Origin of the sequence: Corynebacterium sp. ACRPQ, assembly GCF_022347225.1 — a bacterium.
In the GTDB taxonomy this organism is placed as follows: Bacteria; Actinomycetota; Actinomycetes; order Mycobacteriales; family Mycobacteriaceae; genus Corynebacterium; species Corynebacterium tuberculostearicum_D.
The window spans coordinates 55,850-105,982 of sequence record NZ_JAKRNF010000008.1 but is presented as its reverse complement, the minus strand read 5'-3'; the positions used below and the strand labels follow the sequence as shown (position 1 = coordinate 105,982).

Here is a 50,133-nt window from a genome sequence, read left to right as displayed (position 1 = left end):
AGACGTTCAGCCCGTCACAGCAGACGATAAAGACGTCTTTGACACCACGGTTAGAAAGATTGGCGCATACCTGCGCCCAAAATGAAGCGCCTTCTTCTTTGGCAATCCACAATCCTAAAATGTGTTTGATGCCGTCAAGGTCCACACCGATTGCCATGTACGCACTCTTGTTGACTACCCGGCCGCCATCGCGGACTTTAATGCGCAGCGCGTCCAGGAAAATGACCGGGTAGAACTCATCTAGCTGGCGGTTTTGCCAGACCATAACCTCATCCAAGACGGCGTCAGTAACCGCTGAAATCGTCTCATGGGAGATATCAACCCGCATCGCCGTTGCCATGTGGTGCTGGATATCCCTGATTGTCATCCCACCGGCGTACAAGCTGACAATCATGTCATCGACATCAGTTAAACGTCTCGAGCCTTTAGGGACCATAGTTGGGATAAACGTCCCAGTCCTGTCTCTGGGGATATCCACGGTGACCGGCCCGTAGTTAGAATCCACGGTCTTTGTGTACGACCCGTTGCGGTGATTGTCTGTCCCAGCTGCAGCTTTGCCGCTCCTATCACCAGACTCGTAGCCGAGGTGGGCATCCATCTCGGCATTCAAACCCCTAGTAATCGAGGCTTGCAGCATGCCGCGAACCAGGTCATTGGCATCCGTTGTGGACGTGCCTAGGTCGTCAATCAGTTTCGCGATTTCAGGGTTAGCAAGAAGCTTCTTTTCAATCGCATCAATCTTGGCCTTATCGGCCGGATCTCGTCTCGCCACAGTAGTCATTCTGGCTTATCTCCTTATGCGGGATCGGTTCCCACACACAAACCATCAGACACTCTCACATGTAGCGCTTTTGTTGGATCCAATCATCATGTTGCTCGGCTAGTACAGAGCCGACCAGGCGGATCACAGACCTGCGGTTAGGAAAGATCCCTACAACGTCGGTACGCCGCCGGATCTCCCGATTCAGCCGTTCTGTCGGATTGTTCGACCACACCTTCGTCCACACAGGCTTAGGCGTTAGTGTGAATGCAAAGATTTCAACTAATGACTCCTCTAGGTAGTCGGCGACATCAGGGAAACGCTCATGGCAAAACTCAACAACCTCACGTGCTTGGTCCCACGTGGCTTGAGCGTCGGCTTGCTGGAAGATGGAATGAAACATTCCAGATAGTGTGGTCCACTGGCGTTTGGACACCTTGGATGAGAGGTTCTTAGCAAAATGCGTGCGGCAGCGCTGCCAGCTGGCTGTCGGCAGTACTTGGCCAACAGCGGCCTGGATTCCCAAGTGAGCATCACTGGTAACTAGATAGACTTGCCCAAGTCCGCGGGCTTTAAGGTCTTGGAAGAACCCAGTCCATGATTCCACGGATTCCGATGTGGCGATCTGCATGCCCAACAGTTCTCGGTACCCGTCGTTGTTGACACCGGTAGCGATAAGCACACTGGTTTTGACGACTCTTCCGCCTTCGCGAACTTTCATCGTCAGCGCGTCACACGACAGATAGAAATAAGGGCCGCTATCTAAAGGGCGGGTACGAAAGTCAACGACCATGTCGTCGAGTTCTTTGGCCATATCAGATACCTGTGATTTCGACAGATTGTCAATGCCCAAAGAAGCTACTAGATCATTCATACGCCTAGTGGAGACCCCTTTGAGATAACACGTCGCTATCACGGTAGTTAGAGCTCTTTCGGTGCGGGTACGCCGTTGTAGGAGCCATTCAGGGAAGAATGCCCCGCTACGCAGCTTCGGGATAGCAATATCAAGCGAGCCAACGCGGGTATCGAGCCTGCGGTGGCGGTAGCCGTTGCGGGAATTAGTCCGCTGAGGAGAACTGTGGCGTAATCGGCGCCGCAAACACTATCTGCTTGAGCCGAGAGGATCTGATTGATGAAGTCTGTAAGCATCTGGCGCATCAAGTCAGGGGAAGCCTGAGTGAGCAATTCTTCCAGATACGCAGTCGGATCGATATGATGAGGGTCAGTGGCCATCGCGGGTTACTTCCTTTCGAGGATAGGTAAGAGTTGATTCGAAAGGTACCCGCGGTGGTCGCCTTTATGCGTACCGAAACGAGGCTTCACCCGGGTAACAGATACACCACGCTAGTGGACGCAACCAGAGGCAGTGACGGTTCTGTTCCGTTAGTCATGGAGCCAACCCTAGCCAACAGGAAATCTTGTCATTCACAAAGTGTTCGCTTGGGGTACACCTCAAAAGAACAGTTTTAGAATTACTGTCAGAGTCAGAAGGCGTTGGCACAGATGGCCCCGGTGACCAGGGTTGTGACGACGGCTTCGGAACACCATCCGGTCACTACTCGTGCCTAAGGGTGTGGATCCACAGCTGTTGTGCGAGGTTGACCGCGTGATCATCCTGGAAGGTGATGCCCAGCTGGAGCTTCCCGACGACGCCCACGGAACGTGCGAACGGTGGGTAACCGACGAGCCGTCTAGGAGGGGGATAGAGGGGATCGAGCGCATGCGTCTGGTCCGTGACGACATCGACACGCGTGTACGCCGGCTCGTTGCCGAGCTGCTCGAGAACTGACCACCCCACCTCACACCATCAACGACCCCGCGCGAACTCGCGCGGGGTCGTTGATGCCTGAACTGATCATCAGCGTCGTCGGCCTGAAACCGGACATGCTGGTAGATACCAGGAGCGTGGCAGCTTAGGACTGAGCCTGCGGATGCTCCTCCTCCTGGTCACTGGTGGTGTCGGTGTCGTCGTCGGCGACGATCTCGACACTGCAGCAATCGGAGTTCGTATTCTTCTTGTGAAACAGGTCTTTGAAGCCCATGAGGGTCTCCTTTCGTTAGAGGTACGTGGTTTAGAGGATGATCGTCATCGCGTAGCCGGCCAGCATGGCCGCCAGCAGAATGGTGATCACGAAGGTGGCCAACAGTTTCGGCTTGAACACTGCCGCCAACATCGAGATTTCCGGTGGCGAGGCCCCGGACCCGCCGATCATCATCGCGAAGATCGGGCCGATGGCCACCCCGGCACCCGATAAAGCCAGGGCGACCGGCAGCATCGTCTCCAGTCGGACATACAGCGGGATACCGATCGCCGCAGCCAGTGGAATCAGCCACCAGACGTTTCCACCGGCCATAAATCCCAGGCCGTCTTCGGGCACGACCCCGTAGATGAATGCACCGATGGCCACGCCGATGATCATCGGAAGGAGCATGGGGCGAAGATCGTCCCACGCCTGACGGATCGCTGCCGGGGTTTCTTGTTTGATTCCACGCCACGGGGTCCCGTCCAGCTGGCGCCCGCCCTTGACCTTGACCTTGCGCAGCTGGTTTTCCATACCCAGCGCGGTCCAGACCCAGGGTGCTCCCAGCGACAGCAGCACCATGATCACCGCGTAGCTGATCGCGACCTGCCAGGTAAGAGTCAGCCAGATCCCGCCGACGATAACCGGGTTGAGCAGCGGCGAAGCGATCAGGTAGGTCACGGTGGTACGAAAGGCCACCCCAGCTTTGAGCATGCTGACAAACATCGGGATCGTCGAACAGGAACAAAACGGAGTGATCGCCCCCAACGCCAGTCCCTTGACCTGACCGGGAACCGCTCCACCAGCCATCCAGCTCTGCAACCGCTCCGGGCCGAAGCGCCGGTTGATCAACGCGACCGCATAGGAGATCACCAGAAACAGCAGGAGCAGTTCGACCAGGAGGGTAGCGAACGTGCCGAGCGCGCTAATCAGCATCAACGACCTCGTTTCTCAGGGAGGTGTCCGTGCAGCAGGCGCGTTGTCCCTCCGGCGTCAACGTCGCCAGGTGCGCCAGCCAGCGCACCGGATCAGCCAGCTGAGCACAACACACCGAATTCAGCGTGGCACGACCCGTCGGCTCCGAGTCCACCAGTCCGGCCTTGCGCAGGGCAGCCAGATGATGGCTAACCAACGCCTGACTCATCCCGGTGACCTCATGGAGCTGGCGGTTGGTCATCGACTTCTCCGCCAAGGTGAGCAGAATCGTCAACCGGTTTTCATCCGACAGCGCGGACAAGGTGGGCACGAGTAACTGGGCCCGCTCGGCGGGACTGAGATCCGACGCGGGGATGGATAAGGAAATCTCTGTAAGCACACCCCGACATTAACAAGCGACTACTTGTATTTCAAGCGATGGTTTAAACGTCGGAAAAGGGGACCCTTCTCGCCTTCCCGAGTGTCTCACTTCTAAGGAAGTGAGACACCATTAACAACAATAGATTGAAAATACATAGCTCCAGGAGGAGCATGTCTCACAAGTCACACCTCAAGTGAACAGAACCGTTACTGACTCTAGAAATTTCTGAACAGCTCGAAGCAATCTCCGGGCAAAAATCGGATACGGGCGCGTTAGCTCAAAAGACCAAAATCTTGCACGCCAAGCAGCAACGCTTAAGAAAGAGAAAGTCTTTAGGCTTTTCACAGACGAAGCTAGGGATCGTCTATTCATCAGCCCAACCGGAACCAGCCTTAAGATTCAGCGAGGAAAGTGCGGCTCCTCCCCCGCCCCCATAGAAAAGCGGTATATGTCACGACAACCGTAGACATCAAAACATGCAATGGGACAGCCCACTCTGGAACCCCCAAATAAACTTGCAGAACCCCGATCCCCCACTGAATTATGATGAACAAAATAAGAAGTTTAGCGATTCGTTGAATGCCCTTTGGAGTTCCAGACTTATGTAAAAATATTGCTACCACCACTGTAATCAAGAGGTAGACATACATAGCTCCAGCATGGACGTAAGTCAACATCAATGTGTCAAAAGCTAAGCGTCCTTCCGCTCCAACCTCAGCATCTCCAGCATGTGGCCCAGACCCAGTCACAAGCGTTCCAGTGACGACGACGATAGCAAGTGCGATTGCTGCGATTAATGCCCCCGCACGCAATGCTGGGGTAATAACAAGAGAAGGTTCGTCCCAGTCTGACTCTTGCACTCTCAAATAGAGCAATGCGGAAATCCATACAAGAATGATGGACACCAAAAAATGCAAAGCGACAGCCGACCACTGTAACTGCAGGAGAACGGTAATGCCACCAATTATGGCCTGAGCTACAATCCCTAAACCAACAAAGACAGTAAGGAGGATAATCTCCTTACGACGTTTCGCACGTAGCACAACAATGAATAAGGAAAAGCTAAGAACCACTAGGACAAAAGTCAATAGCCTGTTGCCAAACTCAATTGCTTGATGGATTGCCGGCGCAGCGCCTTCAACGGGGACAAGGGAGCCCGCATGACAATTCGGCCAAGTGTTGCAGCCAAGACCGGATCCAGTAACGCGGACTATTGACCCCGTGACGCTAATTCCAATATTGGCTATCAGTGTGATTAAGGCTAAAATTTTTTGCGCTCTGAAGTGCAGATTTAAATCTGTTTCTTCAATAGCTCGTTGGGACATTCCTCTCATAAGGATACTTTAACTGACAATAGGTATGACTCACAGGTCTCATTCATCATTCGGATCACGGTTCACAGTATGTCAGCGTGGTCTACAACGAGCGTCTTGCCCAGCACGGGATTGCCGCTTCCACCGGAACTGTCGGGGATTCTTATGACAATGCTCTGGCAGAAAACGTTAACGGTTCCTACAAGAACGAGCTGCTCCATACTCGCAGGTGGGATGATGTTGTCGAGGTAGAATTCGCGGGGCTCAAATGGGTGTCATGGTGGAACGAGACTAGGCTCCACCAAAGCTTGGGATACCGAACCCCGGTCGAGGTCGAAACCGAATTTTGGAAGCAGAACCCGCCATAGGAAATAATAGAAATCAAGGCACATGCCTAGGAACAAAACTCGGGGCACTTCACTGCTGTATTTCGGCAGGGCATGTCGGTGTCAACGTCTAGGGGTATTGAACAGAGTGATATTTAGCCCGCTGCGTTCGGCTTGGTCGATGTGGATTTGGTCAGGAAACCAGAATGAGGCCGCCGATCCAGCTAAGGAAACGGACGGGGCCTATCGGTGCCAAATGGTGCCAAATGGTGCCAAATGGTGCTACCCTAGTGTTATTGCCACCTGTTACGACAGGATCGGAAGAAGACCCTGGGACCCCAGCCGGACGACTGGACCCAGGGTCTTCGTCTGCCTCTAGAGGGAATCCGGGGTGGGACGGTTGAGAATCACTTTCTCGTGCAGCTTCTCCCAGTACTGCTCTTCCCCTAGATGGACGGAGTTCAGTGCTCCCAGAACGGCATCTGGAATCCAGAGCAGGGGATCATCGCCACCGCGTACGTGTCGCAGTCGGATGCCAGCACTTTGTCCCTGGCCCTGCAGGGCAACTATATGGGCGACGTCTCGCCTGTTTTGTGCTTCTTGCCGGCTTTCCAAAGTGACGTTGTGGACGTGCATCTCGGAGAGCTCGAAGTACATCTGCTCCAAGCATTTCCTGCGGTGCCTCTCCGTCTTCTTGCTCACTTCACTCCGGTGGGTGATGATCGCTTGCATGGAGTCGATCTCAGAAAGGGTGTCCACGATTTTTCGGCGTCGGCTATTACGTTCGTCGGTCCAGTGAAGTTTGATCTGGCCAGGAAGTCGTAGTGGACGCAGCTCCTCGCGTATTTTTTCCAAGTCTTGAGTGTCGATGATGGCTGCACACACCATGTACTCCTGCCGGTCTGGGGGTCTAAGCGCGGAGGACTCATCGATGTAGGCGACTAGCTGTGATTCCACCCTGAAATTGTAGCCTAGTCTTCAAAGACAACTTCCATATGGCGGGATGCAAGCCACGATCGCTGTGGTCAGAAAACAGCCACCAGGGAACTAGACAGCCGTTGTCTGTGTATAAGGAGAAGAAGGTGCTTTTACCACCAAGACGCTATCCGCTTTTCGGCTGTAGCAGTTCCGTGACGAGATAATACTCAACGAAACAGCCTTGTTGTTTTCGAAGCGAGGACGGGCGGGGGACGATCGGTGAATAATGATTCTATGGGAAAGAATCCAAGTCGGCCCTCGCGCCACACTCGCCGGAAACAGCAGCGGTTAGACCGCGGTTTTACACTCACGGTGGGAGCCGCTCCCACCAGTAGACGTACTAGTGGTGCGGTTGCCTTGCACAATGAACTCCGCCTTGTTCGGAGCTCATTGTTATATGCCGATCAGGTTGATCTGATCGCACCTGCTGCTCTGGCGTACACCCTATTAATAAAAATGTACTGCGAAATGAAGTTGGGCAAGGGAACGGTACATCTTGGGTCTACGAAGAAGTGCTATCAGTTCGAGATGCTATAACTCGCGAAGAAGTAGATCAGATTAATATCAACTTGAGAGTAGATCTCTTTCTTCAAGAAGATGCTATTTTCTCGGGAGTTATTGAATCTGCCTCAAATACTCCGATGGATTTAGATCTCAACTGTGAGCTTAGGCAAGATCGCGAATGGCAACGGGATGTCAAGGTCGGAAATTTCGATTGCAGCACCCTCGCAATGCAACAGGCGCATCACTTCTATGAAAGCAACCTGCCCGCAGCAAAGTTTGGTGATGGAAAATATTTCACAGAGTTTACATACAACGTAACGACCCTTGGACAGACGCCTTCAGGTGAGTGGAGTTTCCAAAGCAATCGTTACACTTGTAATTATGGAGTTTGCCTCTATTAAGGTGTGGTGCGTTGGAAGCTGATGTGTGGGCTCGGGGGTTAACCGAGGCCGAGACGGTCGATGACGTCCGCTTGAATCTTGCGAGAATTGGTGTTTTTTCAAAAACAGAACTCGTCAACATACCATTACTCAGTTTGACTACGCTCACTGAGCGCTATATTTCTGTTTCAGCTAAAGAGCAAGAGCAGACTGATGATATTTATCAGAATTTGCTCGTGAAGCAGACCGACGAGTTTGGCGAAGCGATAAAAAGATTGAGCGCGGATCCTTATTCTTTCGCGTTTTCAGTGCTCAACCAGCCCGACAGAGTTACGGGTGAGTTTGCGGCGGCGCTGCAGTTGAGGTCAACGAAACGTATTGGAAAGATGACTGCGCAGATTTGGGCCGGTATGTTTTGCCAAGCCGGGATAGAACACCTTCTCCATACTGGGGAAAACTGGAAAGCGCATCCTCTCGCCGCAGTCTTTGGGAGTTCCCCTAGGACTACTTACTTGCCTGTCCATAAGCACCGATGACCGTCTGGCTGTTCATCAACTACGTAGGTTGATTCTGAAATCTGAAGTGTCCCGGGTTTTGTTCTGTTTGAGTACACCCTATTGTTACGCCGGTATGTGGCAGAATGTTTCCTGTAAATAGGGCCGTTCCTAGCATTGTTTTACACGCGTCTAGTGGGGTCTAGGCCTTATGTTTACAGAAAGTGGTGAGTGTGGTGTTATCGTCTGACGGTTTCCATAGGTTGCATCCCTCAGTGTGGTGTGACGCTTGCTGATGGTCACTGACATCTTGCGCCACTTGAAGAGTGTGAGACGGCAAAAACTAATCCAACAGGTTCACAGTGAGGCTCCAATACCCGCTGGGTAATTTGCTGCTAAAAGGCAGCGGAACTTAGAACCCCAACCCCGCACCTTACGTGACGGCGGTAACTATAGTTCGTAGACATGACCGCACCACAAAATAAGACGCAGCACGAGTTGCTCCAAGAACGCGCAGCGACGGTGGACCTGCGCGCTTATCACCTCCACCTTGACCTCTCGGAGGTACTCGATAGCCCCACCTACCGCGTGACTACCCGCCTCGAACTCAGCAGCAGTGAGCCCGAGCTTTTCCTGGATTACCTGGGCGAATCCGTCGCGGAGGTCAAGGTCAATAGCACTCCGCAGGAGGTGGACTTTGATGGCAGCATCATCCGGCTGCACGGCCTGCCGGTAGGGGAGGAGCTCGCCATCGAAGTCACCGGCCACTCGCGCTATTCGCGCACCGGCCAGGGTCTGCATCGGATGCACGATCAGGCCGATGACGCGACCTACCTGTATTCACACCTCGAGCCTTCTGATGCCCGCCGCATCTTCCCCTGCCTAGAGCAGCCGGATCTCAAGGCCGTCTTCCACGTGCGCATGACCGCACCGAAAAAGTGGCAGATCCTTTCCAACCAACCGGAAGTCGAACGTCACGAGGAGGGGGAGCTCGCCACCGTTACCTTCGCGCCGACCCCGCCGCTGTCGACGTACCTGACTTCTTTTGCGGCAGGCCCTTACCAGTACCAAGAGCGCACCTGGACCGCCCCGGATGGCAGCCACTCGGCACAGCTGCGCGCCTTTGCGCGCGCGTCCATGTTTGAGCACCTGGACGAGGAAATCCTAGAACTTACCGCCCAAGGCATGGACTTTTTCCATCAGAACTTTGGCTATCCCTATCCGTGGGGCAAGTACGATTCCATCTTTGTACCCGAATACAACCTCGGCGCGATGGAAAATCCCGGCCTGGTGACGTTTACGGAGAACTACATCTTCCGCTCCCGCGCTACCCGCGCGCAGCACGCCGGCCGTGCAAACACCATCCTGCACGAGATGTCCCATATGTGGTTCGGTGATCTGGTCACTCCGCAGTGGTGGGATGACCTGTGGCTCAAAGAGTCCTTCGCGGAATTTATGGGCGCGGATTCTTCCGTCCACGGCACCGACTACACCGAGGCCTGGGCAAACTTTGCCGGCGCCCGCAAGAACTGGGCCTACCTGCAGGATCAGCTGCCCACCACGCACCCCATCAAGGCGGAGATCCCGGACGTGGATGCCGCGCGCCAAAACTTCGATGGCATCACCTATGCCAAGGGAGCGGCGGTGCTCAAACAGCTGGTGCACTACGTCGACCACGATAATTTCTACGCCGGTGCGCGCGACTACTTCCAGGAGCACGCCTTTGCCGCCGCCACCTTTGATGACCTCCTGCAGGCGCTAAAAAAGCACACGGACCGCGATCTTGATGCCTGGTCCCAAGCCTGGCTGCGCACCTCGGGCCCGGATACCCTCACCCCGGAGTTGCACACCGAAGGCGAGAAAATTGCGGAGCTGGCCATCAGTGCAGACGCCGAGGACGTCACCCGACCGCACCGCCTGACCGCTTCGCTCTTTGATGCATCCCTGCACAAGTACCGCGAGATCGACATCGATCTCCCCGCCGGCGATGGCACCACCCGCACCATCATCGATGAAGCGGCCGGTCTTCCGGCCCCTGCATTGCTGTTGCTTAACGACGCCGACCATACCTACGCCAAGATCCGCTTCGACGAGGCCTCCCTAGACACAGCGAGTGAGCGCCTGACCGACATCGAGGATGAATTGACCCGTGCGGTAATCTGGACCGCGCTGTGGAACCTCACTCGCGATGGGGAAATGTCGGCGATTGACTATGTGGGGGTCGTCGTCAAGCACGAAGCCTATGAGACCAACACGACGCTGCTGGCTACTGCCTGCGCCAATGCCAACTTTGCCAGTGCGCATTATGTTGCAGACACCGCCCGCGAGCAGGTCCGCACCGACTATGCCGAGGCGATCTGGGGCCACCTGGCCGAGTCCGAACCAGCCTCGGATGCCCAGCTTGTGCTCGCTCGCGCCGCCATCCGCGCACTCGCCGCAACGCCGGAGGAATCAGGCACCGCGCGCCTTAAGGCCCTGCTCTCCGGTGACATTGCCGGCCTTCGCTTGGACCCCGAAATCCGCTGGTCGATCTTACGCGCCCTCGCCGCCCGCAATGCCGTAACCCCGGCCGAGCTCGAAGAGGAAAAGCAGCGCGATAATACGCTGACCGGCGCTACCGAATTCCTCGGCGCCAGCCACGCCTTCCCCACGCCGGAGACCAAGCGCTCCGCGTTCGATAAGGCACTCACGCCCGGCGCATATTCCAATGCCGAAGTCGACGCACTGGTCACCGGTTTCAATGCCCCGCGCTCAGCTAGCCTGCAGGAGGCCTTCGCGGAGGAGTTCTTCTCCCGCGTGGAAGACATCTGGGCCGCGCACCCGATTGAGATTGCTAACCGCCTCATCCGCGGCTTCTACCCAGAGCTGCCGATGGCCGATGCCGCCACCACGCGCCTGCTGCACCGGGAGCTGCCAGGAGCGCTGCGCCGCATCCTGCTGGAATGCCGCGATAACCTGCGGCGCACCCTCCGCGTGCGGGCTGGTCAATAAACTGTACAGCCTAGCGCTCGCGCCCTAATTCCCCTCGGGTCACACTGTGTATAACAGTTGTTGATCCGGGGGGGAATCTACATATGACGCTCAGTCATGACCGCAGTGACGAAGAACTAGTTGATGCTTTTATTGAGGGGGACAATAAGGCCTTTTCCACCATCGTGGAACGCCACCGCACGCGGCTGACGACGGTAGCGCGGCGCTACACCAGAAACGATCATGATGCCCAAGATGTGGTCCAGGAAGCCTTCCTGCGCGCCAGCTGCAACCTGCACTCCTATCGCCGCGAGTCTGCGCTATCGACCTGGCTGCACCGGCTGGTGAAAAACTCTGGCTATGACTACTTGAACCACCGTTCTAACAGGGAAAATGCTTCATTAGATGCGGAGGACTTTGACTACGATCGCAACCCGCTGCTCGCGCATAACCCTTCCGAAAACCTAGCGGAGCAGCTAGTGGTGCGCGAAGCCATGCAGCTGCTGCGGGAGGATCAGCGCGAAGCGCTGGTGCTTACCGACGTCGCCGGGTTCCGCGTCGGCGAAGTTGCCACCGCCCAAGGGGTAAAGCCCGGCACCATCAAATCCCGCCGCGCCCGAGCGAGGGAAGTCCTACGCGCCGCCATGGGGTGAGTTTGCTAATACCGACGTTTGTCAGCGTGGCGGGTAGACTCAGGGCGTTACGCGAAACCACACTCTGATTTAAGGGAGTTAGCAATGACCGTCCACGATGTTGCCATCGTAGGTTCCGGCCCTGCCGGTTACACCGCCGCGCTGTACGCGGCACGCGCCGAGCTCAACCCGATTGTATTCGAGGGCTTCGAGTACGGCGGCGAGCTTATGAATACCACCGAGGTAGAAAACTACCCCGGCTTCCAAAAGGGCATCATGGGCCCAGAGCTCATGGAAGAAATGCGCGCCCAGGCCATCCGCTTCGGTGCGGATCTCCGCATGGAGGTCGTTGACTCCGTTGAGCTGGAAGGCGATATTAAAAAGCTGCACGTGGGTGACGAGCTCTTTGAGGCCCGCGCCGTCATCCTCGCCACCGGTGCCGCCCCGCGCCACCTCGGCGTACCAGGTGAGGAAGAACTTACCGGCCGCGGCGTTTCTACCTGCGCTACGTGCGATGGCTTCTTCTTCAAGGACCACAATATTGCCGTTATCGGCGGCGGCGACTCTGCCATGGAGGAGGCTACCTTCCTCACCAAGTTCGCGGACTCTGTCACCATTGTGAACCGCTCCGAGAACTTCCGCGCCTCCAAGATCATGCTGGAGCGCGCCCAGGCCAACGAAAAGATCAAGTGGGAGACCAATAAGGTCGTCGAAGAAGTTATTGAAGCCGATGGCAAGGTCGGCGGACTCAAACTCAAGGACGTCACCAACGGCGAGACTTCCACCTTGGACGTCACTGCCATGTTCGTAGCAATTGGCCATGATCCGCGCTCTTCCTTCCTCAATGATCAGGTCAAACTCAATGACAACGGCTATGTTGTAGTTGAACAACCCACCACCAAGACCTCCCTGCCAGGCGTTTTCGCCTGCGGTGACTTGGTGGATGACCACTACCAGCAGGCAATTACCGCGGCCGGCTCCGGTTGCCGTGCGGCAATTGATGCGGAACATTTCCTCGCAGAAAACCGTTAATTCAGTATGAGCAATGTCAAGAAAGTAACCACCGATACGTTCCGTAAGGACGTCATCGAGTCCGATAAGCCCGTCGTCGTCGACTTCTGGGCCGAATGGTGCGGCCCGTGCAAGAAGCTTTCCCCCATCCTGGAAGAGGTAGCGGAGGAGTTGGACGGCCAAGTCACCGTCGCCAAGGTTAACGTCGATGAAGAGCGCAATCTGGGCGCCATGTTCCAGATCATGTCCATCCCAAATGTGCTGATTTTCAACCACGGCGAGAAGGTAGATGAATTTATTGGTCTGCGTTCTAAAGATGACATCGTGGCGCAAGTGAAAAAGCAGCTTTAACTGTTAATCTAATTTCTATTAGATTAAGCGTGTAGAAATTCTGGAATGCGGCCCAAACTAAAGCGGGCTGCGAAAGGGGTAAAAGGCGTGAATCGCGTTCTTCGAGTCGGCGATACAAGCGTGCGTGTAGCTGAGGCTCGCGCCACCTTGGCCCGTCTCGGCCTCTTGTCAGATTTCAAGGGGGAGCTTTCTGCATGGAAGAAGCAGAAGTACTCCGAGAGCGACAAGAGCTTTGATGCCAATTTGTCTGAGGTCCTCAAGGCCTTTCAGCAATCGCGCGGCATCGTGCCCACGGGTGAGATCGATGACCTCACCCTGCGCGAACTGCGCCAAGCCTCGTACACGCTCGGCAGCCGCGTGCTCAGCTACGAGCCCGCAAATACACTGGTGGGTGACGATATCTCCCAGCTGCAGCAGCAACTGCAGGAACTTGGTTTCTACCAGCAGCGTGTAGATGGCCACTTCGGCCCTAAAACCCACGCCGCGCTGAAAGAATACCAACACAACTGCGGCCTGCAAGAAGACGGTGTGTGCGGCCCCGCCACCATCCGCGCCCTTGGACTGCTCGGCCGTCGTATTACCGGTGGTTCCGCGCACAATATCCAAGAGCGTGAGCGCGTTCGCAACGCCGGCCCAAAGCTCGCGGGCAAGCGCGTCGTCATCGATCCCGCCCTAAGCGGCGGCGAAGCTGGACAGCTGGTCAAGGGTCGCTTCGGCGATATTTCAGAGCAAGAAATCCTGTGGGATCTTACCCAGCGAATCGAAGGGCGCATGATTGCAGCGGGAATGGAGACCATCATCTCCCGGCCTCGGACCTCCGATGCGGACGTCAAGTCCCGCGCCGAACTGGCTAACGCTTTCGATGCGGACATGGTCATTTCCCTAGCCTGCGATTCCTACCCCAATGAGAAGGCAAATGGTGTTGCCACCTTCTACTTTGGTTCTGAGTTGGGCAATTCCTCGCTCATTGGTGAGACCCTCTCCGGGTTCATCCAGCGCGAAATCGTCGCCCGCACCGAGCTGCTAGACTGCGGCAACCACGGCCGCACCTGGGATCTGCTGCGCCTGACCCAGATGCCGGTCATCCAGATCGTGCTAGGATATCTGACCAACCCAGAAGACGTAAAGATTCTCACCAATCCGTCCCGCCGCGATGACATTGCCGAAGCCATCGTCATTGCAGTAAAGCGCATGTACCTCATGGAGCAGGACACCGCCGTGACAGGCGCATATAAGTTCTCCGAGCTTCTGCAAGCCGAGCAGGCCTAGACCTGGTCACCTAAGCCAAAGCGCGAGCAAGCAAATCTTCAACAGCCGCCGCACTGAGCACATCGTGCTCCGGTGGAAGCTCCAAGCGCAGGCGGGGGAGTACTGGGTGATCGGCGGCCACCTCGAAGCCCGCTGAGCGCAGGGTGTCATAAGCCATTAGCCCGATATAGGCTGGCTTATGGCCCAAAAATTCTGCCGCAGTGACGGGGTCACCGTAATAGCCAAAAGCCTCTACTGCGCAGCTGCCGCGGTTAGTTAGGTGCATAATGGCGGCGTCGACAAGCACTGCCTCAATGCCACGCCCCGCTAGATGCGCCTTGACGAAGAGCGAGGTAATAACCTCCGCATCCTCAGAAATGGGTGCTGTGGGAAGTTTGGCGGTGCCGGCGGCATCCTCGCGGGAGCAAAACAAAATGGTGGCGTCCTCGCCCACGGTAAAGCCGCACTGCCCAAAAGACAGCAGGGTGGTAGCCAGCCATGCTTCCTTTTCAAAAACGGGATCGCTGACCGCAGCCTCAAGCTCCCAAAAGGTACTACGCGCAGCCTGGCGGTGGATGCGCGTGCCTTCGATCACCGGCTCGAGGATCATCGCCTCGGACTACTGCTGGCCCTCAATAAGCGACATGATGCGCTCGAAATCTTCTTGGTCACCAAATTCCACGACCATCTTGCCCTTGCGCTTGCCCATGGTCACGGTGACCTTGGTATCGAAGCGGTCGGACAGGCGCTCAGCGGAATCGGTAAAGTACTGCGGCTGCGGTGCCGGCTGCTTCTTCTTGGCTTCGGCCGGCTTACCATCGCGCTTGTAGAGGGTGACTGCCTCCTCGGTGGCGCGTACGGACAGGCCCTCCGCGATGATGCGGTTGGCAATGTATTCCATGGCCTCGGTATCGTCCAAGGACAATAGGGCACGCGCGTGGCCGGCAGATAAGGTACCAGCAGCTACGCGCTTTTGAACCTCTACCGGCAGCTTGAGCAGGCGCAGCATATTGGTCACCTGTGGGCGCGAACGACCAATGCGGTCCGCCAGCTCGTTCTGAGTAACGCCGAACTCTTCCAGCAGCTGCTGGTAGGCGTGCGCTTCTTCCAAGGGGTTGAGCTGCACGCGGTGAATATTCTCCAGCAGAGCATCGCGCAGCAAGTTGTCATCCTTGGTATCGCGCACGATGGCCGGAATCGTGGCCAGGCCCGCCTTGGAGGAAGCGCGCCAACGGCGCTCACCCATAATGAGCTCAAAGCCGCCTTCTTCGGAAGGACGCACAACAACAGGCTGCAAAAGGCCGAACTCGCGAATGGAGTGTACGAGCTCGGCAAGCTCATCTTCATCGAAGACGGTGCGTGGCTGTTTGGGGTTGGGGATAATATCCCCAATAGAAATCTCGCGATAGGTCGCGCCAATGGGGGCCGGAGTGGACTGGCGCTTCTTGGAAGACTTAGAACCCGAATCCTGTTGAATGGTCGGGGCACCTTTAACGCGTTTGCCCTCGCCACCCTTACGGCCCGGCTGCGGAGTGGAATTGCCTAAGATGATATCCGCAGCGGAATCGCCTAGGCGCGGCTTGCGGGTAGGTGCATCAGGACCGGACGGGATGAGTGCGGCTAGGCCTTTGCCAAGGCCGCCTTGCTTCTGTTCTGCCATGAGTTCCTATCCTTCCAATTCCGCGTAAATCTCTGGGCTTACGCCAATCGCACCGGTGGTCGGATGCGGGCGATAATCGCCGCGCCGGTTGAGCTCGCGAGCCGCCGCAAGGTAGGCCCGCGCACCAGTAGATGAGGGCGAGTAATCAATAACCGTAGTACCGTACCCCGGCGCCTCGGAAACACGCACGGAGCGCGGGATAACATTGCCCAGCACCACGGCACCGAACTGCTCGCGAACGTTATCAGCCACATCTTCCGCCAGACGGGTGCGAGCATCATACATAGTAAGCAGCACGGCGGAAATGTGTAAGTCCTCGTTGAGGTGTTCACGAATCATGGAGATATTGCCCAGCAGCTGGCCCACACCCTCCAGGGCGTAATACTCGCATTGAATCGGGATGATGACCTCTTCAGCGCACGTCATCGCATTGATGGTAAGCAGGCCAAGCGATGGCGGGCAGTCAATGAAGACATATTCGAAGCCATGCTCTTCCAGGAAGCCGTTATGTAGGGCGTCATAGAGCCGAAATTCGCGGCGTACCATAGACACCATTTCAATCTCCGCGCCAGCCAAGTCGATGGTGGCGGGGATGCAAAAGAGATTCTCATTGTGGGAAGAAGGCTGCATAGCCTTTTCCGCATTGCAGTCACCTAGGAGGACCTCATAGCTGGAATCGGTGCCGGAGTTATGTTCCGCGCCCATGGCCGTGGAGGCGTTTCCCTGCGGGTCGAGGTCGATCACCAGCACTTTCTTGCCCTCTGTAGCTAGCGCTGCGGCCAAGTTAGCGGCGGAGGTGGTTTTACCTACGCCGCCTTTCTGGTTAGCAATGGTGATAAGGCGCGGATTAGTCATGCCGTCTACTTTAGTTCACGCGCGAGACACGAATGATCGTGGTTCCCTCGATGGTGCTGACCTCGGCCTTTCCTCCGCCGGCCTTCTTAATGTCGCCGGCATCGCGTTCCAGTTCCTCGTGCACCGAAGAACCCTTCAGCGCGATCATTTCACCACCCTTGCGTACGAGTGGCAGCGACCATTTCGCCAGCTTGCCCAGGGGCGCGACGGCGCGGGACGTGACCACGTCTGCTCCCGCCACGGCCTTTTTAATGGGGCCCTCCTCGGCACGGCCACGCAGGACCGTCACGTTGTCTAGGCCAAGCTCCTCAACGACCTCGTTGAGGTAGTTATAGCGCTTGAGCAACGGCTCAATCAGCGTGATTTGCAGGTCCGGGCGCGCAATGGCCAGCGGAATACCGGGCAACCCAGCACCCGAGCCGACGTCGATAACCGTGGCATCTTCTGGGATAGCCTGCTTGACGACGGCGCAATTAATAATGTGCCTATCCCACAAACGTGGCACCTCGCGGGGGCCTATAAAACCACGAATGGACCCGTCCGTAGCGAGCGAATCATGGTAAACCTGCGCGAGGGGCAAGCGGGAGCCGAATACTACTGACGGGTCCATCTCGGACACGATGGGGTTCTCCTCCGTGTTTATTTGTTTTTGCGCTGTTTCTTTGTGCGGTTGTCCTTCTTACGGGCACCCGGCTTAGGAGCGGAGGTGCGCTTGGCCTCAGCCTTAGCGGCTTCCTCCTCTTCTTCCTCGCGGTCCATCTTGGCATAGACAATGCGGGTTTGGAAGAAGGTCCAAACGGTATTGGCCATCATGTAAAACAGCAGACCAATTGGCCAGATGAAGCCGGAGAAAATCAGCATGGCCGGCATGACCCACAGCATCATCTTGGACATCATGGCCATTTGCTGTTGCATCATTTCCGCATTCTGGCCCTGCGGAGCTTGGGTTTTGCCAGCAGCACGACGCTTTTCTTGACGGTTCAAGCTCATGCGGGCATTGAAGTGGGTCATGACTGCAATGATGGCAATCATCGGAACGATGATTACTGCCGCCTGGCTAGTGGTCACGCCTTCTACAATCGGCGAATTCAAACGCAGATTGGTCACCAGTGGTACATCAAAGATCTTGGCATCTAGGAATTGTTGAACCAGATCCGGCTTGAAGATGTAGTTCGCGGTATTGGCGTTTTCTTCAATAGACATCGGATCGCCACTGGGGTGGCCAATACCACCGGCCACAGCGACGGTGCGGTCGAAAGAGCGCAGCACGTGGAACAAACCAACGAACATCGGAATCTGCGCAAAGACTGGTAGGCAGCCGGCCATCGGACGAACGCCGGACTCCTTGTAGACCTTCTGCATTTCCTGCGCGGCCTTGGTTTGGTCATTGCCGTACTTCGCGCGGATTTCCTGCACCTTAGGCTGGATTTCCTGCATCTTGCGCGAGGAACGAATCTGGCTGATGGTCGGCTTGACCATCAGTGCCTTAAGCGTCCAGGTCAGCAGCACAATGGCCAGAATCCAGGTAATGCCCCAGGCAGGGTCCATTACGAGGGACAGCAGCCAGTGCCAGAACCACAAAACGGCCGAAATTGGCCAGTAAATGAAATTCACGAGTGTTTAATCCTCAATTGTTGTTGGTACCCGGGACCGGATCGAATCCGCCCGGATGCCAGGGGCCGCATTTGCAGACCCTAGCTATTGCCATCGCCGTACCCTTGATTGCGCCGTGTTGAGACAGCGCCTCTAGGGCATAAGCACTGCATGTCGGCTCAAACCGACAGGTCGATACCATCTTAAGGCCAGAGACATGTTTTTGGTAGAAACGAACCACTTTGACCATTGGTTTGGCCAATCCTCTGGCTGGGGGAATTTCCTCCCCGCGGGAATTTAGATATCCCATTGCTTGCGCAGTGCTTTGGCAAGATCTTTTTCTAATTGCTCACTGCTAGCAGTGGCGCTGGCGGGCAAGGCACGGATGACAACGTCCACGCTGGCGGGCAGCTTGGGAATAAATGTCATGCACACATGGCGAAGCCGCCGGGAGGTGCGGTGGCGAACCACTGCATTCCCGACGGCTTTAGAAACAATCAGCCCGAATCGCGGCCCAGTGGCGGCGATATCGGCTGCCTTGTCCGTACCTGCGTTATCGCGCGCATGCACGACGACCGTACGAGTGCCCGCCCGGCGGCTGCCCTTCATCGTGCGCCGAAATTGCACCGGCGACGTGAGCTTATGCTGGGCTGGAAGCATAACTTATGCAGTCAGCTTTGCGCGGCCCTTCTTGCGACGAGCTGCAACGATTGCGCGACCTGCACGGGTGCTCATGCGGGTGCGGAAGCCGTGCTTACGAGCACGACGACGGTTGTTCGGCTGGAACGTGCGCTTACCCTTTGCCACGTTAATTCTCCTTGAAGTTGTGCGTAGGCACACCACCGCGATGCAGCGGCACGCCCACTGATGAATAGATTCCATGAACCTGACGCATCACAGTCTCTCCGGTGCACGGCGAGCCGACGGGCCCAGCCGGTGCGAGGTGACGCTGTCACTTTCACGCGCAACTCTTTGTTGCAATAGACCATGCCAGATTACGTGATTTCTGCCGCTGGGAACAAATCGACACCCGGGTACACCCGAAATTACATAAATGTTTTTTCCTGCAGCTAGACGGCCAGATTCTACGCTCTTACTGCACCTAATCCATCACGCAGTAAGACCCACCCCAACCCACACCCGGGTGGTGAATTTTTCTCGCTAGACACACCCGCCGTTTCGGCGGTAGAACAGAAGAATCAAATTCCACAGCCCAACCGGTCATGTGGATAACTCTAAATCAACGCTTGAGACTTTTGTAGTTTCCGCAGCATACGGCCATAAACTGACCAATGAAGAGTTATCCACAGTCATGAACTAAGCTGTGAATAACTATTTCATCCACACCTGTGGATAACTCTGTGGAGATCGAGGTGACTCGATAAAAACCGATGTGAAAACCACGGTGGAATCCGCAGTGAAAATTGTTATTCAATGTCCACCCGTCCCCGACTAAATTCCACAAAGGTAGCCTGTTGTGACTGACCCACAAGCGAACCTGCATGCCGTTTGGCGCGCGGTCGTTGATGACCTGCTCGCACAATCCGAGCAACCCAATTCCGAGGTCCCCAGTTTTTCGCACTCACAGCGCCTTTATCTCCAACTGGTTCGCCCCATCATGATGGTCGAGGGCTACACCCTCGTTGCCGCCGAAAACCTGGATGCCAAAAATGTGGTCGAAAATGAGTTGGGCGAGCACATTGCCAAGGCATTAACCCGTCACCTAGGCCGGCCGTGTTCCTTTGCGGTTACCCTTGCCACCCCGCAAGAGCCACAGCCGCCGGCCGCGGACCCTGCACCACAGCCAACACCCCCTCAACAACAGCAATCGCCTCAAGCGAAACCGCCGCAGAACACGGAATCTACCCAGAACTACATTCCGCGCCCGCAGCAAACGGATGCCGCTGCACAGCAGGCCCCTTCCCAGAACAATTGGCAGTCGAGTCACGCCCCTGCAAGCCTGGATGAGCTGGCCCAGCACTATACCCAACAGCAGGCAGAATCCGCGGGAAATTTCTCCGGTGCTGCCACCAATTCTGCCCGCATCCCGCGCGAGGCCCCGGCGCACGATCCCAACCGTGAAACTTCCCTCAATCCGAAGCACACCTTTGATAGCTTCGTGATCGGTTCTTCGAATCGTTTTGCCAATGGTGCCGCCGTGGCTGTAGCCGAGAATCCCGCCCGTGCGTACAACCCACTATTTATCTGGGGTGGCTCTGGTCTAGGTAAAACGCACCTTTTGCATGCCGCTGGCAATTACGCCCAAGTACTGCATCCGGGTCTGCGCGTGAAGTATGTGTCTTCGGAAGAATTCACGAATGACTATATTAATTCCCTGCGCGATGACCGTCAGGAATCATTCAAGCGGCGCTACCGCAATCTCGACATTTTGATGGTCGATGACATCCAGTTCTTGGAAGGCAAAGAATCCACCCAGGAAGAGTTCTTCCATACTTTCAATGCGCTGCACCAAGCCAATAAGCAGATCATTTTGTCTTCGGACCGCCCACCGAAGCAGCTAACCACGCTGGAAGATCGCCTCCGCACCCGCTTTGAAGGCGGTCTTATCACCGATATTCAGCCGCCAGATCTAGAAACGCGTATCGCGATTTTGATGAAGAAGGCGGCCAATGACGGCACCGAAGTGGATCGCTCCGTGCTTGAGCTCATTGCCTCTCGTTTTGAGTCATCTATTCGTGAGCTCGAGGGCGCGTTGATCCGCGTTTCGGCCTATTCCTCCTTGGTGAATGAGCCAATCAACGTGGAGATGGCAGAAATCGCGTTGCGCGATTTGGCCCCAGATTCCGCCGATAGGCAAATCACCGCTACCTCGATCATGGAGGTCACGGCAGAATTCTTCGATATTGATGTAGAAACTTTGCGCGGCGCTGGCAAAAAGCGTGCGGTGGCGCATGCACGCCAGTTGGCTATGTATCTGTGCCGCGAGCTCACGGAGCTATCCCTCCCCAAGATCGGTGAACAGTTCGGCGGCAAAGACCACACCACCGTCATTTACGCGGATCGCAAGATCCGCAAAGAAATGACTGAAAAGCGCAATACTTACGACGAGATCCAGGCGCTTACCCAGCGCATCAAGAATCGCGGTCGCGCCTAAATTTCTCTACCGCTGCTTCAGCGCCTTCCTTATATAAAGGAGGGCGCTTTTGTCTGCCCTTTGTCACTTCGCGGATTCTGCTCGGACTACTTAAAGGTGAGACCAGAACTACCAGATCAGAGATTCTTGACTGAGACGCCGAAACTTGGTTCAAACCGTCCACACAGCCGCCTACACCTTTGTGTAATTCCACAAAGAACCCAGAAGGTCCGCGAGAAGTGCTCCCTTAACTGCGAAAAGAGTTATCCACAGCGTTATTAACACTTGTGTAATTCCACCTTTGTAATTCGTAGATCTTACTCACAGTTTTAAATTCCACAGGCTCTATGCTGGGAGAACCACCCTGTGATCAGCGCTGTGTGTAGATCGGTGATCAAATGACAAAACCTGTGGATAAAACGGCGATCCCGTTAGTTGTCCACATTTCGCCCCGATTGATCACAGCAAGATCACAAGAATTGGCACACCCCGGATCTATGTCCTGAACTTGTCATTTACCTAGTTACCCACAGTTCCCACAGCGCTTATTACTACTACTAAATTATTTCTCTGATCTGTATAGAAGAAAGAGGGTGTGTGGAATTCGGCCCGACCTGCCTTCGGCCAGGCACGGATCGACCGAGCAAAGATGGAATTACATTTTGTGGCGCACTGCGCCCAATGCGGTAAGTTGGAAGCCAGCTTTTGAAAGTTACACATTGCTAGCCGCTATAGAGGAGCTCTTCGCACCATGGATGAAGCCGTGTCATTTCGCGTTGCCAAAGATGACCTTGCCAACGCCGTAGCGTGGGTTGCTCGCAGCCTGCCTTCCAAGGTCACCCAGCCCGTGCTGCGCGCGATGCTGATCACTGCGGATGACAATGGTCTTGAGTTCACCGGCTTCGACTACGAGGTCTCCACTCGCGTGCGGATCGCCGGCATGGTGGATGAGCCAGGACAGATTGCCGTTGCCGGCAAGCTCCTTTCTGACATTGTGGCGTCCCTGCCTAATAAGGAGGTGGAGATCTCCCAGGTAGATTCCAAGGCACTAGTAACGTGTGGTTCCTCGCGCTTCGAGCTGCCGCTGATCCCGCTGGATGATTACCCCCAGCTTCCGGTTCTGCCTAAGGTTACCGGCACGATTCAGCCCCAGCTTTTCGTCGAAGCTATTCACCAGGTTGCTGCTGCGGCCGGCAAGGATGACACCCTACCCATGCTTACCGGTGTGCATATGGATATTCATGGCAAGGACATCGAAATGACGGCAACCGACCGCTTCCGCCTGGCCATGCGCACCTTGGAGTGGGAGCCGAAGTCCCCTGATGTGGAAGCCAAGCTTTTGGTCCCAGCGAAAACTTTGCAGGAAACCGGCCGTTCCTTGGATCCGCATTTGAACATTCCAGTGGAAATCGCTGTGGGAACCGATGACAATATTGGTGCCGATGGCCTCTTTGGCCTGCATGCGGATAATCGCGAGACCACCACGCGCATGCTGGATGCGGACTTCCCTAATGTGCAGCCCCTGCTGCCGAAGAATCACACCAATATCGCCTCCATTGAGGTCGCCCCGCTGCAGGAAGCAATTCGCCGCGTGTCTTTGCTGACGGATCGCAACGCGCAGATTCGAATGGAATTCGCCGATGGTCAGGTGACCCTTTCCGCCGGTGCGGACGCCGGTAACGCCACCGAGACCCTGCCGTGTGCGTTCCATGGCCGCGATGAATTCCTCATCGCCTTCAATCCGGGCTACCTCAAGGATGGCTTGGCCGTCATTAATACCGACCGCGTGGTCTTCGGCTTTACCGAGCCTTCGCGCCCAGCCATCATGATCCCAGAACCGGAAGAGCTGCCTGAGGCCGATGAAGATGGCAACTTCCCCACGCCGGAGACCAACTTCACCTACCTGCTCATGCCGGTTCGCCTGCCGGGCTAATGTACGTCAGGGATCTCGATGTTCGGGATTTTCGCTCGTGGCCCGAACTTAATGTGCAGCTAGGGCCGGGGATCACCCTTTTTGTCGGTCGCAATGGCTTTGGCAAGACCAATATCGTTGAGGCCATTGGCTATACCGCCCACCTTTCCTCCCACCGCGTTTCCCACGATGCACCGCTGGTGCGCCAGGGTGCGGATAGCGCGCGGGTATCCATTACCGCGGTGAACCAGGGCCGCGAGCTTACTACCCATTTGCTGATTAAGCCCCACGCGGCCAACCAGGCGCAGATTAATCGCACCCGCCTGCGCAGCCCCCGTGAGTTGCTGGGCGTGGTAAAAACTGTGCTCTTCTCCCCGGAGGACTTGGCCCTGGTGCGCGGGGAGCCGGCTGGGCGCCGCGCCTACCTCGATAGCATCATTGCCTCGCGGACTCCGCGCTTAGCGGGTGTGAAGGCCGACTACGACAAGGTACTCAAGCAACGCAATGCCCTGCTGAAATCGGCCTCCGGCAGCCTGCGCCGCGGCTATTCCGATAGCGATGGCGCCGCTGCGTTGGCCACCTTGGATACCTGGGATGCACAGCTTGCCCGGCTTGGCGCCCAGGTGATCGCCGCGCGCCTTGCGCTTGTCGACGCCCTCTTGGACCACATCCCCGCCGCCTATTCCGGCCTGGCGCCAGAATCGCGACCGGCGCACGTTGAGTATAAGTCCACGATCGATACCTCCGATCGCGAGGTACTAGAGGCCGTGCTGCTCACCGAGTTGGCCGCCGCCCGGCAGCGCGAGATTGAACGCGGCATTTCCCTGGTAGGTCCGCACCGCGATGATCTGGTGCTCAACCTGGGTGATCAGCCGGCCAAGGGCTTTGCTAGCCACGGCGAGACGTGGTCTTATGCCATCGCGCTGCGCCTGGCGGAATTCAACCTCCTGCGCCAGGAGGGAGGATCCGATCCGGTGCTCATCTTGGACGATGTCTTTGCCGAGCTCGACGCCAAGCGCCGCAAGCAGCTGGTCCACTTGGCCGCCGAGGCCGAACAGGTGCTCATCACCGCGGCCGTGGATGAGGATCTGCCCGGAAACTTGGAACCCATCGTGCGCTACCGCGTGAGCGTAGAAGATACCGAGACCGGCCGCATTTCCAAGCTCAGCGCCGAGGAGTCTGCCGAAGATCTTGCTCAAGATGCCGCTGAGGAAGGTGAGGGGAATGAGTGAGGATCAAGGGGGCGTCGGCAAGCAGCGCATCGATCCCGTCACCCAGTACTTCAAGCTGGTTCGGTCCACCTCCAAAAACCCGCCGAAGCTGACCCGCCCGGTGCCGAAGATGCCGGTGCCTTCGCTGGAGAAGGCGCAAAAGCAGGGGTATATGGGCTATCAACGCGGCTGGCCTACGGGTCCGGATGGCAGAAAGAAACGGCGCACGCTGGCCGTGCCGAGCCTGGGATCCCAAATTAACCGCGAGGTGGTCAATCGTGGGTGGGAGCATGATCTGGCTAATGGCTGGGTGATGGGCAATTGGGAGCATCTGGTGGGCGAGCGCATTGCCGCGCATACGCAGCCGCAGCGGATTAAAGACAAGATTATCTATGTATCCTGCGATAACTCCACGTGGGCAACGGAGCTGCGCTACCTGCAGCGCCAAATCCTGCGGAAAATCTCTGACCGCCTAGGCCCCGATGTCATTGTGGAACTGCGGATTCACGGGCCGAAACAAAGGCGCAATTATGAGGGGCGGCAGTGGGTCAAACCGCAAGGATCACAAGATACATACGGCTAATAGGTTGCAGTTGGATCCGACCTTGAAATTCTAAATAACCTCAGAGCGCGCCAGATTCCTATCTCTCACGGGTGTGGGGTGTCTTTCAGTAGGGGGTATCCGTGTAGAATAGTCAGGGTCTTAGAATTAGCTATAGCCAAAAGGAGAGCACGAATCCGTGGCTGAAGAACACGCATATGATGCCGGGTCAATTACGATCCTGGAGGGCCTCGAGGCCGTCCGTAAGCGCCCCGGCATGTACATTGGTTCAACCGGTTCGCGCGGCCTGCACCACCTCATTTGGGAGATCGTTGATAACTCCGTCGATGAGGCTATGGCCGGCTACGCCGATAAGGTTACCGTCAAGCTGCTAGAAGATGGCGGCGTCGAGGTCATCGATAATGGCCGTGGTATCCCGGTAGAAATGCACGCCTCTGGTGCACCTACCGTCCAGGTGGTCATGACCCAGCTGCACGCCGGCGGTAAGTTCGACTCCGACTCCTACGCCGTTTCCGGCGGTCTGCACGGTGTCGGCATTTCCGTGGTCAACGCGCTTTCTACCCGCGTGGAGGCGGAGATCAAGCGCGACGGTAAGCACTGGTACCAAAACTTCCAGAACGCCATCCCGGATGATCTGGTTGAGGGCGGCAATGCCCGCGGCACGGGTACCAAGATCCGTTTCTGGGCGGACCCGGAAGTTTTTGAAACTACCGAGTACGATTACGACACCATTGCCCGCCGCCTGCAGGAAATGGCCTTCCTGAATAAGGGCCTGAGCATTGAGCTCATTGATGAGCGCGTCACCGAAGAGCAGATCGAGCTGGAAGAGATCGCCGATGCAGAATCTGGCGAAACCAGCGCGGATGAAACCTCCTTCGATGATGCCCCGGACGCCGGCGATACCTTTAATGAAGAATCCGGCGAGGCGAAGGACGCTGCGGCGGATAAGAAGCGCCGCAAGAAGGTAACCTTCCACTACCCGGATGGTTTGACCGACTACGTCAAGTACCTCAATAAGTCCAAGACCGCGATCCACCCGACCATCGTTTCCTTCGATGCGAAGGGCGAGGATCACGAGGTAGAGGTAGCGCTGCAGTGGAATCAGGGCTATAAGCAGTCCGTTCACACCTTTGCCAATACAATCAACACCCACGAGGGCGGCACGCACGAAGAGGGCTTCCGTGCGGCTTTGACCTCCCTGATGAACCGCTACGCCAAGGAGCATAAGCTCCTCAAGGAAAAGGACGGTAACCTCTCCGGCGATGACTGCCGCGAAGGCTTGGCGGCTGTTATTTCCGTCAAGGTGGGCGATCCGCAGTTCGAGGGCCAGACCAAGACCAAGCTGGGCAATTCCGAGATCAAGGGCTTTGTCCAGCGCGCGGTCAACGAGCACGTCAATGACTGGTTCGATGCCAACCCGGCAGAGGCCAAGGCCATTATCAATAAGGCTGTGTCCTCCGCGCATGCTCGCATGGCTGCCCGCAAGGCCCGCGAGATGGTGCGCCGCAAGTCCGCCACCGACCTTGGTGGTCTGCCGGGCAAGCTCGCGGATTGCCGCTCCAAGGACCCGAAGATTTCCGAGCTCTACATCGTGGAGGGTGACTCCGCAGGCGGTTCCGCTAAGGGCGGACGCGATTCCATGTTCCAGGCCATCTTGCCACTGCGCGGCAAGATCCTGAACGTGGAGAAAGCCCGCATGGATAAGGTCCTCAAGAATGCCGAGGTCCAGGCGATTATTACCGCACTGGGTACCGGCATCCACGAGGAATTCGACATCAAGAAGCTGCGCTACGACAAGATCGTGCTTATGGCCGATGCCGACGTCGACGGCCAGCACATTGCCACGCTGCTTTTGACCCTGCTCTTCCGCTTCATGCCCCAGTTGGTTGAGGACGGGCACGTGTACCTGGCTAACCCGCCGCTGTATAAGCTCAAGTGGTCCAAGGGTACTCCGGGCTATGCCTTTTCCGACGACGAGCGCGATAAGCTGCTGGCCGAGGGCCTGGAACAGAACCGTAAGATCAACAAGGATGACGGCATCCAGCGCTACAAGGGTCTGGGCGAGATGAACGCCGCCGAGTTGTGGGAGACCACGCTCGACCCGAGCACCCGCATCCTGCGCCGCGTGGATCTGGAAGACGCACAGCGTGCCGATGAGCTCTTCTCCATCCTCATGGGTGACGATGTCTCGGCCCGCCGCTCCTTCATTACCCGCCGCGCAAAGGATGTTCGCTTCTTGGATATTTAAAGCGCAGCATAAAGCCCACCGTGGAATTCCCGCGGTGGGCTTTAATTGTGGCGTCGTAAAGCGCTAGCTCTAAGCCTGGGAGCTGCGCTGGTCTGCTATCGCGAATCCCAAGGACGCAAGGCACATGGCTAGGATGACGCCGAAGCCGGCGATGATGGAAAGCGGCCAGTCCGCGCTCGTGCCGTGCAAGGTGGCAAAGACGATGGCCGTGATGACGGCAAGCCCAATGGCCGTGCCGATGCGCTGGCCGGTTTGGAGGACAGCGCCGGACGAACCGGCATAAGCCTGTGGGACATGCGCCAAGGTGAGCGTTTGGTTAGGGGAGATGACCGAACCTTGTCCGCCGCCCACCAAGGCGAGTGAAAGCACCATCCACCATTCACTGGCGCCCCATTGCTCGGTGGCCCAGATAAGCGCAATGGTGGCAACGAGCCCGGAGATGGTCACAATCATGCCGATAACCACGACTTTGCGGCCGTGGACGGACACGGACCGGCCGGCCAGAGTGGCAGAAATGGAACTCAATAAGGCGGCCGGAATGCCTACGGATCCGGCAGCGAGGGCGGAGTGCCCGAGCCCGCTTTGGAAGTAGAGCGCGACAAGCACCCAAATGCTGGTAATACCCATAAACCACAAGGTGGCGATGATGGTGCCATTGCGAAAGCACGGGGTGGCAAAGATATTGAGATCCACCATCGGCGGATGGCCGGTGGCCTTGTGGCGGCGTTCCCACAGCACCCATCCCACAAGGAGGACGGCACCCAGCAGCAAGAGCCACCACACGGCCGGTGATGCGGATGATTCCATAAAAGGGAAGAGGATGGCCCATACGGCAGCGCCGAGGATCAGTGCGCCGATAGGATCAAGGGTGGCTAGGGCCTTGAAGATGCCCAATTTATTGCCGGCTTCATCGCGTACGCGGGAGAACAACGGCCGAGGAAACCACAGCAATCCTAAGATGATGGCTATAAGGCCGACGGGGAAATTGACCAGCATGGTCAACCGCCAGCCTAGGTCCGCTCCGCCAAGGCGAATGAGAAGGCCGCCCAGTACCGGACCGATGGCCACGGCAATGCCTACCGTGGATCCAAAATAACCAAAGGCACGGGCGCGTTCCGGACCGCGGAAGTACTGCTGAATCATTCCCACGCCCTGCGGATTGAGCAGCCCAGCGCCTATGCCTTGGATAAAGCGGGCGGCGTTGAGTGCCTCCGCATTGGGGGCAAAGCCGGCGACGGCGGCGCTGAGGGAATAGATAGCAATGCCTGCTAGAAAGATGCCGCCGCGGCCGACGAGATCTCCGGCACGGCCGGCCGCCACAAGGATGACACCAAAGGTGAGCGCATAGCCGGAGAGCACCCATTGCACATCAGACTCAGAGGCTCCCAGGCCCGATTGAATCGAAGGCAGGGCTACGTTCACGATGGACACGCTCAGCAGGGACATGAACAGCGCCGTGAGCAAAACGATAAGTACCCGCCAGCGGGCAGGATCCTGGCCGGCGGGGTACTCGGTTTGGTTAGCTGCGGAAGTAGTCACTTCCACACTTATACTCTGCGGGTTGATTTAGGTTCAACCGCGCGGAAACTACATGTGCTTCTGCAGCACGCGGCCGAAATCCGGCACCGCAGGGGTGAGGAATTTTGAGGCTTTGCCGCGCAAGGAGTTATACGGCTTAGACAGCGCGGGGGAGTTAATCTGCTCGGCGTGCTTATCGGCCACCGACAAGATGGAATCGCTCACCTGGGTGCTGCGGGGCTCGAGGAAGGAACCGAAATCCTGCTCGGAGGTTTCCGAAAATTCCTGCCAGTGCGGATCCAGGGCATCGAGGACATCCGGCAGCACGCGGCCCAGGGCCTTGGTGATGATGGCGCGGTCGACCTTCTTCGCGGCGGCGACGGCGCCCTTGAGCGCCATGCCGGTAATGCCCGATTGCTTGGCGACGACCCCCTCAACCAGCTCGCCGCAATCGCTAATCACCGCAGTGCGCTGCGGACCTGACATAAGTTCAGAAAGATGTGCCATGCTGCACCACCTTACGCGAGTTAGGCGGGCTGGCCCGGCAGGCCAGGGAGGTTGGCCTGAATGGCAGCAATCTGATCGGCGATCTGGCCCAGGCCGGCATCGCGGGCAGCTTTCTCCAGATCCACGTTAGGGGAGTACAGGGCCACGACGCTGGCCAGCGCGGTGACACCGGCGGCTGCTGCGGTGATAATCAGGGTGAGGTCCAGCTGGGAAGAGCCAGTAGAGGAGCCACCAGGCTGGCCTTGTTCAAAGTCTGGATTCATGTTGTCTTTCCAGGAATCAGCATCAGCTGCAGTGGCGGTAGGAGCAGTGACGGCGGTGGCGGCTAGGGCCACGGCCGTGAGGCTCGAGGCGGCGATTTTCTTGAAGCGGGACATGGTGGTGGTTCCTTCCTAGGGTCACTATCCCCAATAACTTAGGCAACTTCTTTAACACTAAGGTAGACGCGCACGCTGAACTTTGCGAACTCTGCGTTATGCCCGCTTAGCGCCGGCACGCGAGCTAAGACCTCCGCCATGGAACCGGCGGCATCGCGGTGGCTGTCGTGGATGGCTATTCCTTCTAACTTGGCGGTGCTGGCGGCTGCGGCGGCCGCAAGAGCGGCGAAGTTGGTGATGCGAACGTTAAAGCGTGCGCAAAACTCCTGCGCTAAGAGGCAGAGCTGCTCAGTGCTCATGACTACCTAAGGCCGCGCGGGCCGAGCCCGGCGGATTTCCGTCTCTAGTTCAGCGCGGCCGGGGAGGAGGGCGCGGGCGGTGGATTGCACGTGGGCGTCGGCAAGCGTGCGGGCTGCCGCTGAAACAACGGCGCGCACCACCGCCTCGTGCTTGGAGGTGCCCTGCGCGGAAGCCAACAAGGTAAGGGCGTGATCCTGCTCGTCTGTGAGCCGCAATGTCATTGCCATACTTCAGTGATACCACGGTGATACCACCCGTGCGGCAATTCGAGCCCTGAAAGGCGCTAGAGGGTAGAATTTGGCGTTATGAGTGACAATAACGACGATCTTTTTGATCGCATATTTCCCATTGACATTAATGAGGAGATGGAGTCGAGTTACATCGACTACGCCATGTCCGTCATCGTCGGCCGCGCCCTGCCGGAGGTGCGCGATGGCCTGAAGCCGGTGCACCGCCGCATCCTCTACGCGATGTTCGATTCCGGTTACCGCCCGGAGCGTGGCTACGTGAAGTCCGCCCGCCCGGTTTCGGACACCATGGGTCAGTTCCACCCGCACGGTGACTCCGCCATCTATGACACCTTGGTGCGTCTGGCCCAGTCCTGGAACATGCGCTATCCGCTGGTGGATGGCCAGGGTAACTTCGGTTCCCGCGGTAACGATGGCCCGGCAGCAATGCGTTATACGGAGTGTAAGCTCACCCCGTTGGCCATGGAGATGGTGCGCGATATCCGCGAGAACACCGTGGACTTCTCGCCCAACTACGATGGCAAGACCAGCGAGCCGGACGTCCTGCCGTCCCGCGTTCCGAACCTGCTCATGAACGGTTCTGGCGGTATTGCCGTGGGTATGGCCACCAATATTCCGCCGCATAACCTCAACGAGCTGGCCGAGGCCATCTACTGGATGCTGGATAACCCAGACGCCGATGAAGAGGCTGCGCTGGAAGCCTGCATGGAACGCGTCAAGGGCCCGGATTTCCCCACCGCTGGCCTCATTGTGGGCGATCAGGGCATTAAGGATGCCTACACCACCGGCCGCGGCTCCATCCGCATGCGCGGTGTGACCTCCATCGAGGAGTCTGGCTCCCGTCAGACCATCGTGATTACCGAGCTGCCGTTCCAGGTCAACCCGGATAACCTCATCTCCAATATCGCGGAGTCCGTGGCCAGCGGCAAGATTGCGGGCATTTCCAAGATCGAGGATGAGTCCTCCGACCGCGTGGGCATGCGCATCGTGGTCACCCTGAAGCGCGACGCTGTGGCTCGCGTGGTGCTCAATAACCTCTACAAGCACTCCCAGCTGCAGACCTCCTTCGGTGCCAACATGCTCTCCATTGTTGACGGCGTGCCGCGCACCCTCCGCCTGGATCAGATGCTGCGCTACTACGTGGAGCACCAGATCGAGGTCATCGTTCGCCGTACCCAGTACCGCTTGAACGAGGCCGAGAAGCGCGCCCACATCTTGCGCGGTTTGGTCAAGGCCCTGGACATGCTGGATGAGGTCATCGCCCTTATCCGCCGTTCGCCCACCGTGGACGAGGCGCGCGAAGGCTTGAAGGAGCTTCTCGACGTCGACGATATCCAGGCCGATGCCATCCTGGCCATGCAGCTGCGCAAGCTGGCTGCCTTGGAGCGCCAGAAGATCATCGACGAGTTGGCCGAGATCGAGCGCGAGATTGCTGACCTGAAGGACATCCTCGCCCGCGAGGAGCGTCAGCGCCAGATTGTCCACGATGAGCTGGCAGAGATCGTCGATAAGTATGGCGATGAACGCCGCACCGAGATCATCCCGGCCACCGGCGATGTCACCGATGAGGACCTCATTGCCCGCGAGAACGTCGTGGTCACCATTACCTCCACCGGCTACGCTAAGCGCACCAAGGTGGATTCCTATAAGGCGCAAAAGCGCGGCGGCAAGGGCGTGCGCGGTGCTGAGCTCAAGCAGGACGATATTGTGAAGAACTTCTTCGTCTGCTCCACGCACGATTGGATCTTGTTCTTTACCAACTTCGGCCGCGTCTACCGTCTTAAGGCCTATGAGCTGCCAGAGGGCGGTCGCGCCGCACGCGGCCAGCACGTGGCTAACCTGTTGGAATTCCAGCCGGAAGAAAAGATCGCGCAGGTCATCCAGATTCAGTCCTACGAGGACGCTCCTTACCTGGTCCTCGCCACCCAGCAGGGCCGCGTGAAGAAGTCCCGCCTGACCGATTACGAGTCCGCTCGTTCCGCTGGCCTTATCGCCATTAACCTCAACGAGGGCGATGCGCTCATCGGCGCACAGCTCGTCTCCGAGGGCGATGACATCCTGCTTACCTCCGAGCAGGGCCAAGCTATCCGCTTTACTGCCGACGACGACCAGTTGCGCCCCATGGGCCGCGCTACTGCCGGTGTGAAGGGCATGCGCTTCCGCGGCGATGACCAGCTGCTATCCATGTCCGTGGTCCACGATGGCGAGTTCCTTTTGGTAGCCACCTCTGGCGGCTACGGCAAGCGCACCGCCATTGAGGAATACACCCCGCAGGGCCGCGGTGGCTTGGGCGTTATGACCTTCAAGTACACCCCGAAGCGCGGCAAGCTCATCGGCGCTATTTCTGTGGACGAAGATGATGAGATCTTCGCTATCACCTCTGCCGGTGGGGTCATCCGCACCGAGGTGGAGCAGATTCGTCCATCCTCCCGTGCAACCATGGGCGTGCGCTTGGTGAACTTGGGTGACGAGGTCGAACTGCTTGCCATCGACCGGAACGTGGAAGAAGATGGTGAGGAAGACGCTCAGGCTGTGGCCAAGGGCGAAAAGACCGTGGATGAGGTCCAGCAGGAGCACAAGGCTGGCGATGCTTCCAAGGATGAGGAGTAATTAATGGCACGACGAGACGTAACGATTACGCGAATCTCGCCCACCTCCGCTTTCCGCGTTGGTCTGGCCTTGTCACTCGTCGGACTCATTGCCTGGATGCTGGCCGTATGCCTGCTCTACATCGGCCTGAACCAGGTGGGCATCTGGGAATCGCTCAATAGCCTCGTCGGCGGCGTCGGCGGCGGATTCGAGGTCACCTTCGGTGTCATTATCTCCGCCTCCGCGCTCATCGGCGTTATTTTCGCCGTTCTCCTTACGTTGCTGGCACCACTGATGGCGGTTATTTACAACGCCATCGTGGATGTCTTTGGCGGCCTGCGGGTCGACCTAGACAATCGCTAGCGCCTCTCTTGCGTTTGAAGATGCCGGCACCTTCGGGTGCCGGTATTTTTCTTTCTTCCGTGCGAATCGTCCCCTTTTGTTTAGTGGTCTGAAATGCGTCTTGAACAGGCGATTTGTATAAATCCGGGGATAGTATGTAGAGTTAATTCTCGTTCCGCACAAGGGCCTATAGCTCAGTCGGTTAGAGCGCATCGCTGATAACGATGAGGTCGCTGGTTCGATTCCAGCTAGGCCCACCACGGAACAATGGGGCATTAGCTCAATTGGTAGAGCATCTGCTTTGCAAGCAGAAGGTCAGGAGTTCGATTCTCCTATGCTCCACAGTATGTAGTCCGGCTTCCTCTTCGGAGGGGCCGGACATTTTTTATTTCTGCGGTAGTTCCCAGGAGCTCTGAGAAGTGCCACAATGGCGAGCGCTCCACTCGGATCACCATTTTCGTCCATATAAACCGGCAAAACCGTCGACGAAAACCGAGGTTTGGATGGACGATATCGTTGAAGACAGCACTAAGCCAGTCTCGAAGAGGGAGCCGATGATGGATGGCAGTGGCATCTACACAGTTGCACGGCAGCGCGCCGAAGAGATGCTCGGCTCGCAGGTACAGCATCCTTTCGGCCCCGATTGGGAAGTATTCAAAGTGCGCGGCAAGGTTTTCTTGTTGTTGACCGCGGTGACGGGCCAAGAGCAAATGATTGTTAAGGCCGACCCGGAAGACGGACAGGCTCTACGGCAGCAATACCCTTTCATTGCGCCGGGCTACCACATGAATAAGCGGCATTGGGTTTCCGTCTACCCACACGCAGACCTGCACCAACGCCTGATAGAGGAGTTAGTCACGGATTCCTATCGTTTGGTGGTAGAAAAGCTGCCGAAAACGCAGTGTCCTATTGACCCGACATCTTTGGGTTAAGGGCAGTGGAGAGTCACTTTATATCTAAAGCCTTGTTGTTAAAATGAATCTCATGACCGAGCGCGATGACTTCTGGCTTGATGATGAAGAACTGGCATCATTTATGTCCCTAATGAGCGTAAATATTCGCTTGACTAATATTTTGGATGCTCAGCTGCGCGATGATGCAGGTCTGAGCTTTTTTGAGTACACAGTGCTCTCGCGGCTTTCTGAAGCGGAGAATCGCGAAATGCGCATGCGTGACCTTGCATTGACCGCCAATGGTTCTTTATCGCGCTTAAGCCAGGTCGTTACGCGCCTAGAAAAGCAGGGGTGGGTTGTGCGCCAGCCGTGTCCGACCGATGGCCGTACCACCATGGCGCAGTTGACGGATAGCGGCTGGGACAAGGTAGTTGAGACTGCGCCTGGACACGCTAAGCAGGCGCGCAAGTCCGTCATGGATAGCCTCACCCGTACGCAGATTCGCCAGATGCTGCAGATTAATCAGCGGATCATTAAGGCCATCGAGAATGATGAGCGCTACGGCGGGCGCTATTAGCTAGCGGAACTAGCAGGGTTATTTCTTGGGATAGCCGCGGCGGCCCGAGACGGTTTTATCGAAGGGGATCCAAAACCGTAGGGCCGCTTCCTTGTTTTTGGAGATACCGATACGCGGTCCGCGCACCCATTCTGGTTCGGTGGTTCGCTCGATAATCTGTATCGGTTGGTGGTTGTCTTCGAGCGTGAAGCCGAGGGCCTTGCCGAGGTTTCCCGGCCCGCGGGCGAGGTTATGAAAATCAGAGGTGCCACGGCGCGCGAAGGCGGTGTCGGCGCCCTCGATGATTTCACCGCCGCGCAGCAGGCAGCCTTGGCCAGTGCCTTCAGGGGCACAGACGATATTGACGTTGCGGTGGATGCCGTAAGAAATATAGACGTAGAACCTGCCCGGCGGACCGAACATGGCCGCATTACGCGGGGTCTTGCCATTGAAGGTGTGTGCCGCGGAGTCCTCGGCGCCTAGGTAAGCCTCTACCTCGGTAAGTCGGATGCTGACTCCGGCATGGGTGAGGGTGCAGCCGAGGAGTTGGGGAGCGACGGCGTCGGCAGTAAGGGCAAAATCAATCATTAACCACGAGCGTAGTAGCGCTTACCTGCCACGGGGGTGCGCAGGAGGCGATCCAGGCTCACAGGCTCGAGGCCCTTGGCGCGTAGGCCATCGATGACGCAATCAGCGGCGTCCACGGTGGTGGGGTGGATATCGTGCATCAAGACAATGGAGCCGGCGCGGGCACCCTGCACGGCCGAGGAGCAGACGTGATCAGAGTTGCGGTCTTTCCAATCCACGGTGTCGACGTCCCATAGCGCCTGGGAGACTCCCTTATCGCGGGTTACCTGATCCACGGTGGCGTTGGTAGCGCCGTAGGGCGGGCGTACCCAGCGCGTGCCCTGGCCGGTGGCCTTCTTAATAGCGGCGTTGCCGGCGTCTATCTCTTGGGATACCTGCTCGTAGGACAGCGTGTTGAGTTGGCGGTGGCTCTTGGTGTGGTTGCCGATGGTGTGGCCCTCGGCCTTCATGCGTTTGAGGAGCTCAGGGTGCTGCTCAGCACTGGGGGCGAGAACCATGAAGCTTGCGTGCGCGTTCTTGGCCTTGAGTTTGTCCAGCAGGCGGTTGGTTTCGGTGCTTGGGCCGTCGTCGTAGGTGATAGCTACGCAGTTGGCACAGTCGACGCCACCACTATTGCGCGGCTCTGTTTTCTTCTTCTGGGCCGGGGAGGGCGCCTTCTGCTTAGGAGCCTTGTGCGGGAAAGCCTTGGAGGAGATGTCCTCGACCTGCGCGCGGGCGTCATCGATGCGGTGGTTGATTTCGTCTTGGATATTCGAGCTGGAGGACGCAGGCAGCTGTGGAATCTGCGGCAACTGTGCGTTAGCGGCCGCTGGAACGGCAGCGGCGACGAGCACGGTGAGGGCGGAGGTGAGAATGCGACGCATAGTCTTCCTAAGGATGAGGGAAAGTGGACACGATGTGCCCATGACCCTAGCGCCTGCGTGTAACTGAAGTGATAGGACATGCCTAAAGTGGCCAAAGTGATTTGAGTGGTTCAGGTTTGGAGTTACTTCGCCTGCGGTAGTAGAGTATTTAGGCACTGGGGCATTAGCTCAATTGGTAGAGCATCTGCTTTGCAAGCAGAAGGTCAGGAGTTCGATTCTCCTATGCTCCACAGCATGAAGTCCGGCTTCCTCTTCGGAGGGGCCGGACTTTTTCTCTTTGCGGCGGATCCAGGGGCTTCTGGGGTCGAATTGCTGCGATCACAACTTTCGTCCATACAAACCGCATTTTTCGTCGACGGTTGTGCCGGTTTATATGGACGAAAATCGTGATCGGCGAAAGAAGAGGGCGGAAGTGCGCAAGGTCGCGGGGAAGAAACTTTCAGTACAGTGAATGGGGAATCAGTACTGTCCCGCGAAAACATCAGGAGACCAACCATGACCGCTAACGTTCGCTACAGCGATCCCTTTACCTCCGCAGACAAGGAAGTTGCGGCGCCGGAGAGCGCGGAATTCGTTGTAGTGCGCAAGCGCGGCGAGGCCGCGGTGGATGGCGAGGTTGTGAGCTTTCACGGCACCCGCGAAGAGGCGCGTGAGGCAGTTATGGCTGGCCTGACCGAGAAATTTAAGTCGGCCGTGGATAACGAGCCGATTTACGTCACCCACGCCCGCCTGCGTTTGCTTTAGAAGCGCTTGACCATTACAAAGTGATCCTCGTGGCTGCCCACGTGCTCGAAGCCGAGGTGCTCATAGAGCCCCTTGGCGCGGGGATTATCGGGGTGGACGGCTAGCGAGATGCCGGGGGCGCGAAGGGTCTGGGCGAGGGAAATGGCGGCGTCGATAAGCGCGGTGGCAATGCCTTGGCCCTTAAAGCGGGCCTCGACCGCGATGGCGAGCTCCGGAATGGCGGGCTCGACAAAGCCAAAGCCGTGATTGTCCTCCGTACCCCAGTTGAGCCACACGCCGCCCGCCGGGACGAGCTCCTGCCAGGCGATGAAACCGCCCTGGTTGGGATCCCAATTTTCCACGTAGAAGGCAAAATCATCGGCGAAGTCGGGGGAGAGCTCGCCGTGCTCGTCACCGAAAGTATCGGTAAGGAAATTGAGGCGGGCGAGGTAGGTGCGGTCAGATTCCTGCGTTGCGCGAAGTTCCATAAGATCCACGATAGACGGAGGGGCAGCAGCGTGGGGTGGGCATGCGAAAATCCCCTCCGCACAGGCTGCTGACCTGCGGGGAGAGGATTGTGCTAGCGCTTAGGCTAGGTGGTAATTGCGGACGTCGTGACCGTTGAATTCGCGCTCGATGCCGGCCTCATCCACGGAGTGGAAAGTGGTTCCGTTATCGATGGCGAAGCGCAGGTTATCCACGCGAGAGGAAGGGTCTTTGGACACCGCACCCGCCGGGAAGTAGTACGTTGAGCCGTCTTTGAGCTTGACGGTGAGGGACTCAAAGCTCATTGTTCATCTCCTTGTAGAAAGATCCCTAATGTGGGAATTCAATCAAGAGATTTTTGTTTAGGCAAAGCAATGAGATCTAGACAACGCTACGCATACCCCCACGGCGGGGTGGTAAGCGTATTTATTCCTCGGTTTACAGGCGGTGCTTGCCCTCGTTTTGGTGGTCATCGGTAACGCGGGTGGTATCGGCCGGCTGAGCTGCTTCTTCCTCGCGGTGCTTGGCCAGCTGCTCATCGATGGAACCGAGGAGCTCCTCATCGCGTACGGCACCTTCTTCAACGAGGTCAGACTGGGTGTCATTCTCGCTGGTGGAGGTGTAGACCAAGGTGGACTCCGGAGCGGTGTGGGAATCGGACTGGAAGTCATCCACGCGCGGCGGGGTCTGGGACGGCTTGTCGTTGGAGCGCAGCCAATAGTAGGCACCGCCGGCTGCAGCGGACAGCAGGGCGATGATGCCGGCGAAGATCCAGCCCTTAGAGGACTTCTTATTCTTCTTCTGCTTCTTGGCTACCTTGGCGGACTTCTTCTTGAGGTTCTTCTGGGCCTTCTGAGAATCCTTCTTGGCCTGCTTGCGGGCCTTCTTAGCCTTCTTGGTGGCCTCTTCCTTGGCGTCGTTCAGGCGCTCGGTGGCGTCTTCGCGGTAGTCGTTGAACTCCTCCAGGGCGCGCTCGAGGCGGGAGTGTGCGGCGCGGGTAACAGCGCCTGCCTGACGGCGGGGCTCGGCGAAGGTGCCGTTATCGCGCTCGTCCATCTTCTGTGCGGCCTCTTCCAGGGCGGTGTAGGCCTCGCGGGACTTTTCCTCGCGGTAGTTATTGAACTGGCTCCACAGGTTCGAGGCGGTCTTGAAGGCCACGTTCAGTGTGGTGGGGTTCATGGGGTGGAACACTCCTTAACTCAGATTTATCAATTCGCTTTCACCCAGCATAGTGGCGTGGTGGTTGGTGTACCACCGTTGTCGGCGTGGCGTGCAGCGGTCACGCGCTAGAAATAGACCGCTTGGTTCAGGATCAACGATTATTATTCACCCGATTTTTCGCTAACCTCGCAGTTTGCGGGCTTGCAAAGGTAGTACCATTGCACGATCGCTACCGCGCTAACTGAACAGCTTGGTACGTTTTTTCTCAACACACCAACGACGACCAGCAAAGGAGGTGACCATGAGCCCGCGACTTTCGGCTTCCGCGCCCTTGGATTATGAAAGCGAAGAGGAAGCACATGCGCCCGAGCGCCTGGCCCTTTCCTTTGAGGTAATCCCACCGCGCCACGATGCCGATGCCGCCAAGATCGACCGCTTGCTAGAAGTCTTAGAAAGCTACCATCCCGATTACATCGCGGTGACTAGCTCCCAACGCTCCGGCTGGCTAGAGGGGACCGCGGCCTTTATTGAGAAGATCTCGCAGAACACCTCCATGCGCCCGCTGGCGCACTTAGCCTGCACGGCCGGCTCGCGCGAAGAGCTCATCGAGTGGATCAATCGCTTGGTAGACGCCGGTGTTCGTGGCCTACTGGCCTTGCGCGGCGATCTCCCAGAAGGGGGCATGCCAGAACACTACCTGCAGCATGCTGATGAGCTGATTCGACTCATCCGCGAGCTAGAAAGCCACCAAGCGGCACGCTTTGCCGCCGGCCGCCTCGCGGTGAGCGTGGCGTGCTACCCCAGCGGCCACGCCGAATCCAAGAACGAGGACGAAGACTTCGACGTCCTGCTCAATAAGCAGCGCCTCGGCGCGGACTTCGCCATCACCCAGCTCTTCTTTGACGCCGAGGATTTCCTCCGCTTCGCCCAAAGGGCGAAATTGGCCGGGGTAAAAATCCCCCTCATTCCCGGGATTATGCCCATGACCAGCCTGCGCCGGTTGGAACGAATGGGGCAGCTGTCCGGGCTGACCGTACCCGAAAGGGTGCGCACTCAGCTCGCGGCAGCGACAACCCCAGAAGAGGAATACGAAATCGGCATGGAGCTTACCGCCCAATTGGCCCGCACCATCGTGGCTGGCGGCGCGGACGGCCTCCATATCTATACCCACAACAATCCGGACATTACCCAAGACCTGTTATCTCGAATCGGAGTAGACAATGACGACCACTAACTTCCCCAAGGCGACGATTGAGGGCTACCCTCGCGTCGGCGCTAACCGCGAACTCAAGCGCGCGCTGGAATCCTACTGGGCCGGCCGCATCGATGCGGAAACCTTCGAGTCCGCCGCACACTCCCTGCGCCTGGATACTTATAACCGCCTGCGCGACCTGGGCCTTACTGAGGACTACGCCATTCCTGCCGACGTCGCCTACTACGACCAAGTACTTGAAACCGCACTGACCGTCGGCGCCGTGGCCGGCGAAACCCTGGATGATGAGTTCACCCTGGCCCGCGGCAATAAGGACACCGCGCCGCTGGAAATGACCAAGTGGTTCGATACCAACTATCACTACATCGTCCCGGAAATCGCCGATGAACAGGACTTCACGGCGCATCCACAACGCGTTATCAAGCTGGTAGAAGAGGCCCGCGCCGCCGGCCACACCGTGCGTCCGTACCTCGTCGGCCCAGTGACCCTGCTGGCTTTGTCCAAGCAGGCAGAGGGTGCTACCAAGTCTCCGCTCGACCGCTTGGATGATGCCGTCAAGGCCTACCAGGAGGTACTTGCCGAGCTAGATAAGTCCGGTGTCCAGTGGGTACAGCTTGCCGAACCCGCCTTGGTGGCGGATCTGACCATTGCCAACGATGAGGAACTGGCTGCCTACACCAAGCGCGCTTATGAGGCCATCCTGGGTGCAGACAACCGCCCGCAGGTCTACCTCACCACCCCGTACGGTTCTGCCCGCAAGGGGCTCGAGGTCTTGGCGGAGCTTAAGCCAGAAGCCGTCCAAGTGGATCTTTCCGTGGGCACCTTGGCACTGGATGAGGGCTACCTTGAGCGCGTGAAGAAGCTGAACTCTCACGTGGTTGCCGGGCTTATCGACGGCCGCAATGTCTGGGCCGCCAATCTACGTGACCTGCGCTCCAAGTACGAAGACCTGGAGGGCAGCCTCGATTCCCTCTCCGTGTCTACCTCCGTTTCCCTGCAGCACGTGCCACACACCGTGGAGGCAGAAACCAAGCTGCCGGCCGACGTCGCCACCTGGTTCTCCTTCGCCAATGAGAAGGTCAAGGAAGTCGTCGCCCTGTCCCAGGGCCCGCTGGAGGCACCGGAAGCGTATAGCATCAACGACCGCGCGCTGCGCACCCGTGCCGAATCCGAGCGTATTCACAATTCGGCGGTGAAGGCGCGCATCGAGAAGCTGCCGGCCGGCGAGGTCAAGCGCGAGCCTGCCTTTGCCGAGCGCAACGAGGCGCAAAAGGAACTCGGCTTGCCGCAGCTGCCGACTACCACAATCGGTTCCTTCCCACAGACCAAGGAAATTCGCCAAGCGCGTGCAGCACACCGCAAGGGCGAGCTTTCCGACGCCGACTACAACGCCGCCCTCAAGGATGAGGTCAAGTCCGTCATCGAGCTGCAAGAGCGCCTCGGCCTCGATGTACTCGTACACGGCGAGCCGGAGCGCAATGACATGGTTCAGTACTTTGCCGAGCTGCTCGATGGCTTCGTAACCACCGAAAACGGCTGGGTCCAGTCCTATGGCTCCCGCTGCACCCGCCCGCCAATAGTCGTAGGTGACATCTCCCGCCCGGCTGCGATGACCACCGAGTGGTCCAAATACGCCCAGTCGCTCTCGGAGCACCACGTCAAGGGCATGCTCACCGGTCCGGTGACCATCTTGGCCTGGTCCTTCGTCCGTGATGACGTACACCAGTCCGTCTCCGCGGACCAGCTCGGCGTCGCGCTGGCGGATGAGGTGCATGACCTGGAAGAGGCCGGCATCGACATCATCCAGATCGACGAGCCCGCCCTGCGCGAGCTCCTGCCGCTGCGCGAGGAAGACCGCAAGGCCTACCTGGACTGGGCCGTGCGTTCCTTCCGCCTGGTGGCTCTCGAGGCTAAGCCGACCACCCAGATCCACACCCACCTGTGCTACTCCGAGTTCGGCCAGATCATCGATGCCGTTGTCGGCCTGGATGCCGATGTCACCTCCATCGAGGCGGCGCGCTCCCGCATGGAGCTGCTGGAGGATATCGACGAGACCTTCCACTCCGAGATCGGCCCGGGCATCTACGATATTCACTCCCCGCGCGTGCCTTCCGTAGCGGAGATGGCCGAGCTCATCCGCGCCGCGCTCAAGCACGTGCCGGTCGAGCGCCTGTGGGTCAACCCGGACTGCGGCCTGAAGACCCGCGGCTACGAGGAGACCGAGGCCTCCCTGCGCAATATGGTGCTGGCTCGCGATGAGGTGCGCGAGTCCCTCTAAATCCTCCCTAATCGCACCGCAATCCCGGCCGGGTAAAGAACAAAAGTTCTTATTTGGCCGGGATTTCGCGCTGTGCCTTGCGGCGCTTATTGATCCAGCCGATGATCATCGGCAGCACGGAAATTGCCACCACGATCAGCATGATGATGTCGATGGAGTGGGCAATGCCCGGGATACCGCCCAGCAGTACGCCGACGAGCAGCATGGAACCTACCCAGCCTATGCCGCCAAGGATATTCCAGCGCAGGAACGAGGAGTAGCCCATTTCTGCGGTACCCGCGGCGAAGGGGACGAAGGTGCGCACAATCGGCACGAAGCGTCCCAGTACTAGGGCTACCGGGCCGTGGCGCTGGAAGAAGTCTTCCGCGCTATCGAGGTGTTCGGTGCGCAGGACGCGGGCATCGTCCTTGAAGAGCTTGCGGCCAAAGCGGCGGCCCAAGTAGAAGCCCACCTGGTCGCCGGCAAAGGCGGCCACCGCGGCCACGACAAAGAGCAGCCAGGCGTTGATATCGAGTTCGTGGCGCAGGATGGCCGCGGTCACGAGCAGTGAATCACCCGGGAGGAATGGGAAAAGCACCCCGGACTCGATGAAGATGACGACGGCGACGCCGAGGAGGATATAAGGTCCGAAACTCTGGAGCAGCGAGCCTGCGTCCATGAGGTTGTGGAGGGAGGACAAGAAATCCATGAGTGGATCCTTTCTTAGTGGTTCTTTTAGTATCCTCCGCAAACTGCAAAGTAGCTGCGAATCCGCTGGGTGTCCGAATGGAACCGGTATGTTTCTTTTCTCCTCCTAGCTTCCGGGTAAGAGACATCACTAGCGTGGGAGTATGAACCACTCCGCATTCCGCAATAGTCAAGACACTTTTCTCTCCGACGCCCTCGCTGGGCTCATCGCCAACCACCCCGATGCTCGCTGGCACGACGTTGGCTTCATTGGCCGCACCACGCCGCTGCGCACCGCGGACGGCGATCCGGCAGTGGCGGTGATTTCCGGTGGCGGTTCCGGCCACGAACCGATGCATGCCGGGTTCGTCGGCCAGGGCATGCTCGCTGCGGCCTGCCCGGGACTGCTCTTTACCTCCCCGAACGCGGTCCAGATCAGCGAGGCCACCCAGTGGGCTGACCAAGGCAGGGGAGTAGTCCACGTGGTGAAGAACTACACCGGTGACGTCATGAACTTCACCGTCGCCCGCAACGCTGCCGAGGCGGTAGACACCCGCACGGTGCTGGTGGCCGATGATATTGCCACCGATGGCAACGAGGACGGTCCCGGCCGCCGCGGTACGGGCGCGACCATTCTGGTGGAAAAGATCGCAGGCGCCGCCGCCTACCGCGGCGATGACGTGGACACAGTCGCTGAGTTGGGCAAGCGTGCCGCGGAGAATTCCCGCAGTATGTCGGTGGCGCTGGGCGCCGGCTTCATGCCGACCAGCGGCCGCGAAACCTTCGATCTCGAGGCCGGCCAGATGGAGGTGGGCGTGGGCATTCACGGCGAGCCGGGCACCCACACCGAGCAGATAGATAGTGCGAGCGCCATTGTGAACCAGGTCCTGGAAAAGATCGTGCCCGCCCTTGAGCTGGGCCAGGGCGATGAGGTGGTGTGCTTGGTCAATGGCCTCGGCGGTACCACCCCGCTGGAGTTGAGCCTGCTCTTTGGTGAGGCCTCCGCGCAGCTGGCCCAGCGCGGCGTCACCGTCGCGCGGTCGTTGGTGGGTTCTTATGTCACCGCGGTGAATATGCACGGCGCTTCTTTTACGCTGCTCAAGGCGGACGCGGAGTTGCTCGAGCTTATCGACGCCCCCACCTCCGCCCCTGCCTGGCCCCATACCCTAGGCGGTGCGAAGGCGGTGGAACCGGCCACCATCACCTTCCAGGACGAGCTGCCCACCGAGGGCGAGGAAAATCAGTGGCTCACCGCCTTTGTGAAACGCCTCCAAGCCTCCTTTGAGTCACTTTCTGAGTTGGATCGCAAGGCCGGCGACGGCGACTTTGGCCAGAACATGGAGGCGGCCTTCGGCGGCATCGAGCTTCCCCTGCGCGGCACGGATACGGAGATCCTCACCGGGCTGGCCAAGCGCCTGCTCGTCCTCGCCGGCGGTACCTCCGGGGCCGTCTTCGGCACGCTCTTTACTGAGCTGGCCCGGGCGGAGTCGCTGGCGGATGGGCTCAATGATGCGGCCGACCTTATCCACGAGCTTGGTGGCGCGAAGCGCGGCGATCGCACCATGCTCGATGCCCTCATCCCGGCCGCCGAAAGGGCCCGCGAACTGGGGGCGAAGGATCCGGATGCGGAGACTTTGCAGGCGCTTTTCACAGCTGCCCATGCCGGAGCCCTCGATACCGAGGACCTCGCCGCGAAGAAGGGTCGCGCCTCCTACCTGGGAGATCGCAGCAAGGGAGTAATCGATCCGGGCGCCATCGTGGTCAGCTGGCTTTTCGGGGGAGAACCTCTTTCAACGCGCTAAGCAAGCGCAGATCCCCATTCCCCGCACGGTCGAGGTGGAGCGCGTGCAGCCCCGCCGTGCGCGCGCCCTGCACATCGTTAGCTAGGGAATCGCCCACCATGAGCGTGTCTGCGGGGGCCGCACCCAGCTGATCGCAGGCGGCGAGGTAGGCCGCGCGCTGCGGTTTGGGGCAGCCGAGGTCGACGGTGGGGATGAGGAGGACGTCGGCAAGCGCAAGGCCCGTGGCTTCCAGCTTGGCCTGCTGCATCTCGCGCTCGCCATTGGTGAGCACGCCCACCTGGAAGCCGGACTCGAGGGCCCAGGTGAGGGTGGGCAGGGCGTCGGCAAAAGCGCGCCACTGCTCCCGGTAGGCGGAAAGATAGCCGTCATAAGCGGTCAGCGCCTCGGCATCGCTCATCTCCCGGCCGAGGAATTCGCGGCAGCGGGCCGCCCGCTGGCCTTGGTGGGTGACCTCGCCGCGCTCGTAGGCGTTGAACCAGGTGCGCTCGATGGCCGCAAAGCGCGCATGCTGGCCCTCGGGCAGTCCTAGCTCGCGGCACCATTGATCCACCGCGTCCCGGGCCGCGCCGGTGTGGTCGAGCAGGGTGTCATCCAGATCAAAAAGTAGCGCGCGAATCATGCCTTCAGGCTAGCGCGATCGCTGACAGCGTTATGTCATGCGCGGCAGGCGCGCGTTAAATTCTTTACAATGGCTGGCATGACTCAGAAGACCGCAACTGCAACGATGCATACCAACTACGGTGACATTGTTATCGATCTCTTCGGTAACCACGCACCGGTAACCGTTGAAAACTTCATCGGCCTGGCCAAGGGCGAGAAGGACTACTCCACCCAGAACGCAAAGGGTGAGCAGTCCGGCCCGTTCTATGACGGCGCAATCTTCCACCGCATCATCGATAACTTCATGATCCAGGGCGGCGACCCTACCGGCACCGGCCGCGGTGGCCCGGGCTACCAGTTCCAGGACGAGTTCCACCCGGAGCTGCAGTTCGACCGCCCATTCCTGCTGGCCATGGCCAATGCCGGCCCAGGCACCAACGGCTCCCAGTTCTTCATCACCGTGGCGCCGACCCCGCACCTGAACAACCACCACACCATCTTTGGTGAGGTTACCGATGCTGCCTCCCAGGAGGTTGTGTCCAAGATCGCCAAGGTTGATACCGACCGCATGGACCGTCCGCACGAGGACGTTGTTATCGAGTCCATCGATATCGCGTAATCACCTTTTCCCTCGGGCCCGTCACCGCATTATCCATGCGGCGGCGGGCTCGTTGCAGTTTTACCCCGAGCCACCCACCACTAGACCCGCCCCAAGGACTGACAACTTCATGACCATGGTGAGAAACTATGTCCGCACTACCCCGGCGACCGCGCTCATCGCCGCCGTCTGCATCATTGCCTGGCTTATTACCGCGGTGCAGGCCCGGACGCTGGGCGCTACCTTCTATGAATCCGACCTCGCGGTGGATTGGGGCCTGTGGGGCCCGCAATATCCGATTGCGCCGCAGACGGCGCTGTCCTCCGCGTTTATGCACCTGGATGCGGGCCATTTGGCGGTGAACATGATCATGCTCCTTCTCATAGGCAAGGAGGTGGAGCGGGCCCTTGGCACCGGGTTGTACCTCGCTGCCTATCTCATTTCTTGTCTTGGCGCGTCCGCCATGATCCTGACATTCGACTTTGAGACCCCCACCGTCGGCGCCTCGGGCGCGCTCTTCGCGCTCATGGCCATGCTGGTGGGTGCTTACCGCCAGCGCGGGCTCGATCTCCGCGCACCCATCGCCCTCGTTCTGGCGAACGTGGCCTATACCTTTCTAGCCGATGGCGTATCCCTGTGGGGACACCTTGGCGGGTTGTGCACAGGCATCGTGTTGAGCCTTTTCCTCTATCGAAAAAGCCCCACCCTCCGCTGGGGCGGCGTTGCTGCGGTGGCCGCGGTAGTCCTCGCACTATTAGCCCACCAAGCTGGGGTTTGGGGATAACTGTGGAATTTGATCACCGGAAAGCGTGTGCGAAAGAATTCCACAATGGTTATCCACATTGTGGATAACTACATTTTTGTAATTTACCGAACGCTTTTCCGGAGTTTTCCCTGATCACGCTGGTCTAGCCCGTGCGAAAGTGTGAAAATCAGCTTGTGGAAGCCCGTGAAAACAGTTATCCACAGGGTGTTAATAATTGTGTGAAATTCACATTTCACAGGTTTTCTCCACAGCCTGTGGATAACTTTCTACCCATTGTGTTAACAAGACTGATAAATTTGGGCATTGACCTGCATAAGGAGCATTGTGGATTATCAACCTCGCGCTGTGATCGTCGGCGCAGGCCCGAATGGCCTCACGGCCGCGGCCCGCTTGGCCATGGCCGGGTGGCGTGTGGATATCTACGAGCGCGCCGGCCGGCCCGGTGGTGCAGCGGCATCCTCCGCGGAGATTTTCCCGGGCACGATCGTGGATCTCGGCGCGGCTGGGCACCCCTTTGGCGTAGCGAGCCCGGCCTTTCGCGCCCTCGACTTGGAAGCCCACGGTGTGCGGTGGCGCAATGCTCCTTATCCCATGGCCCATCCGCTCGAAGGCGCGCCGGCTGGGGTCCTGCACGGTTCCTTGGCGGATACGGCGGCGGAGTTGGGGCCCGATGCCCAGGCGTGGAGGCGGCTGCACGGGCACATTGTCCGCCACATCGATGAGCATGTGGACAACGCGCTTACCCCGCTGGTGCGCTGGCCAGATCGCCCTGTGCGCTTGGCGCAGTTTGGCGCGGCCGGGGTGTTGCCCGCCAGCAGCTTGGCGCGCGCGGCCTTCCGCACGCCCCAGGCTCGCGCCCTCTTTGCAGGTAGCGCGGTACACGCGATCACCTCACCGACTACGCCTTTTACCTCGGCGTTCGGCCTGCTCTTTGGCGGGCTTGGCATGACCCGCGGCTGGCCTGTGGTGGAGGGTGGCACCGGCGCTCTTATCGACGCCCTCCTTAACCTCCTCCGCTCCCACCATGCCCGCCTCCACACCGGATGCGAGGTCACCGACCTGCGGGAGCTGCCTCCGGCCGATGCGATCATTGTGAACCTCACCCCGCGCCAGATTCTGCGGCTGGGTGGGCTGGAACTGCGGGACGGCACTCGGCGGAGCCTGGCACGCTGGCGCTATGGCAGCGCCGTATTCAAAGTGGACTTTCACCTCAGCGAACCCGTGCCATGGGCCGATCCGCGCGTGGGTCAGGCCGGCACCGTGCATGTGGGTGGCAGCTTGGAGGAAATATGTGGGGCTGAGGGGGACGTCGGCAAGCGGCGCATGCCTAAGCGCCCCTTGGTATTGGCATGCCAGCAATACGTGGCAGACCCATCTCGAGGGCAAACGCTGTGGACCTATGCGCATGTCCCGCGCGGCTATGTGGAGCGCTATCCGGGTGAGGTCACCGAGCTGATTGCTGCCCAGATTGAGCGCTTTGCCCCCGGATTTCGCGATACCATCCTGGCCACCCGTGCTACGAGCCCGGCCGATCTGGAGCGATGGAATCCTAATTTGGTGGGCGGCGATATCGCCGGCGGTTCCATGACCGGGCTGCAAACCCTCCTGCGACCACGCTTCTCGGCCCATCCGCACCGACTCGCCCCGGGAGTATTAATGGCCTCTAGCTCGGCCGCTCCTGGCGCTGGCGTGCACGGCATGCCGGGGTGGTGGGCCGCCGAAGAAGCGCTTAGCGCGTGGAACGACGCTGCCAAATAAAGAAGCCCGCGCCGATGAGCCACAAACTCGCGGCGGCGAAGTACCCAGGGATGGTCGTGGTGCGGGGCAGGTAGGAATTGCCTGGGACGAGTCCGGCAACCACGGGCTCGAGGAGGAAACCAAGTACGGCGAGGTAATCGAACCAGCAGAACCGTGCCGAGGCCGCGCCGGCCAGCCCCAGTACCGGTCCAGAGAGGAGCGCCAGGAAGAACCACTGGGCGTTGTACTCGAATGCCTCGCGCCAGTTATATACACCGAAAACCACGAGCAAGGCATAGTGCACCGCCAGCATCATAACGATGATTCCCGTACCGGCCAGGAGTGCCTTGAGCCACCGGCCCGGAAACTCCTTACCCATGAGGTAGCTAAAGATTCCCCACACCATGCCCGAGCCTAGGACGTTGCCTAGGTAGTTGCGCACGGAAAGGCGGAAGGGAGCGGCGCCGGTGAGTAGGGTGGCGTCGGCAAACGCGATGTGCACGGCCGCGTAGGCCACCGAAATGATGAGGCCAGCAGCAAGAATATGGCGAGACATGTGGCTCCTAGATATGAAAAACCCTCGCCGCCTACAAAAAGTAGGGAGCGAGGGAATAGGTTGTGGAGTTTAGCTTAGCGCCAACCCATGGTCATTAGCAGGCCGATGATGGCCAGTCCGAAGCCGATGCCGTAATTCCATGCGCCGAGATCCGCCATGAACGGGATGTCCTGGCCAGCGAGGTAATTGACCACCAGCCACAGCAGGCCGATGACCATCAGTCCCAGCATGATGGCGACGTACCACTTCGGGGTGCCCTCAGAATTGATCTTGACGGGCGTGCGGTTGGTAGCAGAGCTCGAGGTAGGGACGGAGGAGTTCTGGGAAATCTTTGACTTCGGCATAAGATACCTTTTCTAGATTTAAAGTCTTATCTAAGTTCGTACTGAGGCCTTAGGATACCAGCAGTTATGGCTGCGGCAGAAGTGCAGCGGGGTCGAAGCTCCACAGGCGGATATCAATATTTTGATCCTTGCGCATGGTATCGCCCGGGTTCACAGACGCCCAGCCAATCTTATTGGCATCCACCAAGGCACCGGTAGGAGCCGGCTCGCCCACGACGAACTGGCCGGTCCAGCCAGCCTCCCGCAGCGCGGCCTCGGCCTGGCCCTCATTCTTGCGTACCAGGTCAGGGGCCTTAAAGAGCATGCCATTGGATACCTCAACGGTAACCGGCTTGCCTTTTTCCAGCTCCGCGCCCTGGTTGGAGACGCTGAGCACCGTGCCCTTCGGCTCCAAGGAATCCACCTCGCGGACGTCTACATCAAAGTCATTCGACTCGAGGCGGCTCTGGGCATCATCGACGTCCATGCCGGCGACATCGGGAACGCGCTTCTTTTCGACGCCCTTAGAAACCGTTACCCGTACCTTGGATCCCTTGGACAGTTGCGTACCACCCGCTGGATCCTGCTTGATGATTTGGCCGGCCGGTGCTTCATCGTTTTCTTCCGAGACATCGGAGTTAAGCGCCAAGCCTGCCTCCTCGAGGGCCTGGGAGGCTTCATCCAAGGTCATGCCGGTGATATCTGGGACGTCCGTAATCTCCTTGCCGGAGGAAATAGTCAGCGTGACCGAGGCGTTCTTCTGCAGCTCGGAGCCTGGGGCCGGATTAATGCGGATGGCATTATTGCGTGGAATATCCGGGTTGGCCTCCTCATTGACGGTGACCTGCAAACCCATGTCTTCTAGTTCCTTAACCACCTCGTTGCGCGGGCGGTTTTCCACCTCTGGCACGGTGATTTTGTCCTCGCGGGCCGATTGGGTCTGGCGTGGCTTATCTTCAGAGTCTTTATCGTTGGAGAAGAAATCCCAGGCGAAGTAGCCCACGATGGCCACCAAGAGTGCGG

The 50,133-nt window shown here is 58.4% G+C and carries 52 protein-coding genes, 3 tRNA genes and 3 pseudogenes (1 of these 58 running past the window's edge); 28 read left to right on the top strand and 30 right to left on the bottom strand.

Going from position 1 to position 50,133, the window contains the following annotated elements; translation table 11 throughout:
* Positions 1 to 781, bottom strand: a 781-nt coding sequence (locus MHY24_RS06620) for an IS256 family transposase (protein WP_239228784.1), incomplete at its 3' end; no start/stop codon positions are given.
* A 58-nt stretch (positions 782 to 839) separates the two neighbouring features.
* Positions 840 to 1,993 (bottom strand): annotated as a pseudogene (locus MHY24_RS06615) (IS256 family transposase); the annotation flags it as partial.
* A gap of 331 nt (positions 1,994 to 2,324) precedes the next feature.
* On the opposite strand from MHY24_RS06615, the pseudogene MHY24_RS06610 reads away from it, so the two are divergent.
* Positions 2,325 to 2,549: pseudogene (locus tag MHY24_RS06610) on the top strand (low molecular weight phosphatase family protein); the annotation flags it as partial.
* 124 nt (positions 2,550 to 2,673) lie between these two features.
* Here the strand turns inward: MHY24_RS06610 and MHY24_RS12060 are convergent.
* The 4 genes from MHY24_RS12060 to MHY24_RS06595 form a co-directional block, all read right to left on the bottom strand.
* The gene (locus tag MHY24_RS12060; RefSeq protein WP_003849984.1) at positions 2,674 to 2,802 is read right to left on the bottom strand and encodes a hypothetical protein; all 129 of its coding nucleotides are present in this window, start codon (positions 2,800 to 2,802) and stop codon (positions 2,674 to 2,676) included.
* A 30-nt stretch (positions 2,803 to 2,832) separates the two neighbouring features.
* The gene (locus MHY24_RS06605) at positions 2,833 to 3,717 is read right to left on the bottom strand and encodes a permease (RefSeq protein WP_239228783.1); all 885 of its coding nucleotides are present in this window, start codon (positions 3,715 to 3,717) and stop codon (positions 2,833 to 2,835) included.
* Positions 3,707 to 4,096: a helix-turn-helix transcriptional regulator gene (locus MHY24_RS06600; RefSeq protein ID WP_003849997.1), complete on the bottom strand. Its 390-nt coding sequence runs from the start codon at positions 4,094 to 4,096 to the stop codon at positions 3,707 to 3,709. The genes MHY24_RS06605 and MHY24_RS06600 overlap by 11 nt, the downstream gene beginning before the upstream one ends.
* A gap of 374 nt (positions 4,097 to 4,470) precedes the next feature.
* Positions 4,471 to 5,403, bottom strand: coding sequence for a heme A synthase (locus MHY24_RS06595; RefSeq protein WP_239228782.1), 933 nt, complete (start codon positions 5,401 to 5,403; stop codon positions 4,471 to 4,473).
* Positions 5,404 to 5,450: 47 nt separating this feature from the next.
* Between MHY24_RS06595 and MHY24_RS06590 the strand changes: the two are divergent.
* A pseudogene (locus MHY24_RS06590) lies at positions 5,451 to 5,759 on the top strand (transposase); the annotation flags it as partial.
* A 333-nt stretch (positions 5,760 to 6,092) separates the two neighbouring features.
* Here MHY24_RS06590 and MHY24_RS06585 read toward each other — a convergent pair.
* The gene (locus MHY24_RS06585) at positions 6,093 to 6,674 is read right to left on the bottom strand and encodes a hypothetical protein (RefSeq protein WP_239228781.1); all 582 of its coding nucleotides are present in this window, start codon (positions 6,672 to 6,674) and stop codon (positions 6,093 to 6,095) included.
* A 662-nt stretch (positions 6,675 to 7,336) separates the two neighbouring features.
* Here MHY24_RS06585 and MHY24_RS06580 point away from each other — a divergent pair.
* The 7 genes from MHY24_RS06580 to MHY24_RS06550 all read left to right on the top strand — a co-directional run bounded on the left by MHY24_RS06580 (position 7,337) and on the right by MHY24_RS06550 (position 14,306).
* Complete coding sequence (locus MHY24_RS06580) at positions 7,337 to 7,600, top strand: hypothetical protein (protein WP_239228780.1); 264 nt, start codon at positions 7,337 to 7,339, stop codon at positions 7,598 to 7,600.
* An 11-nt stretch (positions 7,601 to 7,611) separates the two neighbouring features.
* Positions 7,612 to 8,115 (top strand): hypothetical protein, encoded by a 504-nt coding sequence (locus MHY24_RS06575; protein WP_239228779.1) that lies wholly within the window; start codon positions 7,612 to 7,614, stop codon positions 8,113 to 8,115.
* A gap of 423 nt (positions 8,116 to 8,538) precedes the next feature.
* Entirely contained in the window at positions 8,539 to 11,064 is a 2,526-nt protein-coding gene (gene pepN / locus MHY24_RS06570; RefSeq protein WP_239228778.1) for an aminopeptidase N, read from the top strand.
* A gap of 83 nt (positions 11,065 to 11,147) precedes the next feature.
* Positions 11,148 to 11,696: an RNA polymerase sigma factor gene (locus MHY24_RS06565; protein WP_204610656.1), complete on the top strand. Its 549-nt coding sequence runs from the start codon at positions 11,148 to 11,150 to the stop codon at positions 11,694 to 11,696.
* Positions 11,697 to 11,780: 84 nt separating this feature from the next.
* Positions 11,781 to 12,707 (top strand): thioredoxin-disulfide reductase, encoded by a 927-nt coding sequence (gene trxB / locus MHY24_RS06560; protein ID WP_005326022.1) that lies wholly within the window; start codon positions 11,781 to 11,783, stop codon positions 12,705 to 12,707.
* A 6-nt stretch (positions 12,708 to 12,713) separates the two neighbouring features.
* Positions 12,714 to 13,037 carry a thioredoxin gene (trxA, locus tag MHY24_RS06555; protein WP_239228777.1) on the top strand — a complete coding sequence of 108 codons (324 nt, stop codon included), beginning with the start codon at positions 12,714 to 12,716 and terminating at the stop codon, positions 13,035 to 13,037.
* Between the two features lie 87 nt (positions 13,038 to 13,124).
* Complete coding sequence (locus MHY24_RS06550; protein ID WP_239228776.1) at positions 13,125 to 14,306, top strand: N-acetylmuramoyl-L-alanine amidase; 1,182 nt, start codon at positions 13,125 to 13,127, stop codon at positions 14,304 to 14,306.
* Between the two features lie 10 nt (positions 14,307 to 14,316).
* On the opposite strand, the gene MHY24_RS06545 is transcribed toward MHY24_RS06550, so the two are convergent.
* Genes MHY24_RS06545 through rpmH form a run of 8 tightly spaced genes read right to left on the bottom strand, consistent with a single transcriptional unit; the run spans position 14,317 to position 19,200 of the window.
* Complete coding sequence (locus tag MHY24_RS06545; RefSeq protein WP_239228775.1) at positions 14,317 to 14,895, bottom strand: hypothetical protein; 579 nt, start codon at positions 14,893 to 14,895, stop codon at positions 14,317 to 14,319.
* Between the two features lie 9 nt (positions 14,896 to 14,904).
* A complete protein-coding gene (locus MHY24_RS06540) occupies positions 14,905 to 15,945 on the bottom strand; it encodes a ParB/RepB/Spo0J family partition protein (RefSeq protein ID WP_239228774.1) in 1,041 nt (346 codons plus the stop codon).
* A 6-nt stretch (positions 15,946 to 15,951) separates the two neighbouring features.
* Positions 15,952 to 16,800: a ParA family protein gene (locus MHY24_RS06535; protein ID WP_239228773.1), complete on the bottom strand. Its 849-nt coding sequence runs from the start codon at positions 16,798 to 16,800 to the stop codon at positions 15,952 to 15,954.
* Between the two features lie 10 nt (positions 16,801 to 16,810).
* On the bottom strand, positions 16,811 to 17,410 hold the full coding sequence (rsmG, locus tag MHY24_RS06530; RefSeq protein ID WP_239228786.1) for a 16S rRNA (guanine(527)-N(7))-methyltransferase RsmG: 600 nt from the start codon (positions 17,408 to 17,410) through the stop codon (positions 16,811 to 16,813).
* Positions 17,411 to 17,439: 29 nt separating this feature from the next.
* Positions 17,440 to 18,405 (bottom strand): membrane protein insertase YidC, encoded by a 966-nt coding sequence (yidC, locus tag MHY24_RS06525; RefSeq protein ID WP_239228785.1) that lies wholly within the window; start codon positions 18,403 to 18,405, stop codon positions 17,440 to 17,442.
* Positions 18,406 to 18,427: 22 nt separating this feature from the next.
* On the bottom strand, positions 18,428 to 18,643 hold the full coding sequence (gene yidD, locus MHY24_RS06520) for a membrane protein insertion efficiency factor YidD (protein ID WP_005326014.1): 216 nt from the start codon (positions 18,641 to 18,643) through the stop codon (positions 18,428 to 18,430).
* Positions 18,644 to 18,690: 47 nt separating this feature from the next.
* Positions 18,691 to 19,053, bottom strand: coding sequence for a ribonuclease P protein component (gene rnpA, locus MHY24_RS06515; RefSeq protein ID WP_239228772.1), 363 nt, complete (start codon positions 19,051 to 19,053; stop codon positions 18,691 to 18,693).
* A 3-nt stretch (positions 19,054 to 19,056) separates the two neighbouring features.
* The gene (gene rpmH / locus MHY24_RS06510) at positions 19,057 to 19,200 is read right to left on the bottom strand and encodes a 50S ribosomal protein L34 (protein WP_003847033.1); all 144 of its coding nucleotides are present in this window, start codon (positions 19,198 to 19,200) and stop codon (positions 19,057 to 19,059) included.
* A gap of 670 nt (positions 19,201 to 19,870) precedes the next feature.
* Between rpmH and dnaA the strand changes: the two genes are divergently transcribed.
* From dnaA to gyrB, 5 genes are all read left to right on the top strand, one after another.
* The gene (gene dnaA / locus MHY24_RS06505) at positions 19,871 to 21,508 is read left to right on the top strand and encodes a chromosomal replication initiator protein DnaA (RefSeq protein WP_239228771.1); all 1,638 of its coding nucleotides are present in this window, start codon (positions 19,871 to 19,873) and stop codon (positions 21,506 to 21,508) included.
* A 730-nt stretch (positions 21,509 to 22,238) separates the two neighbouring features.
* Positions 22,239 to 23,420, top strand: a complete 1,182-nt coding sequence (dnaN, locus tag MHY24_RS06500) for a DNA polymerase III subunit beta (RefSeq protein ID WP_239228770.1) — start codon at positions 22,239 to 22,241, stop codon at positions 23,418 to 23,420.
* Positions 23,420 to 24,631, top strand: a complete 1,212-nt coding sequence (gene recF, locus MHY24_RS06495; RefSeq protein ID WP_239228769.1) for a DNA replication/repair protein RecF — start codon at positions 23,420 to 23,422, stop codon at positions 24,629 to 24,631. The genes dnaN and recF overlap by 1 nt, the downstream gene beginning before the upstream one ends.
* Positions 24,624 to 25,193, top strand: a complete 570-nt coding sequence (locus tag MHY24_RS06490; RefSeq protein WP_239228768.1) for a DciA family protein — start codon at positions 24,624 to 24,626, stop codon at positions 25,191 to 25,193. Before recF ends, MHY24_RS06490 begins: the two co-directional genes overlap by 8 nt.
* A gap of 157 nt (positions 25,194 to 25,350) precedes the next feature.
* Entirely contained in the window at positions 25,351 to 27,420 is a 2,070-nt protein-coding gene (gyrB, locus tag MHY24_RS06485) for a DNA topoisomerase (ATP-hydrolyzing) subunit B (protein WP_239228767.1), read from the top strand.
* A gap of 69 nt (positions 27,421 to 27,489) precedes the next feature.
* On the opposite strand, the gene MHY24_RS06480 is transcribed toward gyrB, so the two are convergent.
* From MHY24_RS06480 to MHY24_RS06460, 5 genes are read right to left on the bottom strand one after another with little or no spacing between them, the layout of a single operon-like run.
* Positions 27,490 to 28,965: an MFS transporter gene (locus MHY24_RS06480; protein ID WP_239228766.1), complete on the bottom strand. Its 1,476-nt coding sequence runs from the start codon at positions 28,963 to 28,965 to the stop codon at positions 27,490 to 27,492.
* Between the two features lie 42 nt (positions 28,966 to 29,007).
* Entirely contained in the window at positions 29,008 to 29,445 is a 438-nt protein-coding gene (locus MHY24_RS06475; protein ID WP_239228765.1) for a hypothetical protein, read from the bottom strand.
* A gap of 20 nt (positions 29,446 to 29,465) precedes the next feature.
* Positions 29,466 to 29,822, bottom strand: a complete 357-nt coding sequence (locus MHY24_RS06470) for a hypothetical protein (RefSeq protein ID WP_239228764.1) — start codon at positions 29,820 to 29,822, stop codon at positions 29,466 to 29,468.
* A 38-nt stretch (positions 29,823 to 29,860) separates the two neighbouring features.
* The gene (locus tag MHY24_RS06465) at positions 29,861 to 30,121 is read right to left on the bottom strand and encodes a cell filamentation protein Fic (RefSeq protein WP_204610638.1); all 261 of its coding nucleotides are present in this window, start codon (positions 30,119 to 30,121) and stop codon (positions 29,861 to 29,863) included.
* Positions 30,122 to 30,127: 6 nt separating this feature from the next.
* Positions 30,128 to 30,349: a CopG family transcriptional regulator gene (locus MHY24_RS06460; RefSeq protein WP_204610636.1), complete on the bottom strand. Its 222-nt coding sequence runs from the start codon at positions 30,347 to 30,349 to the stop codon at positions 30,128 to 30,130.
* Positions 30,350 to 30,427: 78 nt separating this feature from the next.
* On the opposite strand from MHY24_RS06460, the gene gyrA reads away from it, so the two are divergent.
* From gyrA to MHY24_RS06430, 6 genes are all read left to right on the top strand, one after another.
* Complete coding sequence (gene gyrA / locus MHY24_RS06455; protein WP_239228763.1) at positions 30,428 to 32,980, top strand: DNA gyrase subunit A; 2,553 nt, start codon at positions 30,428 to 30,430, stop codon at positions 32,978 to 32,980.
* Positions 32,981 to 32,983: 3 nt separating this feature from the next.
* Positions 32,984 to 33,322, top strand: coding sequence for a DUF3566 domain-containing protein (locus MHY24_RS06450; protein WP_049378050.1), 339 nt, complete (start codon positions 32,984 to 32,986; stop codon positions 33,320 to 33,322).
* A 162-nt stretch (positions 33,323 to 33,484) separates the two neighbouring features.
* A tRNA-Ile gene (locus MHY24_RS06445) sits at positions 33,485 to 33,561 on the top strand.
* Between the two features lie 9 nt (positions 33,562 to 33,570).
* A tRNA-Ala gene (locus MHY24_RS06440) sits at positions 33,571 to 33,643 on the top strand.
* 161 nt (positions 33,644 to 33,804) lie between these two features.
* A complete protein-coding gene (locus MHY24_RS06435) occupies positions 33,805 to 34,233 on the top strand; it encodes an MmcQ/YjbR family DNA-binding protein (protein ID WP_239228762.1) in 429 nt (142 codons plus the stop codon).
* A 52-nt stretch (positions 34,234 to 34,285) separates the two neighbouring features.
* A complete protein-coding gene (locus MHY24_RS06430; protein WP_239228761.1) occupies positions 34,286 to 34,771 on the top strand; it encodes a MarR family winged helix-turn-helix transcriptional regulator in 486 nt (161 codons plus the stop codon).
* A gap of 18 nt (positions 34,772 to 34,789) precedes the next feature.
* On the opposite strand, the gene MHY24_RS06425 is transcribed toward MHY24_RS06430, so the two are convergent.
* Together MHY24_RS06425 and MHY24_RS06420 are read right to left on the bottom strand one after the other, a co-directional pair.
* A complete protein-coding gene (locus MHY24_RS06425; protein WP_239228760.1) occupies positions 34,790 to 35,338 on the bottom strand; it encodes a DNA-3-methyladenine glycosylase in 549 nt (182 codons plus the stop codon).
* Positions 35,338 to 36,201, bottom strand: a complete 864-nt coding sequence (locus MHY24_RS06420) for a polysaccharide deacetylase family protein (protein WP_239228759.1) — start codon at positions 36,199 to 36,201, stop codon at positions 35,338 to 35,340. The genes MHY24_RS06425 and MHY24_RS06420 overlap by 1 nt, the downstream gene beginning before the upstream one ends.
* 157 nt (positions 36,202 to 36,358) lie before the next feature.
* Here MHY24_RS06420 and MHY24_RS06415 point away from each other — a divergent pair.
* A tRNA-Ala gene (locus MHY24_RS06415) sits at positions 36,359 to 36,431 on the top strand.
* Between the two features lie 265 nt (positions 36,432 to 36,696).
* The gene (locus MHY24_RS06410; RefSeq protein WP_239228758.1) at positions 36,697 to 36,945 is read left to right on the top strand and encodes a hypothetical protein; all 249 of its coding nucleotides are present in this window, start codon (positions 36,697 to 36,699) and stop codon (positions 36,943 to 36,945) included.
* On the opposite strand, the gene MHY24_RS06405 is transcribed toward MHY24_RS06410, so the two are convergent.
* From MHY24_RS06405 to MHY24_RS06395, 3 genes are all read right to left on the bottom strand, one after another.
* Positions 36,942 to 37,412, bottom strand: coding sequence for a GNAT family N-acetyltransferase (locus tag MHY24_RS06405; protein WP_225746204.1), 471 nt, complete (start codon positions 37,410 to 37,412; stop codon positions 36,942 to 36,944). The genes MHY24_RS06410 and MHY24_RS06405 overlap by 4 nt on opposite strands.
* 99 nt (positions 37,413 to 37,511) lie before the next feature.
* Complete coding sequence (locus MHY24_RS06400; RefSeq protein WP_005326240.1) at positions 37,512 to 37,715, bottom strand: hypothetical protein; 204 nt, start codon at positions 37,713 to 37,715, stop codon at positions 37,512 to 37,514.
* A 133-nt stretch (positions 37,716 to 37,848) separates the two neighbouring features.
* Positions 37,849 to 38,589 carry a hypothetical protein gene (locus MHY24_RS06395; protein ID WP_239228757.1) on the bottom strand — a complete coding sequence of 247 codons (741 nt, stop codon included), beginning with the start codon at positions 38,587 to 38,589 and terminating at the stop codon, positions 37,849 to 37,851.
* A 283-nt stretch (positions 38,590 to 38,872) separates the two neighbouring features.
* Between MHY24_RS06395 and MHY24_RS06390 the strand changes: the two genes are divergently transcribed.
* Complete coding sequence (locus MHY24_RS06390; RefSeq protein ID WP_239228756.1) at positions 38,873 to 39,805, top strand: methylenetetrahydrofolate reductase; 933 nt, start codon at positions 38,873 to 38,875, stop codon at positions 39,803 to 39,805.
* Positions 39,792 to 42,062 carry a 5-methyltetrahydropteroyltriglutamate--homocysteine S-methyltransferase gene (gene metE / locus MHY24_RS06385; protein ID WP_239228755.1) on the top strand — a complete coding sequence of 757 codons (2,271 nt, stop codon included), beginning with the start codon at positions 39,792 to 39,794 and terminating at the stop codon, positions 42,060 to 42,062. The genes MHY24_RS06390 and metE overlap by 14 nt, the downstream gene beginning before the upstream one ends.
* Before the next feature lie 49 nt (positions 42,063 to 42,111).
* Here the strand turns inward: metE and MHY24_RS06380 are convergent, their stop codons facing one another.
* Entirely contained in the window at positions 42,112 to 42,750 is a 639-nt protein-coding gene (locus tag MHY24_RS06380) for a DedA family protein (RefSeq protein WP_150850937.1), read from the bottom strand.
* 142 nt (positions 42,751 to 42,892) lie between these two features.
* On the opposite strand from MHY24_RS06380, the gene MHY24_RS06375 reads away from it, so the two are divergent.
* Positions 42,893 to 44,530 (top strand): dihydroxyacetone kinase family protein, encoded by a 1,638-nt coding sequence (locus tag MHY24_RS06375; RefSeq protein WP_239228754.1) that lies wholly within the window; start codon positions 42,893 to 42,895, stop codon positions 44,528 to 44,530.
* Here MHY24_RS06375 and MHY24_RS06370 read toward each other — a convergent pair.
* Complete coding sequence (locus tag MHY24_RS06370; protein WP_239194798.1) at positions 44,490 to 45,149, bottom strand: HAD family hydrolase; 660 nt, start codon at positions 45,147 to 45,149, stop codon at positions 44,490 to 44,492. The two genes, MHY24_RS06375 and MHY24_RS06370, sit on opposite strands and share 41 nt — an antisense overlap.
* Positions 45,150 to 45,218: 69 nt before the next feature.
* On the opposite strand from MHY24_RS06370, the gene MHY24_RS06365 reads away from it, so the two are divergent.
* The 3 genes from MHY24_RS06365 (at position 45,219) to MHY24_RS06355 (ending at position 48,252) form a co-directional block, all read left to right on the top strand.
* Positions 45,219 to 45,749 carry a peptidylprolyl isomerase gene (locus MHY24_RS06365; RefSeq protein WP_005326254.1) on the top strand — a complete coding sequence of 177 codons (531 nt, stop codon included), beginning with the start codon at positions 45,219 to 45,221 and terminating at the stop codon, positions 45,747 to 45,749.
* A gap of 109 nt (positions 45,750 to 45,858) precedes the next feature.
* Positions 45,859 to 46,512, top strand: coding sequence for a rhomboid family intramembrane serine protease (locus MHY24_RS06360; protein ID WP_204610614.1), 654 nt, complete (start codon positions 45,859 to 45,861; stop codon positions 46,510 to 46,512).
* 306 nt (positions 46,513 to 46,818) lie between these two features.
* Positions 46,819 to 48,252, top strand: coding sequence for an NAD(P)/FAD-dependent oxidoreductase (locus MHY24_RS06355; RefSeq protein WP_204610612.1), 1,434 nt, complete (start codon positions 46,819 to 46,821; stop codon positions 48,250 to 48,252).
* Here the strand turns inward: MHY24_RS06355 and MHY24_RS06350 are convergent.
* From MHY24_RS06350 to pknB, 3 genes are all read right to left on the bottom strand, one after another.
* Positions 48,224 to 48,787, bottom strand: a complete 564-nt coding sequence (locus MHY24_RS06350; RefSeq protein WP_204610610.1) for a hypothetical protein — start codon at positions 48,785 to 48,787, stop codon at positions 48,224 to 48,226. The two genes, MHY24_RS06355 and MHY24_RS06350, sit on opposite strands and share 29 nt — an antisense overlap.
* Positions 48,788 to 48,861: 74 nt before the next feature.
* Entirely contained in the window at positions 48,862 to 49,131 is a 270-nt protein-coding gene (crgA, locus tag MHY24_RS06345; protein ID WP_204610608.1) for a cell division protein CrgA, read from the bottom strand.
* Between the two features lie 64 nt (positions 49,132 to 49,195).
* Positions 49,196 to 50,133, bottom strand: the final stretch of a protein-coding gene (pknB, locus tag MHY24_RS06340; protein WP_239228753.1) for a Stk1 family PASTA domain-containing Ser/Thr kinase. The gene runs 1,021 nt beyond the window's last position; only the last 938 of its 1,959 coding nucleotides appear in the window; the start codon falls outside the window, past its right edge; it ends in the stop codon at positions 49,196 to 49,198.

Excerpts from the sequence above, each read along its gene's own strand:
- MHY24_RS06380 (WP_150850937.1), bottom strand. The coding sequence starts at position 42,750 with ATGGATTTCTTGTCCTCCCTCCACAACCTCATGGACGCAGGCTCGCTG.
- MHY24_RS06420 (WP_239228759.1), bottom strand. The coding sequence starts at position 36,201 with ATGCGTCGCATTCTCACCTCCGCCCTCACCGTGCTCGTCGCCGCTGCC.
- recF (WP_239228769.1), top strand. The coding sequence starts at position 23,420 with ATGTACGTCAGGGATCTCGATGTTCGGGATTTTCGCTCGTGGCCCGAA.
- MHY24_RS06460 (WP_204610636.1), bottom strand. The coding sequence starts at position 30,349 with ATGGCAATGACATTGCGGCTCACAGACGAGCAGGATCACGCCCTTACC.
- MHY24_RS06605 (WP_239228783.1), bottom strand. The coding sequence starts at position 3,717 with ATGCTGATTAGCGCGCTCGGCACGTTCGCTACCCTCCTGGTCGAACTG.
- MHY24_RS06360 (WP_204610614.1), top strand. The coding sequence starts at position 45,859 with ATGACCATGGTGAGAAACTATGTCCGCACTACCCCGGCGACCGCGCTC.
- crgA (WP_204610608.1), bottom strand. The coding sequence starts at position 49,131 with ATGCCGAAGTCAAAGATTTCCCAGAACTCCTCCGTCCCTACCTCGAGC.
- MHY24_RS06465 (WP_204610638.1), bottom strand. The coding sequence starts at position 30,121 with ATGAGCACTGAGCAGCTCTGCCTCTTAGCGCAGGAGTTTTGCGCACGC.
- MHY24_RS06475 (WP_239228765.1), bottom strand. The coding sequence starts at position 29,445 with ATGGCACATCTTTCTGAACTTATGTCAGGTCCGCAGCGCACTGCGGTG.
- MHY24_RS06540 (WP_239228774.1), bottom strand. The coding sequence starts at position 15,945 with ATGGCAGAACAGAAGCAAGGCGGCCTTGGCAAAGGCCTAGCCGCACTC.
- MHY24_RS06425 (WP_239228760.1), bottom strand. The coding sequence starts at position 35,338 with ATGATTGATTTTGCCCTTACTGCCGACGCCGTCGCTCCCCAACTCCTC.
- MHY24_RS06405 (WP_225746204.1), bottom strand. The coding sequence starts at position 37,412 with ATGGAACTTCGCGCAACGCAGGAATCTGACCGCACCTACCTCGCCCGC.
- MHY24_RS06430 (WP_239228761.1), top strand. The coding sequence starts at position 34,286 with ATGACCGAGCGCGATGACTTCTGGCTTGATGATGAAGAACTGGCATCA.
- gyrA (WP_239228763.1), top strand. The coding sequence starts at position 30,428 with ATGAGTGACAATAACGACGATCTTTTTGATCGCATATTTCCCATTGAC.
- trxB (WP_005326022.1), top strand. The coding sequence starts at position 11,781 with ATGACCGTCCACGATGTTGCCATCGTAGGTTCCGGCCCTGCCGGTTAC.
- rsmG (WP_239228786.1), bottom strand. The coding sequence starts at position 17,410 with ATGGACCCGTCAGTAGTATTCGGCTCCCGCTTGCCCCTCGCGCAGGTT.
- MHY24_RS06395 (WP_239228757.1), bottom strand. The coding sequence starts at position 38,589 with ATGAACCCCACCACACTGAACGTGGCCTTCAAGACCGCCTCGAACCTG.
- MHY24_RS06390 (WP_239228756.1), top strand. The coding sequence starts at position 38,873 with ATGAGCCCGCGACTTTCGGCTTCCGCGCCCTTGGATTATGAAAGCGAA.
- MHY24_RS06410 (WP_239228758.1), top strand. The coding sequence starts at position 36,697 with ATGACCGCTAACGTTCGCTACAGCGATCCCTTTACCTCCGCAGACAAG.
- MHY24_RS06565 (WP_204610656.1), top strand. The coding sequence starts at position 11,148 with ATGACGCTCAGTCATGACCGCAGTGACGAAGAACTAGTTGATGCTTTT.
- MHY24_RS06370 (WP_239194798.1), bottom strand. The coding sequence starts at position 45,149 with ATGATTCGCGCGCTACTTTTTGATCTGGATGACACCCTGCTCGACCAC.
- MHY24_RS06535 (WP_239228773.1), bottom strand. The coding sequence starts at position 16,800 with ATGACTAATCCGCGCCTTATCACCATTGCTAACCAGAAAGGCGGCGTA.
- MHY24_RS06470 (WP_239228764.1), bottom strand. The coding sequence starts at position 29,822 with ATGTCCCGCTTCAAGAAAATCGCCGCCTCGAGCCTCACGGCCGTGGCC.
- MHY24_RS06435 (WP_239228762.1), top strand. The coding sequence starts at position 33,805 with ATGGACGATATCGTTGAAGACAGCACTAAGCCAGTCTCGAAGAGGGAG.
- MHY24_RS06545 (WP_239228775.1), bottom strand. The coding sequence starts at position 14,895 with ATGATCCTCGAGCCGGTGATCGAAGGCACGCGCATCCACCGCCAGGCT.
- MHY24_RS06450 (WP_049378050.1), top strand. The coding sequence starts at position 32,984 with ATGGCACGACGAGACGTAACGATTACGCGAATCTCGCCCACCTCCGCT.
- trxA (WP_239228777.1), top strand. The coding sequence starts at position 12,714 with ATGAGCAATGTCAAGAAAGTAACCACCGATACGTTCCGTAAGGACGTC.
- rnpA (WP_239228772.1), bottom strand. The coding sequence starts at position 19,053 with ATGCTTCCAGCCCAGCATAAGCTCACGTCGCCGGTGCAATTTCGGCGC.
- yidD (WP_005326014.1), bottom strand. The coding sequence starts at position 18,643 with ATGGTCAAAGTGGTTCGTTTCTACCAAAAACATGTCTCTGGCCTTAAG.
- MHY24_RS06375 (WP_239228754.1), top strand. The coding sequence starts at position 42,893 with ATGAACCACTCCGCATTCCGCAATAGTCAAGACACTTTTCTCTCCGAC.
- MHY24_RS06350 (WP_204610610.1), bottom strand. The coding sequence starts at position 48,787 with ATGTCTCGCCATATTCTTGCTGCTGGCCTCATCATTTCGGTGGCCTAC.
- pepN (WP_239228778.1), top strand. The coding sequence starts at position 8,539 with ATGACCGCACCACAAAATAAGACGCAGCACGAGTTGCTCCAAGAACGC.
- MHY24_RS06580 (WP_239228780.1), top strand. The coding sequence starts at position 7,337 with ATGGATTTAGATCTCAACTGTGAGCTTAGGCAAGATCGCGAATGGCAA.
- dnaN (WP_239228770.1), top strand. The coding sequence starts at position 22,239 with ATGGATGAAGCCGTGTCATTTCGCGTTGCCAAAGATGACCTTGCCAAC.
- MHY24_RS06365 (WP_005326254.1), top strand. The coding sequence starts at position 45,219 with ATGGCTGGCATGACTCAGAAGACCGCAACTGCAACGATGCATACCAAC.
- MHY24_RS06400 (WP_005326240.1), bottom strand. The coding sequence starts at position 37,715 with ATGAGCTTTGAGTCCCTCACCGTCAAGCTCAAAGACGGCTCAACGTAC.
- MHY24_RS06595 (WP_239228782.1), bottom strand. The coding sequence starts at position 5,403 with ATGTCCCAACGAGCTATTGAAGAAACAGATTTAAATCTGCACTTCAGA.
- MHY24_RS06490 (WP_239228768.1), top strand. The coding sequence starts at position 24,624 with ATGAGTGAGGATCAAGGGGGCGTCGGCAAGCAGCGCATCGATCCCGTC.
- MHY24_RS12060 (WP_003849984.1), bottom strand. The coding sequence starts at position 2,802 with ATGGGCTTCAAAGACCTGTTTCACAAGAAGAATACGAACTCCGATTGC.
- metE (WP_239228755.1), top strand. The coding sequence starts at position 39,792 with ATGACGACCACTAACTTCCCCAAGGCGACGATTGAGGGCTACCCTCGC.